Source organism: Pseudomonas paraversuta, from assembly GCF_904063065.1.
Classification (GTDB): domain Bacteria; phylum Pseudomonadota; class Gammaproteobacteria; order Pseudomonadales; family Pseudomonadaceae; genus Aquipseudomonas; species Aquipseudomonas paraversuta.
The window spans coordinates 628,909-684,824 of sequence record NZ_CAJFCL010000001.1 but is presented as its reverse complement, the minus strand read 5'-3'; the positions used below and the strand labels follow the sequence as shown (position 1 = coordinate 684,824).

Below are 55,916 nucleotides of genomic sequence, written 5' to 3'. Positions count from 1 at the left end.
TTTCAACCTTGTCGGCGAAGCCCTGAATTCGTCGCAACTGGTAGAGCAGCTGGTAGTGCATCAACCTGCCTTGTTGATTACCGACTTCAACATGCCCGGTGATGAGACCTTTGGTGATGGACTGCAGCTGATCGAGTACCTGATTGAACATTTTCCGGGGGTGAAAATCCTGGTGCTGACCATGGAGAGTAATCCGCTGATTATTTCTCGCTTGCTGGAAATGGGCGTGGCGGGAGTGATTGCAAAAAATCATATCTATCAAGAAATAGGTAAAGCGCTGAATGCTCTGGCCAAGGGTCGGCCCTATGCCGGGGCGGCGGCTCCGGCCACGTCGGTAATCACCAACCTCAAGGTCATTGATGAGCGTTTCTCCACACTGTCACCCCGCGAAGTTGAAGTGTTGCAGCTGTTTGTGGCCGGCAACAGCGTGGGGGACATCGCCCGTCAGTTAAATCGAAGTGTCAAAACAGTCAGCACACATAAAGTGTCTGCGATGCATAAGCTGGAAGTGCTGAATGACCATGCTTTACTCACTTACTGCATAAAGGCTGACCCGTGGAACCTGTAGTTGTTGCCCGGGCACGGGGCTGCGAATGGCACGAAAGAACCCGACAGATCACAGTCCCATAGGGGCATGCGACTACACAGAAAGTTGGAGTTAGGTAAGCCATGGCGCAAATGAAAGTCTTGTTGGCCGATGATCACCCGATTGTGTTGATGGGGGTGCGTGAAATCATCGAGCGCGACCCGCGTTTCAAAGTGGTGGGCGAGGCGCTGAGTCCGTCCGGATTAATCGAAAAGATTTCGCTACTGCGTCCTGACGTGATTATCACGGACTACAACATGCCGGGTGATGAACATTACGGCGATGGCTCGCGTCTGGTGGAATACCTGCGCCGGCACTTTCCCGAGCCGCGGATCATAGTGCTGACAGTGATTTCCAATCCGCAGGTTTTGACCTGGTTGTATGACTTGGGCATCAGCGGGGTCATATCCAAGAGCTCGGGGCTGGAGCAGATTCTGGTCGCACTGGATGCGTTCTATCGGGAGGGGCATTACCAGCAAGACATGCCTGAGGGTACGTCGAGTGAGGAGCTGGATGATGTTGCGCAAAGGCTCAGTCAATTAACCGTCAAGGAGTTCGAGGTCCTGCGACTGTTTGCTTCTGGCATGGCGGTCGGGGAAGTTGCGCAGAGCCTGAACCGCAGTATTAAAACGATCAGCACCCTGAAGATTTCGGCAATGCGCAAGCTTGATGTCGACAATGATCAGGCGTTGCTGATCCTGTGCCTCAAAGCCAATCTGTTCACCTGACCGAGCGGGTTTACTGGTAGATCATTTCCATCAACAGCGTTGAACTGTAGCTGCCGACTGCGGGCATTTGATTGCCGATCCTGACTGGCCGCACCGAGAGCTTGAGCTTTAACAGTGTGTCTTCAACTGCGAAGGCATGCTGTTCACCCAGGGTCAAATCCACCGTGTTGACGCTGCTGCTGACATCACTCAGGCGGGTTTTCAACCCCACTCGGTCAAGGGTGGTGCGCAGCGTGTTGCTGTCAAACGAACCATTGCCCGCGCTAAAGCGCAGCAGCACCTGGCTGCCTTTGAGGCATTGAAAGTTCAAGTCCACATCAGTCCATTCAGAACTGTCTGCGCTCAGCACGCTCAGGCTCGCCTTGGGGATATCGACACTCTGCGACGTCGGGAAACTGGCCGTGCAGGGCGGTTTTATCAGGGTGCCGGTAATATCGAGCCGGCTGGCCTCCTCATCGCCATACGCTGTGCCGCAGCACAGCGTTACGCTCGCCAGCAGTGCTGCAATCAGGCTGCCTCTGGCCTGTATGAACATCTCACAGGTACTCGAGGGTAATGACCGACGAACCGGTGAAACTACCCTCGGTCTGTGCGGCGATCGCAATCAGCTTGGCGGTCAAACCAAGGTTTACGGTGCCGCTTTGATTGGTCAGGTTGCGTTTGGTGCCGGTGACATTGGCCACGGAGTTGTCACTTTTCCACGACAACATATACACAAGGTTGGTCTTGCTGGTAGTCGCATAAGTGGTGGAGCCTGAATAGACGCCCGAAGCCTTGATGCTGACGTTCAGTGCCGAGTTGGCCGGGCAGTTCAGAGTGACCGGAATATCCACGCTGCTGGCGCTGCTTATCTGGTCGGTGCGAATGCTGCCAAAGTTGGCAGTCAAGGTTTTGCTGCTGGTCAGGGAGCAGGGCGCTTTGGTCAGGGTGCCACTGACGTTGATGGTGACGGTGTCGTCTGCATACGAAGAGGTGCACGCCAGACCAGTGAGAAGGGCTGCAGCCATTGATAAGCGCAAGTTCATGATCGGTTCCTGTGGTCATTCAGAGATAGTTGATGTTGAGGGTGTATTGGCTGGTGAAACTTCCAGTGGGTGAAACACTGGTATTCAGGCGCGGCCGGAAACCCAGGCGAATGGTATTGGCGCCTGTAGTCAGGTTGAGCGTACGCGGACTGTTGAAGGTCACGGCAGAGTTGTTATCGGCCCAGGTGGCGGCCATCGACAGGCCGGCCAGGGTGGTCGCCGAAACCCCGGGGCTGCCACTCACAGCGCTTTGCGTGGGCACCAGCGTGGCGGTTGCCTGGGTGCCGCGGGTGCAGTTCAGCGTGACATTTGCCAGTTGCTGCGAAGTCGCGAAGTCATTTGAATTCAAAGTACCAAACGGCAAGTTCAGCGCACTGTTTGAACTCATGGTGCAGGCTGGATTGATAATCCTGAATTTAAGGGTCAGGGTTTGAATCTTGTCGACATAACCTTCATAGCCTTTGATTGAGGTACTCGTCAGGTTAAAGGTAATCGAGTAGTTACCAGGGTTCTTTACACCGTAGGGCATGTAATACAGCACGCTATAGGGAACGATGGTGCCGACGGGCAACCTCTGGCAGACATTGCCGTTGGGGGACATGCAAGTGGTTGATGCGACGCCCCAAGGCTGTTCGGGTACTACTCCTCCAGCATCCGACCACGCATAGATGGGCCAACCGGTGTCTATTGTGCCGGTCCAGACCTGGGTGTGTTGCAACGATGAGCCATAAGGGAAATTGCGCGTCACTCGGCAACTGCCGGTCATTCTTGTTTCGAAATACTGCCCCGGGGCCAGGTCGCCCAGATTCACCACACCTGTGGTGCCTGTCGGGGTACAGGCCAGGTTGTTTTCAATCAGTGCAAAGGCCTGTTGGCAACCAAGGCCCAACAGCAAGCCAAGCAGCAGCAAGCAGCGTTTAATCCGGCGCGAGCCGGGCAGCAGGTTTGTTGAGTTATGCATCGGGAGTACCTTGAGTGTCTGCATGGGCGGCCGACGGGGTATCGCAACTGATCTGCAGTTGGCCGATGCCCGTGTCTGACAGCGTGTAATTGTTCAGGTCCAGATCTGTGGCGCACCACTGCCGGCCGCTGACATTGATCACCAGTCGCGACTTTTCGGGTACGCCGGTCAGAAATACCCGACCCTTGTCTGCCACCATGGCGTTGCTCAATAAGGTGCCGTCCAGTCCATAAACCTGAGCCTCGGCAGCAAAGGGTGCCGGCTTGCCATCTTTGGCGCTGAGGCTGATCAACAGGCGGCGACCGTTGCGGGTCTCGAAGTTGGCCAGTACAAAAGCGCCACGATTGGGGGTCACTTCCTGCACCAGTTGCTCGACGTCGGTGTTGTCCGATAACGAGTCGGTATCGAGCGCTACCTTGTTTTTGCGGTAGGGCTGGGCAGAAGAAATAATCGTGTAACCGCTGCTGTTGGTTTTGACCCCGCTTTTGGTCAGCACACCGACGTCCCCGGCACCGGGCGTGGCCACGATGATGTTGGTCTCGCCCAAAGGCTGGGTGAACATCAGGGTGTCACCGGTGGCGACGATCGCACCCTCCACGCCATAGTCCGTCTGGCGGGTGTTCTGGTCCTTGTTGTAAGACCCGTGCCAGATGGCATTGGCCGCGTTGTAACGGGCGGCAACCGAACCGCCGAGCAAGCGCTCGTCGTCACTGACTTGCTGATTGATGCCCAGGTTGTAAGACAGGGTGTCGTTGGGGAAATACGAGCCGCTGAAGGTGGCGTTGCGGCTGGCATTGCCGCCCGAATCCTGACTGTTGCTCAGGCCCAGACGGCTGCTGCTGCCCGGATCGCCCAAGGGAATGCTCACGCTCAACGATACGCTGCGAATGTCATCACCGACGCCGCTGTTCTGCGCCAGGCCCAGGTTGTAGGACGCGCGCCCGACACTGAAGCTGTAGCCCAGTTGCACCGAGGTATTGCTCTTGGCCAGGTTCCAGTAATCGGTTTTGGTCAGGTTGGCGTACATGCCGCCATAGGAGCCGAATTGCTGCGATACGTTGGCGGTAAAGCTGCTTTTCATATGGCCGCTCAAGTACGGGGTATACATCGCACTTTCGGTCAGCGTCTCGTCCACATAGGGTTCGAGGGAGTTGTTGGCGCGCGCATTGATCGCCTCGTTAAAGCTGTAATAACCGCTGGTGGAGTAGCGGTAGCCAATCAGGCTGAAGCTGGTGTCGGTCAGATCGATGGACTTGGAATAACGAAAACGAAAAGACTGCCCCGACAGGGTCTTGGAGTCCGGGCCCATGTCGTCGCTGATGGCATGGGTCACGTCCAGCGAAATGGCGCCGAAACCCGAAAAGTCGTGGGCAAAGCCTGCCAGCACGGAGTGGTACTGTTCACTGACGATGGTGCCACCGAACAGGGTGGTACCGTCAGTCAGCCCCCGGCGGTAGGTGCCTTGTACAAAGCCCGGCTTTTGTGGGTTCAATGCACCGTCTGCAGGGCGATACTGGCCGGCGGTCACGGCGTAGCTTTGTTGACCTTCGCGCAACATGTAGGGCACGGACGAGAACGACTGGACATACACCTGTCGCTCGCCATTGGGGCCTTCAACCGTGACTTCGATATCACCGTTGCCCGAGGTCGAGTACAGATCCTTGAGCGCAAACGGGCCGGACGGCACCCACTGTTCGCTGATCACATAGCCGCGCTGGCGCAACGTCACCAGCGAGCGGCCATTGGCCACGCCACGAACTACAGGCGCGAAGTTGCGCGAGTCATCCGGCAGCATGTCCAGGTCAGAAGCAATGCCCACACCGCGGTAGGAAATCGTGTCAAACAGATCGCTGTCGGTTGAGCTTTCACCGACAGTGGCAATCGCCATCAGGTTGCCCAGGTCCCGCTGCACATAGGTGTCCACGGACTTCCAGTTGCCATCGACATTGGTACTCTTCTGCCAGGTCGAGAAGTTGCGAAAGCGCCAGGCCCCGCTATTGAAACCGCTGTGCACACTGCCGAACTGGGACTGACGATTGCCGTACTGGCTCTCGTAGTGGCTGCCCGAAAAGTTATAGTTGGCAAAAGCGACTTGCTCGCCATCGCTCCAGCTTTTACGGCGGGTAGCGAATGGAATGCTGCCGATATAAGCCTGGGGCACTTGCAGGTCAAGCTGCTGTTTATTGAAGTCGTAGTCATAGGTGATACCGGTCAGGTCGCCCTGGAAGTACACACAGTTGTCAGCACTGATCTCAGTGTTTTTCAGGCGCTCGGGGTCAACGCCAAAATCAGTCAGGGCCTGAAGGCTGAAGCAGGGAAACAAGCCTGAAGGGGTCGATGTCTGGCTCGGCGTTTCGCGGACAAACTGCAAGTCGCGCTGTTCGAGATAACGATTGCTCAGTGACAGGTCGACACGATAAATACCCGGAAGTTGGCTTTGGCTCATGGCTTTTACTTGCTCGGCTACTTCGGCCGAACTGTTGCCGCCACCAATTTCCAGAAAGGAAGAATCGAAGCTGTAGTCTGCGCGAACGGCAGTCGTTGTGAGACTGATCGCACTGATTGACAGAAGGCCCCAGTAGTTTATTCGGCGCGCGAAGGCGCACATGCGCAATCGCAGCATGAGAGAGTTCTTCCAGTCGGCGTGTAGTTCAGTATTCAGCGAGCAATAACAGGCGTTGTCTTGACCGTGCTGCCGTATTCGTTGATGTAGCTGAATTCGAGGGTGTCGCTGTTTTTAAACGGTATTTTTGTAGTAATGGAACTACCGGGTTTTATGACTTCGGGCAGGCCTGTGCTGGCGTTGTTGTTAATCAGCAGTTCACTGACTACCACGTTATAGCCCGACGGGTTATGCACACTTAAGTGGCCGCCATCCGCTCGCCATTGAAGCCCTTCAACGGCTTGTACCAACGTGCCTTTCAAGTCGGCAGGGCGGTAGAACAGTTTGATTGTGGTCTTGAGTGCAATTTGCAGCACGTTTTGATTGCGTTGTTCTTCACTCAGGGCCGGGATGGCTTTTACGTTGAGAAAAAACAGGCTTTCTTTATCGGTGGGCAAGTTTTGCGCGTTGGTCGCAATCACCCGCAAAATATTCTGGCTATTGGCATCCAGGCGAAACAATGGCGGGGTGATGATGAATTCATCTGCGCTCTCATCCGGTTTGTCGAATGTGCTGACCCAGGATTGCACCAGATACGGTACGCCGTCGTCACCGGAGTTTGAGAGTGAAAGATTGGCTTCCTTGTCTTTGCTTTGATAAATAACCCGCGTAGAGCCGACATTGACGCCTGCTTGAATCTGGGGCAGCCAAAAGACCGCTGCCAGTGTCAACAAGGCTGCAATTTTTAAACGCATGAAGGGTGTCCTCTGTTTAACCTAACGACCGAGCTCGCGATTGAACGCGAGCTCTTTCGTTTAAAAACATGAATTACTTGTAAGTAACGTCGAAGCTGGCCAGGGCGTTAACTTTACCGGTACCGATACCGCTCACTTCTTCAGTGTCTGCCGCCAGACGTACATAGGAAGCGGTGAAATCGAAGGTGTTGCCTTGAGGGCGCAGTACGTAATCAGAGCTGGCGGTGTTCAGTGCCAGTTTGGAGCCGGTGCGTGCATCGTTGATCTGAATGCCGACGCCAGTGATCTGGTTCTCACCGGTCATGCCCAGTACGGTTGCATCAGTAACGGCTTGTTGGCCGCTGAACTTGATGGAGGCGTTTTTCAGGGTTGGGCCGCTGCAGTTCTCCAGAGAGATGGAGAACGGAGTGGCGCCGGCTGTAGAGCCAACAGTGCTGGCGAAGTCAGCGATACGAACCTGGCCCATATCAACGGATTTCTTCACGCTTTCGCTGTTGATGGTGCATGGGTTGTCGTTGATGACGCCGGTGAATTCAACCTGGCCGTCAGCCGCTTGAGCAGTCGCCGCTGCCATGACGATCAGCATCGAAGAACCACAAAGTGCCGTGTATTTGCCTATTTTTTGAAACATGGGAGACGTCCTTTACAAACAGATGAAGTGTGATATTCATTTTAAGTGTCAGCCTGACAGCGGCGTGCCGCAGCAGGTGTTGCACAGGATGCAGCTGAACGTGGAATAGCCCCATCAGACGATTCCTGTTCGTCGTTTCAAGCGTGGTCCAGGGCGGGCAAAGTGCTGTTTTTTGTAGCTCTAAAAGTGCGTAGATACCTTGGCAGCTAGTGGGCTTGCCAGGCTCCATCCAGATGAATGACGGCGCTGAATAATGAAGCAAGCAAAGGTACGTCTCGGTGCACTGGCATTGAGTTCATTGCGACTGAACAAGCTGTTGCTCCTGCTGACCGGACTTGCCCTGTTGCTGGTGGGCATGAGTTATTGGGCCGTTAACCGTTTGTTGATGGAGGAACGCGAAAAGACCGAATTCCACTTCGCACGGTTGATTGAAAGTATTCATGAACACGAAGACTTTTTACGCATTGGCGCTGAAAGTTATGACCACGCCAGTGGCAACTTTTCGATGGACAACAAGCCGCGCTCGCACATTGAACTGATGCGTCAGGACAACGAAGTTTTATTTCAAAACCGGGACACGGCCAAGTCCCTGCCATTTACCGTCAGTCAGCGCGACACGTTCAGCCTGGATGAAATGCAGGGGGTTTATTCGTTTGGCGTACAGTTGACCGATCTGTTCACGGCTTACTGGTCCGATTCTTATTATTCGGCACCGCAAGTGTTTGTCTTTTCACCCACCGCCCAGTTTTCCATTGCCGTCCCCGGTATTGATGGCACCCGCCAGTACCCGCTGTTGTTCAAGGATAATTTCTTTGCAGTGACCAAGCGTTTGTACGACGCGTTTTTGCCCCGGCGTCAGGCGCTCAACAGTGATCAAGTGTTGTGGATGAAAGCTCCGCTCGAGCTCATTCAGAAGCGCAAATACATAGTGGGCGCTATCAAGGTCAATCTTCCCCAGCGCTTTATGCAGGCGGCTAACGAGGGGAGTTCGGTGATTCTCAGCGCCTTGCTTGATGTCAGCGATGTGAGTGACCTTGAACGCTTGTTGATGCGCCCCACCAACAGTCGCCTGACCCTGATCTCCCCTGCTGGCGACGTGTTGTTGGGTGATGCTCGGAATGTCGAAGAGCTGGCGCCCGGGCTGAGTTTTACCCGTGACGGTCTGCGTTTCAAATTGACCTCAGGCGGGGCCGACCCCTGGATCGGCCTGTACGCCATCACGTATCAGAACTTCTTTGGCTATGCGAAATGGCCCTTGATGGGCGCGGCGGGCCTGTTTGGGTTGTTCGTCCTGATTGGCTGGCGCGTCAACCGCTGGTATCGGGTGCGGATCATCGAGCCTGCTCAGCGCTCCAGCCAGTCCCTGGCTGAAAGTGAAGAGTTCAATCGGGTCATGCTCGATAACGCGCCCGTTGGCCTGTGCGTGGTAGAGCGTGCAACCGGCGTCATATTGCTGGAGAACCAGCGCGCGCAGCAGTGGCAGGGCACACCTGAACTGATTGCCTTGTTGAAGCGTGATTATGCCGAACGCGAGCCGGGTGAGGTCCAGCTTGAAGTGGCCGGGCGTTATCTGCAGGCCTGTTTCGCATTCGCCCGCTACAAGGGCAGGGATGTGGTGCTGTGCGGTTTCAATGACATCACCCGGCATGTGGATGACGCCAATCTGATGGAGCAGGCAAGGCTCGCGGCCGATGAAGCCAGCAAGGCCAAGACCCTGTTTCTGGCCACCATGAGCCATGAAATCCGCACCCCTCTGTACGGGGTGCTGGGCAATCTGGAGCTACTGGAGCTCACGCCTCTTAATGAGCGCCAGCACGAGTACCTGAAAACCATTCAACGTTCATCCGCCGTTCTGTTTCAGTTGATCAGCGATGTACTGGATGTATCCAAGATCGAGTCGGGGCAAATGGCGGTACAAGCCCAAGCCTTTTGCCCACTGGATTTACTTGAAGATTGCGTGCGCAGTTACTCGGCGGCAGCGAGCAATAAAGGCTTGAAGCTGTTCGCCTGTGCGGACGCAAACTTGCCGCCACTGGTATGCGGGGATGCAGTGCGTATCCGGCAAATCATTAATAACTTGCTGAGTAACGCGATCAAGTTCACCGATTCAGGCCGGGTTGTTCTCAGGCTCAAAGTGACCGGCATTGAACCGGACCATGTGTCGCTGCAGTGGCAGGTTTCTGATACCGGTATCGGTATCAGCGAGCAGCAACTGACCCGCCTGTTCAAGCCTTTTTCCCAGGTCGGTGGCAGCGAGCGGGCAGGCGGGGCAGGGCTGGGTTTGTCCATCTGCTCGCGGTTGAGTGAAATGATGGGCGCCAACTTGCAGGTGGTCAGTGAGCCGGGGCTTGGCAGCAGTTTTTCATTACAGATGTCCTTGCCCGTCATTGCCGGCGCGCTGGTCAACAGTGCAGACATTGATCTGCGCAATGTGAATATCCATGTCCGTGCGCCGCTCAAGGATATCGGCCAGAGCCTGGTTGACTGGTTGTGTGCATGGGGCGCGCGGGCGCAGTTATTGCCGGTCTCGGAAGCTGAAGACCGGGATGCCATCCTGCTGGATATCGTCACGGGTTCCACGCAATCGCAACAAGCTGCGGGTGAGCGCGTCATTGCGACTGCGTCGGGCCGCAGCCAGGCGCAAAGGACGGCTCGGGGGTGGGAGGTCAATGCGTATGACATCCGGGCGATTGCCAGAACCTTGATGCAGGTGGCGCAGGGAACTGCACCGCAACTGAGTGCCAATGTGGCGCAGCCGCAGGCAAGTCTGGAGTTGAATGTGTTGGTGGCCGAGGACAATCCGGTCAACCGCGAAATCCTCAAGGAGCAGCTTGAAGCCCTGGGCGTTCGAGTGACATTGGCAGAGGATGGCGAGCAAGCCTTGGTGCGCTGGAGCGAAGGCTCGTTCGATCTGGTGATCACCGATGTGAACATGCCCAGGCTCGACGGTTATCAGTTGACCCGGCGCTTGCGTGAGCTTGATCCGGCTGTACCGATTATCGGTGTGACCGCCAATGCCATGCGTGAGGAGGGTGAACACTGTCTGGAAGTCGGGATGAATGCATGGCTGGTCAAACCCTTGAGCCTGAGCACCTTGCGCCAGACCCTGTGCGCTTATTGCCCGCAGACAACGCAGGCCCCTGCGCCCGTGCTGGAGTCCGCCACCAGGGCTGAACCCGCAGACGACCTTGAAGGCTGGATTACGCTCTCGCCGGCCATGCATCGCCTGTTTATCAGCACCCTGCAGGAGGACCTGACCCAGGCCGGGCTGGCGCTGCAGCAAGGCGATAGCGCGACACTGGTCAGTTATGTGCATCGAATCAATGGTTCATTTGCCACGGTCTGCGCGGTCAATCTGGCGGCAGCATGCAATGAGTGTGAAATCGCCTTGCTGCGTGAGTCCTTGAACCCTGAGTCAGCAGTGGCGATCAAGGCATTGCTTAATCGCCTGCACGGCGTGGTGGCGAGGATGGTTGAAGGGGAGCTGTACCCTGAAGGTTAGCGATGCAGGCTGAGAGCGGGTTCGGCCCGCTCGCTACAAACGCAGCTTGCGACGGATTCTTTCCACCCGGTCACTGTTAGGGCCCGCCAGCTCCTGGCGCTCGCGCAGGGTTGCAATGTAACTCTCGCGGGTTCGCAGGATATGGCGGCTGAGCAGGGTCGCCAGCGCGCCATGCTTGCCCGCCTCGGCGAGCTCGATCATCTGCCGGTGATCGTTGAACGAACGGTCCGGCTCATGCCGGGCGCGCCGGGCCAGATGCGTGCGCAAGGCCGCGACACGGCCCAGGTTGCGTTCGTAGGCGTCCACCAGATAACGGTTGGCGCTGAACTTGAAAAAACTCAAGTGGAACTCGGTGTCGGCAGCGCCGTAGGCCAGCCTGTCATCCTGCTCCAGCGCCATGATCATCTGCGCCAGGGCATCGCGCAGTGCCTGCAGGGTGGCCTCGGGGTTACGCTCAAGCGCACGACGCGAGGCTTCGACCTCCAGGGTCACACGGTGCTCGCAGAGCTCGACTATGTCGTCTTCGGTCGGGCTGAACACGTAGCTGCCGGATTTGGCCACCACGTTCACCAGGCCCTCGGTCTGCAACAGCGCCAGGGCTTCGCGAACCGGCGTGCGGCTGACCTCGAAGGCGGCGGCCAGACTTTCTTCGGACAGCGCCTCTCCCAGGTCGAAACGCGCCGAGACAATGGCTTCACGGATCTCATTGGCCAGACGCATGGCGAGGGACTTTTCTACGGATTTGCTCATCGGATCTACGCAGGTTTTGTTCGCCGAGCCATGGCTCAAGGCTGTGTGGGGCATCATGATAACGGAACATCAGCTTTAAACTTGTATACTAGTTGTTGTACCTTAGATTCGTCCCCCAACAATAATATGGACGTTTCAATGGCCACTTCCCAAGCGCTTCAGTCATCTTCTTTGCCCATCTTGCTCGATGCCTTGCGCGAGCTGCTCGGTGAGCGTTTAAGCACCAGCCGTGCCGAGTGCGAGCAGCACGGCCGTGGTGAGTCTTACCACCCGACCTTGCCGCCGGACGCGGTGTGCTATGCCGAGTCCACAGCCGAGGTTGCAGCCATCGTCAAGCTTTGTGCCGCGCAGCGGGTGCCGATCATCGCCTTTGGTGGCGGTACTTCACTGGAAGGGCATGTGGGCGCCACCCGGGGCGGGGTTTGCATAGACCTGAGCCGCATGCAGCGGATCATTACCGTGCGTCCTGATGATCTGGATGTGACCGTCGAAGCGGGCGTCACGCGCATGCAGCTCAATGCCGAACTGCGCACCACCGGGCTGTTCTTTCCGGTCGACCCCGGAGGCGAAAGCACCCTGGGCGGCATGGCGGCAACCCGCGCATCAGGGACCAATGCCGTGCGCTACGGCACCATGCGCGAGAACGTATTGAACCTCACCGTAGTACTCGCCGATGGCCAGGTGATAAAGACCGGTGGCCGCGCGCGCAAGTCGGCAGCAGGCTACGACCTCACCCGCTTGTTTGTCGGTTCGGAAGGCACGCTGGGGATCATCACCGAAGTCACTCTGCGGCTTTACGGCATTCCGGAAACGACGTCAGCGGCCGTCTGTACCTTCCCCACGATCGCGGCGGCGGTGAGTTCGGTGGTCTCCATCATTCAGTACGGCATCCCGGTGTCGCGCGTTGAGCTGCTGGATGCGCGCACGGTGCAGGCGGTCAATCGCTTTTCGAAGATGGCGCTGGCCGAAACGCCGACCCTGTTTTTCGAGTTCGCCGGCACCCCGGCCAGTGTGGCGGAGCAGGTAGAGCTGACTCGCGAGATTGTCCAAAGCAATGGTGCGCTGGGGTTTGAGGCAGCAGCGGATGCCGATGCGCGCAATAGCCTGTGGCGTGCCCGGCACAATGTGCACTATGCGATGCAGTCCATGCGGCCAAATGCCCGGATCTGGAGCACTGACGTGTGTGTACCGATTTCGGCGCTGACCCGATGCATTACCGAAACCGCCGAAGATGTCGCCAGGGTCTCTTTTTTCGTCGGGGTGGTGGGGCATGTGGGGGATGGCAACTTCCACCTGGGGCTGGTGGTCGATCCGGATAACGAGGCAGAAATGGCCGAGGCCGAAGCGCTCAATGAGCGTGTGGTGGAGCGCGCCATTGCATTGGAGGGTACGTGCACCGGTGAACACGGCATTGGTTCGGGGAAGATCAAGTACATGGACCTGGAGCACGGAGCGGCAGTCGGTGTCATGCGCCTGATCAAACAGGCACTGGACCCGCTCGGCCTGATGAACCCGGGCAAAGTCTTGCCTGAGGCTTGATGCTGGAATTTCAGGCCAGCCACTTCAGTGCTGTGGATGATGGTGCCGAAAGGGCAGCAGGCGTGGCGTTTTCCGGTTTGCAAGAGCGAGGGCAAAACCAATACCCCAGACACAAGAAAGCCCGCACTAGGCGGGCTTCTTGTTGGTTCGATTTCATCTTGCGATGAGCCTGAACCGGTGTTTGGTGGCTACACAGGGACTTGAACCCCGGACCCCAGCATTATGAATGCTATGCTCTAACCAACTGAGCTATGTAGCCAATGGCGCGCATTATTCCCTCGTACTGGACATGTGTCAAGCAAATATCTGAAATTTTTCTCTGTGCTATCAATTGCTTAAGGATTTCATGCCTGGAATGGAAATCTTCTGTAAAAAAATGGCACATTGACGCACCTGCAAGTGCACATTCACCTGTTGTCCGGAAACTAAAATGTCCCTTAGCAACGCTCAAACAAAAACAACCGAGTCCCCCTCTGTCCCGCAATCCAGCCCCTTAGTCATGCGCATCATCGGTGCCGTGGCGCTGGCGCATCTGATCAATGACCTGATCCAGGCGGTACTGCCGTCGATCTACCCGATGCTCAAGGCCAAATATGACCTGACATTTACCCAGATCGGTCTGATTACCCTGACGTTCCAGCTCACCGCTTCGCTGTTGCAGCCCTGGGTCGGTTATTACACCGACCGTCATCCCAATCCGCTGCTGTTACCCGCGGGCATGGTGTGCACCCTGATCGGGATTTTGATGCTGTCCCAGGTTGGCAGTTTTCCGCTGATCCTGGTCGCAGCGGCTTTGGTGGGTGTCGGTTCGTCAACCTTCCACCCCGAAGCTTCCCGGGTAGCGCGACTGGCATCAGGTGGGCGTTATGGTCTGGCGCAATCGACTTTTCAGGTCGGCGGTAATGCCGGCTCTGCCTTCGGTCCGCTGCTGGCGGCGGCGATCATCATTCCTTTTGGCCAGGGCAATGTGGCCTGGTTCGGCCTGTTTGCGCTGTTCGCCGTAGGGCTGCTGTACGTTATCAGTCGCTGGTACCGCAATCACTTGAACCTGTTCAAGCTCAAAGCCGGTCAGAAGGCCACCCACGGCCTGTCAAAGCAGCGTGTCATCGGTGCGCTGGTGGTATTGGGGCTGCTGGTGTTCTCCAAGTACTTCTACATGGCGAGCCTGACCAGCTATTACACCTTCTTCCTGATTGAAAAGTTCGGCGTATCGATTGCCAACTCGCAGATGTATTTGTTCCTGTTTCTCGGAGCGGTTGCGGCGGGTACGTTCTTTGGCGGCCCCATTGGTGACAAGATCGGCCGCAAGGCGGTGATCTGGTTCTCGATTCTGGGTGTGGCGCCGTTCACCTTGCTGCTGCCCTATGCCGACCTGTTCTGGACCAGCGTCCTGAGCGTCATTATCGGCTTTATTCTGGCTTCGGCCTTTTCAGCCATTGTGGTGTACGCGCAGGAACTGGTGCCGGGCAACGTGGGGATGATCGCCGGCATCTTCTTCGGCCTGATGTTCGGCTTTGGCGGCATTGGTGCGGCATTGCTCGGCCATCTGGCTGACATTCACGGCATCGAATACGTTTACACGCTGTGTTCATACCTGCCGCTGTTCGGAGTGCTGGCGATCCTGCTGCCGCGAACCAAAAAAGTTTGATCAGCGGCAGCCAGGGGTCATCGAGTATTTTCGATGACCCTTTTTTCGTCTGTTTGCGTGGTAAAGCCAAACGTCAGCAGGGCACTTTCAACGGTGCTCATGTGCTGTAAGCACAGTTGCCACGGTGCGGAAACCGCATCGGCCAGCTGATCTTTGGACACCGCCACCAACTCTGGCCGCTCATCATCCCTGGCGATGGATGCACATCCTGCGGCGACGTTGCTCAGCCGTTCATGCAGTGAGGCCGGTGGTGGCCCTTGCTCCTTGCGCAAGGCATCGGCAAAGGCTTCGGCGAACAGCAGGGAGCTGGCGTACAGGCGCACGGCGTGACGTTCGTAACGCCCGGCAATGTCCTTTACCTCACGGGATACAAAGCGCCCGCGCAGCGTCCAGCGCGCGGTGTTGCGAGCCATGCTGATACCGTTTTCCAGGGCAATCAGGCTGTCGTGAGCGCGAGAGAAGATCTGCACCGCACTTTGAGCCTTGGCCGCGTCCTTTGCTTCGAGGGCCTGAAGACTTTTGCTGAAGCCCGAGGCGAGTTTTTCCAGCAGGTCTTTTGCCGAGCTATCAATGATTCCGATGGGGTTGGGCGTAAGCAATATCTGGCTGAAGATCAAGCCCACGGACGCCCCGACCACCACATCCAGCATGCGCACAAAGCCTGCGCTTTCAGGGCCGACGGCCAGCATCAATACTGCAGAGACCCCGGCTTGAATCGGCACCACGGGGCCCTGGCCGTAAAGGGCTGCAATGGCGATAGCAAAGAACGTGGCAAAGCCGATTCGCAGCAAGGGGTAGGAGTCCGGCAGCCACAAGGCGGCCTCGCCCACGATAATCCCTGTGGCTACCCCCAGCATCAAACCCAAGGCTTGCTTGCCATGGCTGGGCAGGCCGGGGGCCAGGCAGACGACGGCGCTGATGGCGGCAAACACCGGGTGCACATGGCCAAAGAAATATTTGGCGAGAATCCAGGCCAGTGCAGCCGCGATGGCCGATGCCAGAGCGTCGCGCCAACCTGAGGCCCAACGTGTTTTGACTTTGTCTGCAATGGAGTCTGCATAGTTACTGAGGGATTTGGCACTGGGGATCATCGATGCTCCCGATCTTGGTGAAGGATGGCATTAACCATAGACCCTTACTGCCCGGCAGAGTGCGGGAGGGCGCCTGAACAAACCCGGGACCAAAAAAAACCGCGCCTGGGCGCGGTTTTTTTATACGTGTGGTGTTTTACACGTTGAAGCGGAAGTGCAATACGTCGCCGTCTTTAACGATGTATTCCTTGCCTTCCAGACGCCATTTACCGGCTTCTTTCGCACCGGCTTCACCGTTGAACTTGATGAAGTCGTCGTAGGCGATGACTTCGGCACGGATGAAGCCTTTTTCGAAGTCGGTATGGATCACGCCGGCAGCCTGCGGAGCGGTAGCGCCCACTTTCACGGTCCAGGCGCGTACTTCCTGTACACCGGCAGTGAAGTAGGTTTGCAGGTTAAGCATTTCGTAACCGGCACGGATCACGCGGTTCAGGCCCGGCTCTTCAAGACCCAGGGCTTCAAGGAACATGTCCTTTTCTTCGCCGTCATCGAGCTCGGCAATCTCGGCTTCGATCTTGTTGCAGACCGGAACCACGATCGCGCCTTCTTCTTCGGCAATGGCCAGCACTACGTCGAGCAACGGGTTGTTTTCGAAGCCGTCTTCAGCCACGTTGGCGATGTACATCACCGGCTTGGTGGTCAGAAGGTGGAAGCCTTTGATGATTTGTTTCTCATCGGCGTCCATGTTCTTGATCAGGCTGCGTGCCGGCTTGCCCAGGGTGAAGTGGGCAATCAGCTGCTCCAGCAGGGCTTTTTGAGCGACTGCGTCCTTGTCACCGCCTTTGGCGTTGCGCGCGACTTTCTGCAGTTGCTTTTCGCAGCTGTCGAGGTCGGCGAAGATCAGCTCAAGGTCGATGATTTCGATGTCGCGCTTGGGGTCAACGCTGTTGGAAACGTGGATCACGTTTTCGTCTTCAAAACAGCGGACTACGTGAGCGATGGCATCGGTTTCACGGATGTTGGCCAAAAACTTGTTGCCCAGGCCTTCGCCTTTCGACGCGCCGGCCACCAGGCCTGCGATATCGACGAACTCCATGGTGGTGGGCAGTACGCGCTGGGGTTTGACGATGGCAGCCAGTGCCTCCAGGCGTGGGTCGGGCATCGGCACGATACCGGTGTTCGGTTCGATCGTGCAGAAGGGGAAGTTCTCGGCCGCAATACCAGACTTGGTCAGGGCGTTGAACAGGGTGGACTTGCCGACGTTAGGCAAGCCGACGATGCCGCAGTTAAATCCCATGGTGTTTCCCCTCGGATAAAGAGTCAGGCCTTCTGGCTGTGCAGGTTTTTCATCGCACGGTTCCATTCCCCGGCGAGGATATCCGGCAGCACGCCGAGGGCAAAATCGATGCTGGCGTCCAGTTTTTCCTGTTCGGCGCGAGGCGCTCGACCCAGAACAAAATTGGACACCATGCTGGCGACGCCTGGGTGGCCAATGCCGAGCCGCAGACGGTAGAAATTATTGTTGTTTCCCAGTTGCGCAATGATGTCGCGCAGTCCGTTATGACCTCCATGGCCGCCGCCCAGTTTGAGCTTGGCAACGCCGGGTGGGAGATCGAGTTCGTCGTGGGCCACCAATATGGATTCAGGCGCAATGCGGTAGAAACCGGCAAGCGCCGCAACGGCCTGGCCGCTTCGGTTCATATAGGTGGTGGGAATCAACAGACGAACATCCTGACCCTGGTGGCTGAAACGCCCGGTCAGGCCAAAATACTTGCGGTCCGCAACGAGGTTGACCCCGTTTGCCGACGCGAGACGCTCAACAAAAAGGGCCCCTGCGTTATGCCGGGTCTGTTCGTATTCGGTGCCTGGATTTCCCAGGCCAACGATCAGTTTTATGGCGGTCACGACAAGGGCCCTTCTATGGAGTTGTGGATAACATCGCCACTGACAGTTAGCGGCGAAAGCGGACAAAAAAGCGGGTTTACATGAGTAAACTTCGCGATCTTGTCCGCTTTACTCGCTGCGTGTTAGCTCGCGATGTTTCTCATAACTCCAACGACAGAGTAATGAATTACTCTGCGTCTGCTTCTGGTGCAACGCGTGGCGCGTGAACGTTGGCTACTGCCAGGTCGTTACCGTGAGCCAGAGCTACGAACTCAACGCCTTTAGGGGCGGTGATGTCAGACAGGTGAATGATCGAGCCGACTTCGGCGTTAGCCAGGTCAACTTCGATGAATTCAGGCAGGTCTTTTGGCAGGCAGCTAACTTCGATTTCAGCAACAACGTGCGAGATCTCGCCGCCTTTCTTGATCGGAGCAGCTTCACCGATGAAGTGAACCGGTACGATTGCAGTCAGCTTCTGACCAGCAATAACGCGTACGAAGTCAGCGTGCATCACGTGGCCTTTAGCCGGGTGACGCTGCAGAGCTTTGATGATTACGTTTTGCTTGACGCCGCCAACGGTCAGTTCGATAACGTGGCTGTAAGCAGCTTCGTTTTCGAGCAGTTTGGCAACTTCTTTAGCCAGCATGCTGATGGATTCAGGGGCTTTTTCACCACCGTAAACTACAGCTGGAACCAGGCTTGCGAGACGACGCAGGCGGCGGCTCGCACCTTTCCCCAGGTCGGAACGCACTTCAGCATTCAGAGTAAAATCGTTCATGTTGTATCTCCAAAATAACCACATCCGGCCTAGCGTTTGCGACCAGCGCTATGGACGGTATGGGCAAAAAAGCCCCGCCCCAACAGGCTGCTGGGGCGGGGCGCTTTTCGTCAGCGGGACGTCAGAGAAGGGCAGGGACCTTATCGGAACATCGCACTGATCGATTCTTCGTTGCTGATGCGGCGAACCGCTTCAGCCACAACCGGTGCGATATCCAGTTGACGGATACGCGTACAGGCTTGTGCGGCAGCGGACAGCGGAATGGTGTTAGTCACCACCAGCTCATCCAGCATGGAATTTTCGATATTCTCAATTGCCCGACCCGACAGCACAGGGTGTGTGCAGTAGGCGAACACTTTGGAAGCGCCATGCTCTTTCAAGGCTTTAGCCGCATGGCACAGAGTGCCGGCGGTATCGACCATGTCATCAACCAAAATACAGGTACGCCCTTCGACATCACCAATGATATGCATCACTTCCGAGTGATTGGCTTTCTCACGGCGTTTGTCGATGATACCCAGATCGACGCCCAGGGATTTGGCAACAGCACGTGCACGCACGACGCCGCCGATATCCGGGGACACAATCATAAGGTTTTCAAAGCGCTGATCTTCGATGTCATCCACCAGAACTGGGGAGCCATAGATGTTATCTACAGGAATATCGAAGAAACCCTGAATCTGGTCAGCATGCAAATCAACCGTGAGAACACGATCGATGCCGACTACGGTAAGCATGTCAGCGACAACTTTTGCGCTGATAGCCACACGTGCGGAACGCGGACGGCGATCCTGACGGGCATAACCAAAGTAAGGAATAACAGCAGTAATACGAGTAGCTGAGGAGCGGCGGAAGGCATCAGCCATCACGACGAGTTCCATCAGGTTATCGTTGGTCGGAGCACAAGTCGGCTGAATGATGAAAACGTCTTTACCGCGGACATTTTCATTAATCTCAGCGGTAATTTCGCCGTCAGAAAATTTTCCGACAGAGATGTCACCGAGTGGGATATGCAGCTGACGTACGACACGCCGAGCCAGATCGGGGTTAGCGTTCCCCGTAAAGACCATCATCTTGGACACGCGCAGTACCTGAAGGCTGAGGGTAACCTGGATGAGTATAAGAAATGGCAGGGGCGGCTGGATTCGAACCAACGCATGGCAGGATCAAAACCTGCTGCCTTACCGCTTGGCGACGCCCCTGTATCTGTTGCTACGAGTACCGTGTACCCGTTTCCTTTGCCAGATCTTGTAGCTTGCGATGCAACATCGAAACGTTGCTTCCTTTTGCTACAAACCCTGTAAGGGTGTCTGTCAGAAGGTGCAGCACTTTATCAGCATCTGCTTCGTTTGGGAAGGCCCCAAATATACAACTTCCAGTTCCAGTTAATTTTGCTTCGGTATATTTACCTAACAAATTCAAAGCGTTACGTACTTCTGGATAACGCTCCTTAACTACTGCTTCGCAGTCGTTTCGGCTGTTTCCCTTGGGAACGGGGCGCACTTTAATGGGCAAAGAGTCACGTGTCAACAAAGGATCTGAAAATATTTCTGCAGTACTTACAGATACTTGCGGGACAAGTACTAAATACCAGGGTTCTTCCGGATCAACTGGTGTAAGAATTTCGCCAACACCTTCAGCGAAAGCGGCGTGGCCGCGTACGAAAACCGGGACGTCAGCCCCCAGGCTCAGGCCCAGTGCTGCAAGTCGATCGAGGCTCCAGTCCAGTTGCCAAAGATGATTGAGTCCCAGCAACGTGGTTGCCGCATTCGAACTGCCGCCTCCGATGCCGCCGCCCATGGGCAAGACTTTTTTGATCCGGATGTCTATTCCCAGGGAGCAGCCGGATTGTTCCTGAAGTTTTTTTGCCGCCTTCACGATCAGGTTTGCATCGTGCGGGACTCCGGGAAAATCGGTGTGCAGGCAGATAACGCCATCATCACGTACTGAAAACGTCATTTCATCGCCGTAGTCGAGGAATTGAAACAGCGTTTGCAGTTCGTGATAGCCATCTTCGCGACGGCCGAGAATGTGCAGCATCAAATTCAGTTTCGCCGGGGAGGGCAAAACCAGAGCATCTTTTTGCATGTCATTGACCTAACTGACGGGGTTGCCAATCTTTAACCACTAGGGTGACGTCCAGATCCGGGCCATGCAGCTTGACCCGCTCGGGCAGCCAGAAGCCGTTCTGTTCGACGTAGCTTAAATATTCGATTTTCCAGCCATCCTGCTCCAGATTCGCCAGGCGGCTATCGGCATTCAGGGTCACGCGACTTTTGCTGTCGGGTGCTGGCAAGCCGCGCACCCACCACACCAGATGTGATACCGGCAGGCTCCAGCCCAACTGTTCGCCCAGCAATTCTTCGGGCGAAGTCGCTTCATAGCGGCCCTGATTGGCGACTTCCAGACTGACCTTTCCGGGACGACCGGTCAGGCGGGCAGCGCCCCGGCCCAGCGGGCCCGACAGGCGAATATCGTAATAGTCCTGACGTTGCAGCCAGAACAGCGTGGCGCTGCCTGAATCCTTTGGTGCGCGAATTCCGACCTTGCCGTTGATTTGCCAGCCGTCGAGTTGGGTCAGTTGCTGTTTATGTTCTGACCACAGGGCCGGGCTGCCGTGGCCCTCAACCGATTCACGGGCGCCAAAACCCGCACAGCCGGCGAGGAGGGCAATCAGGCCAAAGACAATCAGGTGACGCAGATGACGAAATAACATGGTTTAAAGACTCTCCGATCCGGTCAGGCGCAACACGGTCTTGCGCAGGATTGGGCTTTCAGGATTTTCTTTAAGGAACTTGCTCCAGATCTGCTTGGCCTCGCGCTGTTTGCCATTGGCCCACAGAACTTCGCCCAGATGCGCAGCCACTTCCTGGTCCGGGAAGCGTTCGAGGGCCTGGCGCAGCAAACGTTCCGCCTCATCCAGATTACCCAGGCGGAAATTGACCCAGCCCAGGCTATCGAGCACGGCCGGGTCGTCCGGGTTCAAGTCGTAAGCTTGCTGGATCAGCACTTTGGCTTCGGCATAGCGGGTGGTTCGATCTGAAAGGGTATAACCCAGCGCGTTCAATGCCATGGCATTGTCGGGTTCGCGCTGGATGATTGCGCGCAGATCGCGCTCCATCTGTTGCAGATCGTTGCGCTTCTCGGCCAGCATGGCGCGTGAATACAGCAGGTTCAGATCATCGGGATACTGTTTGAGTGCCTGCTGCAGGACATTCCAGGCCCGATCGGTCTGATTGTTCGCGGCCAGGGTCTCTGCTTCTATCAAGTACAGCTGGATGGCGTAGTCCGGCTGCGCATCGCGGGCGGCGGCCAGTTTTTTCGAGGCTTCATCTGCGCGGCCGTGGCTGACAAGAATATCGGCCTGACGCAGTTGCGCGGGCAAATAGTCATTGCCGGCACCTACCAGGGCATATTCGGCGAGAGCGCCCTGTGGGTCATTGCGCTCTTCGGCAATGCGACCCAGGTTCAAGTGCGCAGAGTCGACATGACTGTCGCGCTCGATCAACTCTTCCAGATAGCCCTGGGCTTCATCCCAGTTTTTACCTTCGAGGGAAATCAGCGCCAGCGAGAAGCGCAGCTCATCGTCTTCAGGGTACTGCTCTGCGAGGCTGGCGAACTGCGTTTTGGCCTCGGCCATGCGGTTCTGTTCAATCAGGGTGCGCGCGTATGTAAGCCCCAAACGTTTGTCATCGGGGTACTGGCGAATGCTTTTTTTCAGCAGCGGCAGGGCTTCATCACCGCGATTGAGGCTTTGCAGCAAACGAGCCCGCAGCAACACCGGGGCGACTTCGCCATCCTGGGGCGGATTCTTTTCCAGCAACTTGAGGGCGCCTTCAGTGTCACCGTCCTGTTGCATCAGCAAGGCCTTGCCGAAAATCAGCTGGCCGTTGTCCGGGTGCTTGACCAGCAGGCGATCAAAGCTTTTCTGCAGGCCGGCACGGGTATCGGCATCTGTTTCTGAAGCCGACAGGGCCAAAAAGTCGAAGTGAGTATCGCCTTTGGCCTGCAGGACTTTCTCCATGTACACCATGGCGTCGTCATAACGACCATTGCGCGCCAGCTGAATGGCAGCCGCACGTTGTGCCTCAAGATCGTCCGGCGCGTTTTTAGCCCAGATCAGCGATGTATCGAGAGCGGCCTGATCGGCGCCCAGGTACTCGGCAATTCGCAAGGCGCGCTCGGCAATGCCGGGATCTTGCGTATTGATCGCCTGGGTGACGTAGTTGTCGAGAGCGATATCCAGACGATTACGTTGGCCGGCCAGCTCCGCGCTCAGCAGGCTGTACAGCGTTTCTTCGCTGAACGAGCCATAAACCGTGGGTTTTTCCGGAGTGGAAGTAGCCTCTTCAGCCGGCGATGAATCATCCGGTGACGTGGGGGCCAAAGCCTGGCAGCCACTAAGAAGGACGAGAGAGAGGAGCAACGCGGAGGATCTATTCATATAGGAGAAGGGCGACTTACCTGCGGTCCGGGCATCATGACACATGCGACAGGGCAAACCCTAACAGGTGCGACTATCGAATATCTGGGTCAATGGATGTTTGATAATTGGGCTTCAAGAGAACTTAACTATAGAGACAATAGTCAGCAATGGTTGTTCTGAATCTGGCGAAGTAGGACAATTGTCGGCTTCTCGTCATCATCAGCGATCTTGAATGGCCTTCCTCGCACTCGGTATTAACCACAAGACTGCTTCAGTAGACGTCCGCGAGCGCGTGGCTTTTACTCCAGAGCAGTTGGTTGAGGCCTTGCAGCAACTCTGCCGACACACCGACAGCCGCGAAGCTGCGATCCTCTCCACCTGCAATCGCAGCGAGCTATATATAGAACAGGACCACCTTTCGGCAGACTCGGTGCTGAAGTGGCTGGCCGACTATCACCATCTGAGCCTCGAAGAATTACGTGCCTGTGCCTATGTCCATGAAGACGATGCTGCCGTTCGTCACATGATGCGTGTGGCTTCAGGCCTGGACTCGCTGGTGTTGGGCGAACCACAAATTCTCGGCCAGATGAAATCGGCCTATGCCGTGGCGCGTGAGGCGGGCACGGTCGGGCCTTTGTTGGGGCGGCTGTTTCAAGCGACCTTCAACTCGGCCAAGCAAGTGCGCACCGACACCGCCATCGGTGAAAACCCGGTTTCGGTGGCGTTTGCCGCCGTGAGCCTGGCCAAGCAGATTTTCAGCGACCTGCAGCGCAGTCAGGCCCTGCTGATCGGCGCCGGCGAGACCATTACCCTGGTCGCCCGTCACCTGCATGAGCTGGGGGTAAAACGCATAGTCGTGGCCAACCGTACACTGGAGCGTGCCAGTACTCTGGCCGAACAGTTCGGGGCGCACGCGGTGTTGCTGTCGGACATTCCCCAGGAGCTGGTGCACAGCGATATCGTGATCAGCTCCACCGCCAGCCAATTGCCGATTCTGGGCAAAGGCGCGGTGGAAAGCGCTTTGAAACTGCGCAAGCACAAACCCATTTTCATGGTGGATATCGCCGTCCCCCGGGATATCGAGCCAGAAGTCGGCGAGTTGGACGACGTTTACCTCTACACCGTCGATGACTTGCACGAAGTGGTCGCGGAAAACCTCAAGAGTCGCCAGGGCGCAGCCCAGGCAGCGGAAGCGCTGGTCAGCATTGGTGCTGAAGACTTCATGGTGCGTTTGCGTGAGCTGGCGGCAGTGGATGTGCTCAAAGCCTATCGCCAGCAAAGCGAGCGCCTGCGTGACGAAGAACTGCAAAAGGCCCAGCGGATGCTCGCCAACGGCAGCAATCCCGAAGACGTGCTGGTACAACTGGCACGCGGCCTGACCAATAAATTGCTGCACGCACCCAGCGTGCAGCTGAAAAAGCTTTCCGCCGAAGGCCGCCTCGATGCGCTGGCCATGGCCCAAGAACTTTTTGCCCTCGGTGAGGGCTCATCGGATAGCTCTGCGGATAAAAAATAGTAATGAAAGCGTCACTGCTGAATAAGCTGGACATCCTCCAGGACCGTTTTGAAGAACTGACCGCGTTGCTTGGCGATGGCGAAGTCATCTCTGATCAGACCAAATTCCGTGCCTATTCCAAGGAATACGCGGAAGTAGAGCCCATTGTTGCAACCTACGGGCAGTGGCTGAAGGTACAGGCCGACCTTGAGGGCGCCCAGGCGTTGCTCAAGGATAACGACCCGGACATGCGCGAAATGGCGGTTGAAGAAGTCCGCGAAGCCAAAGAACGGCTGCTCGAGCTGGAACAAGACCTGCAACGCATGCTGTTGCCAAAAGACCCGAACGACGGGCGCAACGTATTCCTTGAGATTCGCGCCGGAACCGGCGGCGATGAAGCGGCCATTTTTGCCGGTGACCTGTTCCGCATGTACTCGCGTTACGCTGAGCGTCGTGGCTGGAAGCTGGAAATTCTGTCGGAAAACAGCGGCGAGCATGGCGGCTACAAAGAAGTCATTGCCCGGGTTGAAGGCGAGAATGTTTACGGCAAGCTGAAGTTCGAGTCGGGGGTACACCGCGTACAGCGGGTACCGGCGACCGAATCCCAGGGGCGGATTCATACTTCTGCGTGCACCGTGGCGGTACTGCCGGAGCCGGACGAGCAAGAAGCGATCGAGATCAACCCGTCCGACTTGCGCGTCGATACCTATCGCTCTTCGGGCGCGGGTGGTCAGCACGTTAACAAGACCGACTCGGCCATTCGCATCACGCACTTGCCATCGGGCATCGTGGTGGAGTGTCAGGAAGAGCGTTCCCAGCATAAAAACCGGGCGCGGGCGATGTCCTGGCTTTCGGCTAAATTGAATGACCAGCAAACCAGCGCCGCTGCCAATGCGATTGCCAGCGAACGAAAATCCCTGGTGGGCTCGGGGGATCGCTCCGAGCGCATCCGGACTTACAATTTTGCACAAGGGCGGGTCACCGACCACCGTGTCAATCTGACCCTGTATTCCCTGGATGATGTACTGGCTGGCGGTGTTGATGCCGTTATTGAGCCGTTATTAGCGGAATTTCAGGCTGACCAACTGACGGCCCTGGGTGAGTAAATGACCATTATTGCCAGCTTGTTGCGTGCCGCAGAACTGCCAGACTCGCCAACGGCGCGCCTGGATGCGGAGCTGTTACTGGCCGCAGCCCTGGGCAAGTCGCGCAGTTACCTGCACACATGGCCCGAAAAAATTGTCAGCAGCGAATCGGCTTTGACCTTTTCCGGCTACCTGCTGCGTCGTCGTGCCGGTGAGCCTGTTGCCTACATTCTGGGTCAGCAGGGCTTCTGGAAGCTGGACCTTGAAGTTGCGCCCCACACGCTTATTCCCCGTCCTGATACCGAACTGCTGGTCGAAACTGCGCTGGATCTGCTACCCGCCAGCCCCGCCAGGGTTCTGGATTTAGGTACCGGCAGCGGTGCAATTGCCCTGGCCCTGGCCAGTGAACGCCCTGCGTGGCACGTCACTGCGGTCGATCGGGTACTTGAAGCCGTAGCCCTGGCCGAGCGTAACCGTCAGCGCCTACAGCTTGAAAACGTCCATGTACTGACCAGTCACTGGTTCAGTGCGTTGGCTGATCAGCGCTTCGACCTGATTATCAGCAACCCGCCTTATATTGCCGCGGGCGACGTGCACCTGGCCCAGGGCGATGTGCGTTTCGAGCCTGAAAGCGCATTGGTCGCCGGTGTCGATGGTCTGGACGACATTCGCGAAATTATCCAGGCCGCGCCACAACACCTGAATCCAGGGGGCTGGTTGATGCTCGAGCACGGGTACGATCAGGCCGACGCTGTTCGCCAGCTGTTATCGGGTGCAGGTTTTGCACAGGTCGAAAGCCGCAAGGACCTGGGCACCCACGAACGCATCACCCTGGGTCGCCTGCCGTGCTGAGCGATGAGGAACTGTTGCGCTACAGCCGACAGATCCTGCTGCAACAGGTCGATATCGAAGGTCAGCTCAAGCTGAAAAACAGCCGTGTACTGATCGTCGGTGTGGGCGGGCTGGGTTCGCCAGTGGCGCTCTATCTGGCGGCTGCCGGGGTTGGCGAGCTGCACCTGGCCGATTTTGACAGCGTCGACCTGACCAACCTGCAACGCCAGATCATTCATGACAGCGCCAGCATCGGCCAGAGCAAAGTCGATTCGGCCATGCAGCGTCTGGCCGCGATAAACCCGCAAATCAAGCTTGTTGCCCACCGTTCGGCACTGGATGCCGACACGTTGGCAGATGCCGTGTCGCAGGTTGATCTGGTACTCGATTGCTGCGACAACTTCGGCACCCGCGAAGCCGTGAACGCGGCCTGCTTCGTGGCGCGCAAACCACTGGTCAGTGGTGCGGCAATTCGCCTTGAGGGGCAGTTGTCGGTGTTTGACTCCCGCCAGCCGGCGAGCCCTTGCTACCACTGTTTGTATGGTCATGGCAGCGAAGACGAACTGACCTGCAGTGAAGCCGGAGTCATAGGCCCGCTGGTAGGCTTGGTCGGCAGTCTGCAGGCCCTCGAAGCCCTGAAACTGCTGGCCGGCTTTGGTGAGCCGCTGGTGGGGCGTCTGTTGTTGATCGATGCCCTGGGCACGCGGTTTCGCGAACTGCGAGTCAAGCGCGATCCCGGGTGCAGCGTATGCGGTACGGGCCATGAATGAAGCACCGGTAGGTGTTTTCGACTCCGGTGTCGGCGGTCTGTCGGTGCTGCGGGAGATTCATGGTCTGTTGCCCAATGAGTCACTGCTATATGTGGCGGACTGCGGACACATTCCCTACGGCGAAAAAAGTCCTGAATTTATTCGCCAGCGCTGCGCCGTGATGGCGGATTTTTTTCAGCGCCAGGGGGCTAAAGCTCTGGTGCTGGCATGCAACACTGCCACCGTAGCCGGCGTTGCGCAGTTGCGTCAGTCTTACCCCGACTGGCCCATCGTCGGTATGGAACCTGCGGTCAAACCGGCTGCTGCGGCCACACGCAGCGGGGTGGTGGGGGTACTTGCAACCACCGGTACTTTGCAAAGTGCCAAATTTGCCGCCTTGCTTGACCGCTTTGCCAGCGATGTACGGGTGATCACCCAGCCGTGTCCGGGGCTGGTGGAGCTGATTGAAACCGGTGACTTGCTCAGCGACGAGCTGCGAACCCTGTTGCGCGGCTATGTCGAACCGCTGGTGGCGGCGGGTTGCGACACCATTATTCTCGGCTGCACCCATTACCCCTTCCTCAAGCCCTTGCTGAGCCAGATGCTGCCGTCTTCGATCATCCTGATCGACACCGGCGCCGCAGTGGCCCGCCAGCTCAAGCGGTTGTTGAGTGAAAGAAGCCTGCTGGCAGCGGGCCCCGCCCGGCAAACACAGTTCTGGACCAGCGCCTCGCCGGAGCACATGCAAAATATCCTGCCGCTGTTGTGGAATAAATCAGGGAGTGTGCAAAGCTTCGGTTTGTGAAAAAAGTGTGAAAAGGTTCAAGACGGTTGAACTTTCGGGCGGTGACTGGATTCTTAGCGCTTGTCTGATGAGGCACACAACAATGATCTTTGCATACGGAAGCGGGATTTTCTTATGAAGCGATTTTTTTGCCTGGCTGCGCTGGCAGCCACTGTTCTGGGGCATAGCTACACAGCACAAGCGGCCGGTATCGAGTTTGGGGTAGGGCACACCAGTGAATCGACCATGACTTATCGGCTGGGCTTGAAGTCCGATTGGGACAAGAGCTGGCTGCAGAGTGATGTTGGTCGTCTTACAGGTTATTGGGATGGGGCTTACACCTACTGGGAAGGTGACAAGTCATCTGCGAACCACAGCTTGTCGTTCTCGCCTGTATTTGTGTACGAGTTTGCCGGTGAAACGGTCAAACCTTATGTAGAGGCCGGCATCGGGGTCGCAGCGTTTTCCCACACTGAAGTTGAGGGCAACAAGCTGGGGACGGCTTTCCAGTTTGAAGATCGCCTGGGTTTTGGCCTGCGCTTTACCGGTGGGCATGAAGTGGGTATTCGAGCGACTCATTACTCCAATGCCGGGCTATCGAGCACCAACGACGGTATAGAGAGCTACGCCCTGCATTACACAATGCCGCTGTAACGTACGTCTTCCCCGTAGGAGCGAGCTTGTCAGCGCGATATGCCATACCGCAAAAGCTCGCGAGACAAGCTCGCTCCTACAAGGGATCAAACCGCTACCGATAGGCGGTTGTGATGCCTTGACGTTCGTTCAGGCATTCAACATCACCCATCTCGAACTCGCGGCAAATCAGCGGACGCTTTTCGTAGATGGTGCACATCATGGTGTTGCGATCCAGCGCTGCACACCAGCCATCATCGAGGCGCAGCATGACCTCGCCGCCCCAGTCATCGGTGTCGATAAAGCGCTCGGGCACACCGGTGTCGGTGATCAACATCACTTCCAGTTGGCAGCAGCATGCCGCGCACGTCGAACAGGTGACGGCGGGTTCGGTAATTTCGGTCAGGGGGATGTTGGTCATAGGCGCGCAGTGTAAGGCAGAGCAGCTGTCAGGTGTAAAACCGCTGACAAACCGCCATTCATCCCTGTAGGAGCAAGCTCATTCTCGCAGCGGAAGTTGGGCTGTCTGCTTGCCCGCCAGCCATTGCAGCGCCGGGAACAACCCCGCCCATAACACCGCGAGCAAGACCAGGGTCGGCCACAGTCCGAACCCGAATTGCACTGCCCCCAGCCGTTGCCCTGCGTAATACGACAATGGCCCGCCAACCGCGCCCAGCAGCACCGCCCGCCATGCCGGTCGTGCCGTCCATGCCAGGCAATGGTTCAGGGTGGTCGCCAGTAATGCCCAGAGCAGCATCAACCAGAACGGGATCAAAATCCCCTCCTGCCGGAACTCAAAAACCCCGGCATTGAGCAGCAGGCTGTCCACCAGGGTGCCGAGCAAGCAGACGCATATGATCAAGCGCACTTCTGTCCACCGGGCACTTATCCACAGTCCGTTCACCAGTAGTACGCCCGCCGGCAGTAGTAACCACAGGCTATTGCCACCCAGCACACAGGCAAACCAGCCAAGCTGGAACATTCCGGCATTGGCCAGCAGCTTCAGATCAAGCATCAAAGCGCCCGAGCAAGGGTTGCGGCATGGCCCCGGGTTTGGCCAGCAACAATTGCGCGGTGCCGATACTGCGTTCGAGGAAGCCACCTTCGCAGTAGCACAGGTAAAATTCCCACAGACGCAGGAAGTATTCGTCATAGCCCAGCTCGGTCAGACGGCCGTGGGCGCGGCGAAAGTTCTCATGCCACAGGCGCAAGGTTCTGGCGTAGTGCAGGCCAAAGTCCTCCATATGCATCAGGTTCATGTCGGTATCGCGGGTGACGATCTCGAGCATTTTCTGCACGCTGGGCAGTGCGCCGCCGGGGAAGATGTAGCGCTGGATAAAGTCCACGCCGGTTTTGGCTTGCTCGTAACGCTGGTCTCGAATGGTGATGGCTTGCAGCAACATCAACCCCTGGCTCTTGAGCAGGTGCGAACACTGTTTGAAGTAGTTGGGTAAAAAATGATGGCCGACCGCTTCGATCATCTCGATGGACACCAGTTTGTCGTACTGCCCGGTCAGATCGCGGTAATCCTCCAGCAACAAGGTCACCTGATTCTGTAGTCCCAGTGCCTCGATACGCTTATGGGTGTAATCGAATTGTTCCTTCGAGAGTGTGGTGGTGGTCACTTTGCAGTGGTAATGCTGCGCGGCAAAAATTGCCATGCTGCCCCAGCCGGTGCCGATTTCCAGCAAGTGGTCTTCGGGCTTGAGGTCGAGCTTCTGGCAAATGCGTTGCAGCTTATTCAGTTGGGCCTGCTCCAGGCTGTCGTCAGGGCTGAGGAACTGCGCCGCTGAATACATCATGGTGGGGTCGAGAAACTGCTCGAACATCTCATTGCCAAGGTCGTAATGAGCCGCAATGTTTTTTTGCGAGCCTTTGCGGGTATTGCGATTGATCCAGTGCAAGCCCCGTATCAACGGGCGTCCCAGGCTGGCAAGCCCACCCTCCATGGCGTCCAGAACCTTCAGGTTGCTGACCAGTACCCGGACCACTCTGGTCAGGTCGGGCGAGCTCCAGTAGCCGTGGATAAATGCTTCGCCGGCGCCTATGGAACCGTTGCTGGCGATCATCCCCCAGACACCGGGGTCGCTGATGTGCACTTCGCCGATCAGTGTCGCGTTGCTGTCACCGAACAGATGGCGCTCGCCATTTTCAGTCAGCACCAATTGGCCGTGCTGCAGCTGGCTGAGTTGACGCATGACTCCGCGCCGCAGCAGTACGCTGGTCAGATTGTAGGTACTCAATCGTGAGGTTTTGCTCACCAGGCTAGGGCTTTTCATGACGTTTATCCTTGGGTTGCAGGGCGGCAATACGAAAGGCGCCGTCGGCGGCCTGATGGGAAAAGATCGGCGTACGTTTGAGAAACAGGCGCAAGGCTTGCCAGTAAATGGCCAGGCAAGTCTTTGCCGTCATCCATGGAAATTGCCGCAAGTAGCGATGCAAACCTGGACGGTCGAGCGCGCTGCGTTGCAGATTGAGGGTGGCATCGAACATTTTCAGCTCACCTTGCCAATCCGCCATATGCACACCGAGTCGGGCAGCGGGCGGGCTGAAACTCATGCGGTATTCCAGATCGCGGGGCAGAAAAGGCGAGACATGAAATGCCTTGGCCACGGCAAAATGCTGATGGCTGTCACCCAGGGCCGGGAGCACGTAGTGATAGTGCTCGCGCCACGGGGTATTGCTCACTTCGCACAGGATGGCAGCCAGTTGCCCGTCAGCCTCGTAGCAATAAAAGAAACTCACCGGGTTGAAACTCAAGCCCCAGCTGCGGGCCTGAGTCAGTAAGCAGATGGCACCTTGGGGCGTATGCCCGAGGGCCCGGGCGACTTGTTGGCGAACGGCATCCATCAGGCGCATGCCGGTCCTGGTGTAATCCTTCAGGTAATCGGTTTCGCGAAACGAGAAGGGTGCAAAGCGGCTTTTTCCAGCCAGTGGTGACAGCCCCAATACAGCATCCTGCTCGTCCAGGTCGAGATACAACAAGCCGATGCGGTAGCGGAATGCATGGCTGGTCGGCGCAAAACGCCGGTGGGCGATCCAGCCGCTGTACAGGGCGCTGTTCATAGCTGTTGGCCGAATGCTGAGGCGACACGCAAAGCGCTGACCACCCCGTCTTCGTGAAAGCCGTTAGCCCAGTAAGCACCGCAAAAATAGCTGTGCTGCGGCCCCAGCAATTCTTGCCAGCGCCCTTGGGCGGCTACGGCATCGAGGCTGTATTGCGGGTGGGCGTAGGTGTATCGGGCCAACACTTGCAGCGGGTCGATGGCCTCGGTCTGGTTAAGGCTGACGCAGAATGTGGTCTCGCTCTCGATCCCCTGCAGGATGTTCATGGCGTAAGTCACGCTGGCGCGGCGTTGTCCGACATCGCCCAGTCGATAGTTCCAACTGGCCCAGGCCTGTTTTCGCTCAGGTAGCAGTCGGGTATCGGTATGCAGGACCACGTCGTTATCGGCGTAGGGCAGGGCGCCGAGGATTTGCTGTTCGGCGACTGTCGGCCGGGCCAACAGCTTTAAGGCCTGATCGCTATGGCAGGCAAAAATCACTTTGTCGAAGCGCTCGCTGCCTGCCGGGCTGTGGATGAGTACACCCAGGTCGTCGCGTTCAACCGCCGTAACCGGGCAGTTGAGGCGAATGTGTTCGGCAAAACCTGCGCTCAGCGGTTGTACATAGGCGCTCGAGCCACCTTCGATCACTCGCCACTGCGGGCGATTGGTGATGCTCAGTAAGCCGTGGTTCTTGAAGAAGCGGATAAACGCCTGCAGCGGAAATGCCTGCATCTCGGCCAGTGGCATGGACCAGATCGCCGCGCCCATCGGCACAATGTAGTGCTCGATAAACCGGGGGCCATAGCAACGCTGCTGCAGGTAGTCGCCCAGTCGGGTGTCGCTGGCAATGCGCTGTTGTTGCAGGTCGCGTACGGCCTGGCGATTGAAACGCAGGATATCGCGCAACATGCCCCAGAACCCGGGGGACAACAGGTTGCTGCGTTGGGCGAACAAACTGTTGAGGCTGTTGCCGTTGTATTCGAAATTGCGTCGGGGGTCGTGCACCGAGAAGCTCATCTCAGTGGCTTTGGAGCGCACCCCCAGTCGATCGATCAGCTTGATGAAGTTGGGATAGGTCCAGTCGTTGAACACGATGAAGCCGGTATCAATTTTATAGTGACGCCCGCCGATGCCGACATCCACCGTATGGGTATGCCCCCCCACCCAGTCACTGGCCTCGAACACGCGGATATCGTGTTCTTTATGCAGTAAATAGCCACAGGTCAGGCCTGAGATGCCGCTGCCAATGATCGCGATTTTCATGATGGTGTCTCGTCAGAAGTCCGTGCCAGGCGTTTTCCAATCGCCAGTTGCAGGCGTTTTGGCAGGCTCGCCATCAGTTTGAGAGTGGCGATAAATGACCAGGGAAAAGCGATTTCCAGCGGGCGGTTTTCCAGACGCTGGCAAATATGCTGTGCGGCTTTGAGTGCAGGCCAGCGCATGGGCATGGGGAAATCGTTTTTTGCCGTCAGCGGGGTGTCAACGAAGCCGGGGCTGACCAGGGTGACATCCATTCCCTCGTGGGCGAGATCGATGCGCAGTGACTCCAGCAAGTAGCGCAGGCCGGCTTTTGACGCGCCATACGCTTCGGCCCGGGGCAGGGGCCAGAAGGTCACGGAACTGACCACGCCCACCAGGTGCGGGCGGGTGCCTGCACGCAGTAAAGGCAGCGCACTTTCAAGGCAGTAAGCGCTGGCCAGTAAATTGGTGCGCACCACGCGCTCGATCAGGGCTGCGTCGAAGTGCCGGACGTCGACATATTCACAGGAGCCGGCATTCAGAATCACGCAGTCCAGCGCGCCCCAGGTGTGGGCGATACGCTTGCCGATTTCCCGCACTTGCAGGCTGTCGGTCAGGTCGCCGGGCACCAGCAGCACCTGCCCCGGGTAGCGTTCGGATAACGCTTGCAGGGGGGGCAGGGTACGGGCACTCAATGCCAGGCGGGCACCGCTGTTGAGCAGTTGTTCCGCCAGGTGAGCACCAATCCCGCTGCTGGCCCCGGTAAGCCAGATACGCCGTGTCTCAGCCATCGCACACCTCGTAAAGCTGGCGCGACGGCAGATTCTTGAACGCGCTGAGGGCCCGTTCGCGACTGTGTTTCAAGTCGACAATTGGCCGCGGATAATCTGCAACCCCAAACAGGCCGCCGGCAATGGCCGGGTTATGAATCTCTTTTTTATTCAGCGTCGCAAGTTCTGGCAGCCAGTGCTTGATGAAGCGACCTTCGGGGTCGAAGCGCTCGGACTGACTCAAGGGGTTGAAAATTCTGAAGTAGGGCACCGAATCGGTCCCGGTGGATGAGCTCCACTGCCAGCCGCCGTTGTTGGCTGCCAGATCGCCATCAATCAAGTGCTGCATAAAGAAGCGCTCACCCTCGCGCCAGTCGATCAACAGGTTCTTGGTCAGGAACATTGCCACCACCATCCGCAGGCGGTTGTGCATCCAGCCGGTTGCCAGCAGTTGGCGAATGGCCGCGTCGATGATCGGGATACCGGTGCGCCCCTCTTTCCATGCCGCCAGTTCTTGTGGGGCATCACGCCAGGGCAAGAACTCGGTGTCGGCTCTGAATGCGCGATGCCGGGAAACCCGTGGGTAACCCACCAGAATATGTTTATAGAACTCGCGCCAGATCAGTTCGCTGATCCAGGTCGCGCAGCCGACACTGCCGCTTTCAAATTCGCCGTTGTTGCTGAGCAGTGCTGCATGCAGGCATTGGCGGGGTGAGATAACGCCTGCTGCCAGGTAGGGCGAAAGCTGGCTGGTGCCAGGTTTGGCGGGCAAGTCGCGCTCTTCTTTGTAGTAGTGGATTTGCTCGTCGGCGAAGCGTGCCAGGCGCTGCCGGGCTTCGTCTTCCCCGGCCGGCCAGAGTGCGCGCAGGGTTTCGTCGGGCGGCGCAAAGCCGCTAACAGATTGAGCAATCGCATCCCGGGCAATGGTCAGCTGCGCCTGGGGCCGGGGTGTGGCCACTATGGGCGGCAGTCCCGTGTGCAGGCGCTCATAGCAAACCTTGCGGAACTGGCTGAACACCTGAAAGTAGGTCCCGGTTTTGGTCAGCACACTGCCGGGTTGAAACAGCAGTTGGTCGAGGTGACGATGAAAGCCGATGCCCTTGGCGTCGAGGGCACGGGCGACGGCTTGATCGCGCCGGGTTTCATGGATGCCGTATTCATCATTTACATGCACGTCCTCAATGCCCAACTGTTGGCACAGTTCAACCAGCACCGCGGGGGCCTGGTCCCAGGCGGGCGCGCTGCGAATCAGTAACGGGATATTCAGTTGCTCGAGGCTGTCGCTCAGGACGCTCAGATTACGCAGCCAAAAATCGACTTTGCACGGCGCGTCGTCATGGGCCAGCCATTGCTCGGGGCTGATGAGATACACGGCCACAGTGGGGCCGCGTTCAGCTGCGGCGCTCAGGGCGGTGTTGTCGTTTTGGCGCAAGTCGCTGCGCAGCCAGATCAGTTGCATGTTTATTCCTCTAGAACAGTCCGAGCTGGCTGAGCCGTTGATGGGCTTCAAGGGGATCGCGAGCAAGAGACAATCCTGCGATTTCAGTAGTACTTACGGCCAGCTCGGCGCTATGGATGCATACCGTCGGTCCGGCAATCAGGATCGGGCAGTCAATGCCCTTCAGTAGCTTTGGCAGTTGCTGGGGGTTCAGGGTCTGGCTCGAATAGAGAACCACGGCGGGTGATTTGAGGCGTTCCACCGCCAATGCCAGTTCACCGCCGGGCAGGGGCGCGTCGAAGACTTCAACCGGGCAGTGGCTGCTGCTGACCAGCCAGGCGGTGAGCCACAGCTGGGCTTCGAAAGGCTGGGGTGAATGGTTGATCAGCAGGATGGGCTTGCCTTTGAGTGAGCGATTGTTGTGGTAGATACGGGCGCCCAGCTTGCTGCGTAGCCAGGAGCTGAAAAACACTCGCTCCAGTTGTGCCCCGAACTGGCCCTGCCAGCGTTGTTCCAGCTCGCTCAACAGCGGGATCAGCAGCTGTTCGCAAAGGGTGTGGGCCGGATACAGCGACATGACCTGATTGAAGTTGTCGTCCAGTCTGCGCCCGGCCAGCTCAGTGATCGCCAGCGTCAGGGCCTGGCTCCATGCCAGCCAGTCGTTGTCGACGGGTTCGCGGTGGCTCGGGGCCAGGTCGAGCAGTGGCTTGACCTGGCTGACCGACACCCCGCGATTGAGCCAGGTCAGAATGTGCTGGATTCTCTGGATATGGGCGGCTGAGAACAGGCGATGACCTTTGGCGGTGCGGTGCGGGACGATCAGGCCATAACGCCGCTCCCAGGCGCGCAGGGTCACGGCATTGACCCCCGTGATGCGCGCCACTTCGCGTATCGGTAGCCAGCCTTCGGCCAGGGCCTGGTTGTAGTCGGGTGCGGCAGAGCTGGTCTGCGAAAGGTCCTGATTCATGGTCAGATCGCATTGCGCAGGCTGAGGTTTTCCGGGTGCGGTTGCAGGTACACCTGCCGCGAGATATAGGGATCCGGATGCTGGCGAAAATGATGCTTGAGCAGTGTCAGCGGCACCACCAACGGCACAATGCCGTGCAGGTACTGGCCAATCAGGTACTGCATTTCTTGCTTGTCTTCGCGGCTGAGGGACTGTTTGAGATAGCCGCTGATGTGTTGCAGCACATTGGTGTGAGTGCGGCGCGTGGCGCATTTTTTCAGGGCTTTCATCAACTCGCTGAAATACTGCGGGGCAATTTCGCGAGGGTCGCCCTTGCCCAGGCTCCCGAGCATGTTGCCCAGGGTTTTGTACTGTTCGGGGTGGTGGGCCATAAGCTGGTATTTATAGCGGGCATGAAACTCGGTCAGGGAGCGGCGGGTGATGCCGTCTTCGAGCAACTGTTGCCAGGCGCTATAGGCGTAAACCCGGGTCAGAAAGTTTTCACGCAATACCGGGTCGTTGAGGCGGCCTTCTTCTTCAACCGGCAAGTCCGGGTGCGCGGCGCAAAACGCTTGTGCGTAAATCCCCCGTCCTCTCAACTCTGCGGGGCGTCCACCGTCCTGATAGACCTTGACTCGCTCGAGTCCGCAAGACGGCGACTTTTGCATAAAGATGTAGCCGCAAATGTCTGTGTGCGTTGCGGCCATGGCCACAGCGTAATCGTGCAGTGGCCGGGTTACGTCCATAGCGCTGTCGACACTGCCTACGGCTTGGGGTTGGGCAGGGTCGCCGATCAGGCGAATGGGCTGGCGCGGAATGCCCAGCCCGATGGCGACTTCGGGGCACAGCGGGACGAACTCGAAATACTCACTCAGGGCCTGGCTGCACAGTTGCGAAGCCTTATGCCCGCCGTTGAAGCGAACTTCGGCGCCCAGCAGGCAGGCACTGATGGCGATTTTCGGTTTGTCGCGGGCTGAGACGGCGCTGACCATGGGATGAACCTCCAGGAATTACTTGTACATCTTTGTAGCGATGTACAACCTGGTTTCATCTTAGGCTTTGCCTTGTACAAGTCAATTATCTTGTACAAGTATTTGGGGCTTCTACAGGAGCGAGCCGTTTTTAAAAGATCGCCAGCAAGCTCGCTCTTACAGAGGCTATACGCCTGCCCTGGGCTTTATTCGAGGTGCTCGATCAAGCGCCGGGCTGCCTCCTGGCCACTGAGCCACGCGCCTTCGACCCGGCCTGACAGGCACCAGTCGCCACAGGCATAAAGCCCCAGATCGGCATCGGTCAGTGCTCCCCATTCATGGGCGGTGGAAGGCCGGGCATAGAGCCAGCGGTGGGCCAGACTGAAGATCGGCGCAGGCATGGGGAAGTGCATCAGTTCAGCAAAGGCACCGTGCAAGTGCTCGATGACTGCTTCTTTGGACAGATCCAGGTTTTGCCTGCTCCAGGCGCTGGTGGCATGCAGCACCCAGGTGTCGGGCTTGTGCTCACGCCCCGGTTTACTGCTGTTGCGGGCTAGCCAGTCCAGCGGGCTGTCTTGCACGAAGCAGCCATCCATTTTGGTTTCCAGGGGCGTATCGAAAGCCAGGGCGACGGCCCAGGTCGGGTCCATTTTCACTCCGGCCGCGGTGCTTGCCAGTTTGGGCGCACAAGCAAGCAGGGCGGTTGCCTGAGGTGCCGGCGTTGCCACTATCACATGGCTGTAGGGGCCGTGACTGACCTCGTCGGCATCCAGCAGGTGCCAGTGTTTTTCACCGCGTATCAAGTCAGTAATACGGCATGCAAACTCAACCTTGAAATGGCCGAGCATGCCGCGGGTAATCGCGCTCATGCGCGGGCTGCCTACCCAGCGGGTCTGTTCGTCCGGTGACGGTGTGAGCTGGCCGTTCTTGTGGTTGTACAGATGAGGTTCCCATTCAGCAGCCCAGCCCAGGGCTTGCCACTGCTGGACCTCATCGACAAAGCGGCGATCGCGGGCAGTGAAATACTGGGCTCCAAGATCCAGTGATCCCGCATCACTGCGCTTGCTCGACATGCGTCCGCCGCTGCCGCGGCTTTTATCGAACAGATGCACAGTGTGCCCGGCCTTGTGCAGTGCCCTTGCGGCAGACAATCCGGCGATGCCGGCCCCGATAATTGCGATAGGTACAGTCATATTGGCCTCAATCCCTATTTGCCCAGTCAGCTGCACAAACTACGATGCCGCCAATATCTGTACAAATTAATTTATTAGTATAAGTTTTAGTGCGCTTGCCGGGCCAGCCTAGCCTATTCTTTATGAAGCATGCGGCCCGAAGAAATGGGAATTTCTTTAAAAATAGACCAGTGCACCCGATAAAACTCCCAGCGAGGATCAACTCATGCACATTTTGCTGACCGGCGGTACAGGCTTGATCGGGCGCCAGCTTTGCCGTCACTGGCTGGCGCAAGGTCATCGCCTGAGCGTGTGGAGTCGTCGCCCTGATCGCGTGAGCGAATTGTGCGGTGCCGGCGTAAGAGGCGTCGCCACACTTGAAGAACTTGGCCAGGAGCCGATTGATGCGCTGATCAACCTTGCCGGCGCGCCGATTGCCGATCGGCCATGGACACGCAAGCGCAAGGCGTTGTTGTGGGGCAGCCGGATTACGCTGACGGAAACCCTGGTGACCTGGCTGGCCAGCCGCGAACAAAAACCGTCGGTGCTGGTGTCCGGTTCGGCAGTGGGCTGGTATGGCGATGGGGGTGAGCGCGAGTTGACCGAAGAGTCGCCTCCGGTGAGCGAAGACTTCGCCAGCCATTTGTGTATTGCCTGGGAGGAAACCGCGCAACGCGCACAGGCCTTGGGCATTCGTGTGGTGCTGGTGCGTACCGGCCTGGTGCTGGCGGCCGAGGGCGGCTTTTTGTCGCGCCTGTTATTGCCTTTCAAACTGGCGTTGGGCGGGCCGATAGGTAATGGTCGGCAATGGATGCCATGGATTCATATCAATGACCAAATTGCCCTGATTGATTTTCTTGTGCATGAGAATGCCGCGTCGGGTCCTTATAATGCCTGCGCGCCGCATCCGGTACGCAACCTTGAGTTCGCCAAAACCCTGGGCAGCGTGTTGCACCGTCCGGCGTTCATTCCCGTTCCCGCCTTTGCCTTGCGCGTTGGTCTGGGCGAATTGTCACAGTTATTGCTGGGCGGCCAACGGGCCACGCCGGCCAAATTGCTGGCAGCCGGTTTCACTTTTCAGTTCACCGATTTGCGTGCGGCCCTGGATGATCTGTCCGCCCGCCTCTGAAATAGGATGTTGCATGACCGAGCACGCACTATTACTGGTTAACCTGGGTTCGCCCGCGTCTACTTCGGTAGCCGATGTACGCAGCTACCTGAACCAGTTTCTGATGGACCCGTATGTGATCGACATGCCGTGGCCATTGCGCCGCCTGATCGTGTCACTGATTCTGGTCAAGCGCCCCGAACAATCGGCCCATGCCTATGCCTCCATCTGGTGGGATGAAGGCTCGCCGCTGGTGGTGCTCAGCCGTCGCCTGCAGCAGGCGATGAGCAAGGAGTGGACCAAGGGGCCGGTAGAACTGGCAATGCGCTATGGCGAACCGTCCATTGAAACCGTGCTCACACGTCTGGCGGCCAAGGGCATTCACAAGGTCACCCTGGCACCGTTGTATCCACAGTTTGCCGACAGTACGGTCACCACCGTGATTGCAGAAGCCAAGCGGGTGATCAAAGCCGCAAAGCTGGGCATTCAACTCTCCATCGTGCAGCCGTTTTACGATCAGCCCGAATACCTAGACGCATTGGTGGCGAGTACCCGGCCGCATCTGGAGCAGGATTACGATCATTTACTGCTCAGTTTTCACGGTTTGCCCGAGCGCCATCTGCATAAACTCGATCCGACCGGTAATCACTGCTTCAAAAATGCTGACTGCTGCCAGAATGCTTCGCCGGCAGTATTGGCAACCTGCTACCGGGCGCAGTGCTTGCGTACGGCCCAGGAGTTTGCCGATCGCGCGGGGTTGCCGGCGGGCAAATGGTCGGTGGCGTTCCAGTCCCGACTGGGCCGGGCCAAGTGGATCGAACCCTATACCGAGGCACGGCTGGACGCTCTGGCCAAAGACGGAGTGAAGAAGATTCTGGTCATGTGCCCGGCGTTTGTGGCGGATTGCATTGAAACGCTGGAAGAAATCGGCGATCGCGGTCGCGAGCAGTTTATTGCGGCGGGGGGCGAGGAGCTGGTGCTGGTACCGTGCCTGAATGACAACCCTGAGTGGGCGGCAGCGTTGAATACCTTGTGTGAGCGGGCGCCGCTGGCGCTGTAAAACTCCGCTTGCAGATACCTTGTGGAAGCCTGGCAGGCCAGGCTTCCACAGGATCCTGGGGGACTTGCCGATTTAGATAACCGGCCCGTCACCTTTCTTGTGTTTCCAGCTGTCATTGCCCGGCAACAACAGATTCAGCGCAATGGCGACGATGGCACACAGGGCGATGCCCTTGAGGCCGAAGTCTTCCGGGCCCATGCCGGTGCCAATCAGCACTCCGCCGATACCGAACACCAGGGTCACCGAAACAATCACCAGGTTGCGGGCTTCGCTCAGATCGACCTGATGGCGAATCAGGGTGTTCATCCCGACCGCAGCAATTGAACCGAACAACAGGCATAGAATCCCGCCCATCACCGGCACTGGAATGCTTTGCAGCAGTGCGCCGAACTTGCCGACAAATGCCAGGCTAATGGCGAAAATCGCCGCCCAGGTCATTATTTTCGGGTTGTAGTTCTTGGTCAGCATCACTGCGCCGGTCACTTCGGCGTAGGTGGTGTTGGGCGGACCGCCAAGCAGGCCGGCAGCGGTGGTGGCGATGCCGTCACCGAACAGGGTGCGATGCAGGCCGGGCTTTTTCAGATAGTCGCGGCCGGTCACGCTGCCCACGGCAATCACTCCGCCGATGTGTTCAATGGCCGGGGCCAGGGCCACGGGGACGATAAACAGAATCGCCTGCCAGTTGAACTCGGGAGCAGTGAAGTGCGGCAGGGCAAACCATGGGGCGGCGGCAATCTTGGCCGTGTCCACTACGCCAAAGTAAAACGCCATCGAGAATCCCACCAGCACGCCGGCAATGATCGGCACCAGGCGGAAAATGCCTTTACCGAACACGGCTACGATCAGGGTGGTCAGCAGGGCTGGCATCGAGATCAGCATGGCGGTCTGGTAGTGGATCAGCTCGGTGCCATCTTCAGCGCGGCCCATGGCCATGTGCGCTGCAATCGGGGCCATTGCCAGACCAATCGAGATGATCACCGGACCAATCACTACGGGAGGCAGCAGGCGGTCAATAAAACCGGTGCCTTTGAGCTTTACCGCGAAACCGAGGAAGGTGTACACGAAGCCTGCTGCCATCACGCCGCCCATGGTCGCGGCAAGGCCGAACTGGCCTTTGGCGAGAATGATCGGGGTAATGAACGCAAAGCTTGAAGCCAGAAAAACCGGCACCTGGCGCCGGGTCACGATCTGGAACAACAGAGTCCCGAGACCCGCGGTGAACAGCGCGACGTTAGGGTCGAGGCCGGTAATCAAAGGCATCAGGACCAACGCGCCAAAGGCCACGAAGAGCATCTGCGCGCCAGATATGATCTGGCGCCAGAGCGGGTCGTTGAACTCGTCCTGCATGTTATGCGTCCTTTTGCTTGGTGCCGAAGATCTTGTCGCCAGCATCGCCCAGGCCAGGAATGATGTAACCGTGTTCGTTCAGACGCTCATCGATGGAGGCGGTGTAGATGACGACGTCCGGGTGAGCGGCTTCTACAGTGGCAATGCCTTCTGGCGCGGCAACCAGCACCATGGCGCGGATTTCTTTGCAGCCGGCTTTCTTCAGCAGATCAATGGTGGCAACCATGGATGCACCGGTGGCCAGCATCGGGTCGATGATCATCGCCAGACGTTCGTTGATTTCCGGTACCAGTTTTTCCAGGTAGGTGTGGGCCTGAAGGGTTTCTTCGTTACGGGCTACACCGACTGCGCTGACTTTGGCGCCCGGAATCAGGCTCAGTACACCTTCGAGCATGCCAATGCCGGCACGCAGGATCGGGACGACGGTAATTTTCTTGCCGGCGATTTTTTCAACTTTAACAGTGCCGCACCAGCCTTCAATCTCGTAGGTTTCGAGGGTCAGGTCTTTGGTGGCTTCATAGGTCAGCAACGCGCCTACTTCCTGAGCAAGCTCGCGGAAGTTCTTCGTGCTAATGTCTGCGCGGCGCATAAGGCCGAGCTTGTGACGAATCAGCGGGTGGCGTATCTCGCGAATGGGCATGGGGGAAAGGCTCCGTGGGCAGGCAAAAAAAGCGGCCTAGATTAATCTAATACGGGGTGATGTCCTACTAAACATTACTGCACGTTAGTCCATAAATACTTGATCTGAGCCATGCGGGTGCGTACCTTTGCCCGCTTTTCTTGCACAACCCCCCTGGAGAGCGTCATGTCTGCTGATCTCGAGCATATCCGTCAAATCATGCGAGAGGCTGACTGCCTGTACACCGAAGCTGAAGTCGAGGCAGCCATTGCCCGCGTTGGCGCGCAAATCACGGCCGAAATGGCCGAGACCAATCCAGTAGTATTTTGTGTGATGAATGGCGGCCTGATTTTTGCGGGCAAGTTGCTCACCCACCTGAAGTTCCCGCTTGAAGCGTCTTACCTGCACGCGACGCGCTATCGCAATGAGACCACTGGCGGCGATCTGTTCTGGAAGGCCAAGCCAGAAGTGTCGTTCATTGACCGTCATGTTCTGATCATTGATGACATCCTCGATGAAGGTCACACCCTGAGTGCCATCGTCGAGTTCTGCAAACACGCAGGTGCCCGTCAGGTGCATACGGCGGTGCTGATCGACAAGGACCATCAGCGCAAGGCGCGCCCGGACCTGAAAGCCAATTACGCGGGTCTGCCATGCATTGACCGCTACCTCTTCGGTTATGGCATGGACTACAAGGGATACTGGCGCAATGCCGCCGGGATTTATGCCGTCAAAGACATGTAATAAAGGACGTTGAAACCATGACCCGCCCCAGCTTTCTCGATCAATCGCTCTTCAACGACCTGGCAGAGAAAGCTGCCGGCAACCCCCGTGGTCGCCAGCATCACAACTTGCATCAGATGGAAGAGGCCTGCCATCGCATGGTGGTGGGGCTGCAACCCTCCACCTATGTTCCGCCGCACCGGCACCTGGGCAGCGACAAGGCTGAGACCCTGCTGGTACTAAAGGGCACGCTTGGCGTCCTGATTTTCGATGAAGAAGGTCGGGTGCTCGACAAGCGCGTATTGCAAGCCGGAGGCGGGAGTCTGGGGGTCGATCTGCCAGCAGGTATTTTTCATGGGCTGGTGGTGCTTGAGGACGACAGCCTGATGTTCGAGTGCAAAGCCGGGCCTTATCGGCCGGTTGGAGACGGCGAGCTGGCACCCTGGGCTCCTCGCGAGGGTGAGCCTGCAGTGGCCGAGTATCATTGCTGGATGCGTGCGCAATTTGATTAAACTGCGGGTTGACGCTGGCTAACTAAACGTCTGATTCCGCATACGATCTTCCTCCCGATCGCCACCAGGCTGACTCGATATGCTGGCTATTTTCCTTCAGACACTCTCTATCACGGCTCCCGTGTTTGCCATGCTGTTTCTGGGCGTTGTGCTCAAGCGCGTGGGCTGGATCAATGACAACTTTATCCACACTGCGTCGGCACTGGTGTTCAACGTCACCATGCCGGCGTTGTTGTTTCTGGGTATTTTGCATGCCGATCTCAGGGCCGCCTTGCAGCCCAAGGTACTCGGCTATTTCACCGTAGCGACGCTGGCCAGTTTTGCCCTGGCCTGGGGCTGGTCGATCTGGCGTTGCCCTCGTGCTGAGCGGGGTATCTACACTCAGGGCGCGTTTCGCGGCAACAACGCGGTCATCGGCCTGGCCCTGGCGGCCAGCATGTATGGCGATTACGGTATCTCCCTGGGGGCAGTGCTCGCGGCCCTGGTGATTCTGCTCTACAACACCTTGTCGACCATCGTGCTGGCGGTGTACAGACCGGTGATCAAGTCCGATCCCTGGAGCATCTGTAAAAGCGTGTTCAAGAACCCGCTGATCATCAGCGTGCTGGTGGCAGCCCCTTTTGCCGCGTTCAAGATCGGCCTGCCCCATTGGCTGCTGACCTCGGGTGAGTATCTGGCGTCGATGACCTTGCCGCTGGCGCTTATATGTATCGGCGGCACGCTGTCGTTGGCGAGTTTGCGTAAAAGTGGTGACCTGGCGCTGAGTGCAAGCCTGGTGAAAATGGTCAGCCTGCCATTACTGACCACGCTGGGCGCCTGGCTTTGTGGTTTCCGGGGGGCCGAGCTGGGGACTTTGTTTCTGTACTTTGCCAGCCCCACAGCTGCCGCCAGCTATGTCATGGCCCGGGCGGCCAACGGCAATCATGAACTGGCAGCCGCGATTATCGTGATCACCACCCTGATGGCTGCGATCACCACCAATATCGGGATCTTTGTGTTGCAGTGGGGCGGCTGGATCTAGCCACCCCCGGGTGGTCACAGCGTGGCTCAGTGTTGTCGACGCCAGGCGCGCAAGGTGCTGAGCAGCAGAAACACCAGCAGCGCCGGCAAGACATAAAACAGCATCAGGTGCTCGAGCCTGCCGGCCAGGGGCATGCCGGTAGTAAAGGACACCACGTGCAGTCCGTAAGCCAGGTACAGCGCCAGAAGCAATATGCCTTCGCCGCGGGTGACGCGGTATCCGGTATAGAACACGGGCAGGCACAGCGCCGCGACGCCCAGCATGACCGGCAGGTCGAACGTCAGGGCATTGGGCGAGACCGACAGGGGCTCCGGTGCCACAAGCGCCGTGAGGCCGAGCACACCCAGCAGGTTGAAGACGTTACTGCCGATCACGTTGCCGACGGCAATCTCGCGCTGGCCGCGCAGGGCTGCGATCAGCGAGGTGGCCAGTTGTGGCAGCGAGGTGCTGACAGCAATGATGGTCAGGCCGATGATGCGTTCGGACAGTCCCCACTCGGTGGCAATATCGACCGCTGCGCCCAGCAGCAGGTGCCCGGCCAGACCCAGCAAGACCAGGGCGGCAAGCATTTGCAGGCCGTTGCGCAGGCTTGAAGTGCGGGGCAGGTCGTGGCTGGCGTGATGATGGCCGCTGTGGCGTGACTGGCGCAGCAGCAGACCGAAATAGACCAGCAGGCCGCAGAGCAATATGACGCCATCCAGGCGGTCGAGTTGCCTGTTCAGGGCCAGGGCGAACACCAGACCGCTGGCCAGGATCATCAGTGGAATGTCCAGGCGCACCAGCTGGCGTGACACGCGCAGTGGAATAATCAGTGCCGAGAGGCCGAGAGTGACCAGAATATTGAAGATATTGCTGCCGATGACGCTGCCGACGGCAATGTCCGGGGTGTCATTGAGCGCGGCTTGCAGGCTGACGGTCATTTGCGGCGCGCTGCTGCCCAGGGCGACCACCGTCAAGCCGATCAGCAATGGGCGCACTTTCAGATTGGCGGCTATACGCATGGCGCAGCGCACCAGCAGTTCGGCGCCAGCAATCAGTAAAACAAGGCCGCAGAGCAGTTGCAGCAAGCTCCACGGTGATAATGCGTTCAACCCTAAAATGTCCGGCACTCCTCAATTAATCGCTCAAGCCTTGAACCCTGACTTTGGCTGTACCGCTGCTCAGCATACCCAACTGTTTTGCCGCCTGGCGTGAAAGATCGATCAGCCGGCCCCGGGTATGGGGTCCGCGATCATTGATGCGCACGATGACAGACTTGTTGTTGCCAAGGTTGGTGACCAGTACCCGGGTGCCGAATCGCAGGCCGGGGTGGGCGGCGGTGAGACCATGCTGGTTGAAGGGCTCGCCGCTGGCGGTCAGTTTGCCGTGATGGCGGGCGCCGTAATAGGAGGCAATGCCGGTTTTGTCATAGCCGCGGGGGTCTATGTCATGGCTGGCACAGCCGGCGAGCAAGCTGAGCAGGGCGCAGGCGCCGAGTAGCCGCTTCATGGGGGAATCCTTTTATTGCGGGGTGTGTGGGGTTACCCAAATCCTGTGGGGGGCTGGCTTGCCAGCAATGACATCGTCTCCGTTCAATGGACCAGTCGCTTTGTCTGAATCGCTGGCAAGCCAGCTCCCGCGGGAGATCCGGGGTCAACAGATCTCCCGCGGGATTGTTGCTTAGCCTTCGAGCTTGCTTTTGAGCAGTTCGTTGACCTGTTGCGGGTTGGCTTTGCCTTTGGAAGCTTTCATCGCCTGGCCCACGAAAAAGCCGAACATCTTGCCGCGTTTGGCTTCATCGGCCGCGCGGTATTGTTCGACCTGTTCTGCGTTGGCCGCCAGCACGTCGTCCAGCACCTTCTCGATCGCGCCGCTGTCGGTCACTTGCTTGAGACCGCGCTTGTCGATCACTTCGTCGGCGCTGCCTTCACCATTGGCCATGGCTTCGAACACCACCTTGGCGATTTTTCCGGAGATGGTGTTGTCGGTGATGCGCAGCAACATGCCACCCAGTTGCTCGGCGCTGACCGGCGACTGGTCGATATCCAGGCTTTGCTTGTTGAGCAGGCTGCCCAGTTCAACCATGACCCAGTTGGCCGCCAGTTTGGCGTCGCCGGCGATGTTTACCACTTTCTCGAAGTAGTCGGCCTGTTCACGGCTCGAAGCCAGTACGCTGGCGTCATAAGCGGAAAGGCCGAACTGCGACTGGAAGCGCTCGCGCTTTTGCGGTGGCAGTTCCGGCAGGGTGGCGCGCACGTCTTCGATGAACGAATCTTCGATGACCACCGGCAGCAGGTCCGGATCGGGGAAGTAACGGTAGTCGTTGGCTTCCTCCTTGCTGCGCATGGCGCGGGTTTCGTCCTTGTTCGGGTCATACAGGCGCGTTTGCTGAATCACCTTGCCGCCGTCTTCGATCAGCTCGATCTGACGTCGTACTTCGCTGTTGATGGCTTTTTCGATAAAGCGGAACGAGTTGACGTTTTTGATCTCGCAGCGGGTACCGAACTCAGCCTGGCCAACCGGGCGAATCGACACGTTGCAGTCGCAACGCAGCGAACCTTCGGCCATGTTGCCGTCGCAGATGCCCAGGTAGCGCACCAGGGCGTGCATCGCCTTGACGTAGGCTACGGCTTCCTTGGCGCTACGCATGTCCGGCTCGGAAACGATTTCGAGCAGGGGCGTACCGGCACGGTTCAGGTCGATGCCGGTGGAGCCGCTGAAGTCTTCGTGCAGGCTTTTGCCCGCGTCTTCTTCCAGGTGCGCGCGGGTGATGCCGACACGTTTGACGGTGCCGTCTTCCAGAGTGATGTCCAGATGGCCCATGCCGACGATCGGCAACTCCATCTGGCTGATCTGGTAGCCCTTGGGCAGGTCGGGGTAGAAGTAGTTTTTGCGGGCAAACACGTTGTGCTGAACGATTTCGGCATCAACCGCCAGGCCAAACATGACGGCCATGCGCACGGCTTCCTGGTTCAGCACCGGCAATACGCCAGGCATGCCCAGATCAACCAGGCTGGCCTGGGTGTTCGGTTCGGCACCAAAGGTGGTGGCGCTACCGGAGAAAATCTTCGATTGGGTGGCGAGCTGAGAATGAATTTCCAGCCCGATCACAACTTCCCATTGCATGTGTTTCTCCTCAGAAGCCGGCAGGTGAGCGCAGATGCCAGTCGGTATTCAACTGGTACTGGTGCGCGACGTTGAGCAAGCGACCTTCCTGGAAGTAGGGCGCAAGCAACTGCACGCCGACTGGCAGGCCATCGACAAAACCGGCCGGCATCGACAGGCCCGGCAGGCCCGCGAGGTTGGCGGTGATGGTGTACACGTCTTCCAGGTAGGCAGAAACCGGGTCGCTGTTTTTAGCGCCGATTTTCCAGGCCGGGTTAGGTGTGGTCGGGCCGAGGATGATGTCGACTTCATTGAACGCAGTCATGAAGTCGTTTTTGATCAGACGACGGATTTTCTGCGCTTGCAGGTAGTAAGCGTCGTAGTAGCCAGCCGACAGGGCGTAGGCACCTACCAGGATCCGGCGCTGTACTTCCGGGCCAAAGCCTTCGGCGCGTGAACGCTTGTACAGGTCGGTGAGGTCTTTCGGGTCTTCGCAGCGGTGGCCGAAGCGCACGCCGTCAAAACGCGACAGGTTGGAAGAGGCCTCGGCAGGGGCGATCACGTAGTACGCAGGAATGGCGTGCTGCATGTTGGGCAGGCTGATGTGCTTGATCACGGCACCCAGCTTTTCGAGCTCTTTGATGCTGGTGTGGATCAGCTGCGCGATACGCGGGTCCAGGCCTTCGCTGAAATACTCTTTCGGCACGCCGATGCGCAGGCCCTGCAGCGAACCGTTGAGGCTGGCGCTGTAGTCCGGCACGGGTTCGTCGATGCTGGTGGAGTCCTGCGGATCAAAACCGGCCATGCCCTGCAACAGGATGGCGCAGTCTTCTGCAGTGCGGGCCAGCGGGCCGCCCTGGTCGAGACTGGAGGCGTAGGCGATCATGCCCCAGCGCGAAACCCGTCCGTAGGTAGGTTTCAGGCCGGTGAGGTTGGTCAGGGCGGCCGGCTGGCGGATCGAACCGCCGGTATCTGTGCCCGTTGCAGCAGGCAGCAGCCGAGCGGCAACGGCCGCAGCCGAACCTCCCGACGAACCCCCTGGCACGTGCTCCAGATTCCACGGGTTTTTCACCGCGCCGTAGTAGCTCGACTCGTTGGCCGACCCCATGGCGAATTCGTCCATGTTGGTCTTGCCCAGGCTCACCGCGCCTGCAGCGGCCAGTTTGGCGACCACGGTGGCGTCATACGGGGCCTTGAAGTTGTCGAGCATCTTCGAGCCGCAGCTGGTGCGTACGCCCAGGGTGCAGAACAGGTCCTTGTGACCGATCGGTGCGCCCAGCAGTGCGCCGGTTTCACCGTTGGCGCGACGTGCGTCAGCGGCCTTGGCCTGCTCGAGGGCGAGGTCTTCGGTGAGGGTGATGAAGCTGTTGAGCTGAGGATCGAGCTGGGCGATACGCGCCAGCAAGGTCTTGGTCAGCTCTTCGGAAGAAAACTTTTTATCGGCGAGTCCGCGGGCGATCTCGGCCAGAGTCAATTGATGCATGCAGGCTCTTTCCCTTTACTCGATGACTTTCGGAACCAGATAAAGGCCATTTTCGACCGCTGGTGCGATGGACTGGTAAGCCTCGCGATGATTGCTTTCAGTCACGACGTCTGCGCGCAGGCGCTGGCTGGCTTCCAGGGGGTGGGCCAGAGGCTCGATACCGGTGGTGTCGACAGCCTGCATCTGATCAATCAGCCCCAGAATGCTATTCAGGGCTTCGGTGGTGCGTGGGATATCAGCATCATTGAGACCCAGACGGGCCAAATGAGCGATTTTTTCCACGTCGGAGCGTTCAAGCGCCATGGGATTCTCCAGTGGAAAACAGGACGGATGCTATCCGTGTGTTAGATTGTCGGAACACTACCGCATTTCTACGGTCATATGGCCGCGATTGTGGGGGTTGGTGCTCTGAAAAGCTGCCAATTTAACATATTGGCGCCTTGCCCAAAATCCCTGTCGTTGTTAGAGTTTGCCGCACTTTTTTACCCACGCGTTGCCTAGGGTCCCTTTCCCATGTTCAAGAAACTGCGTGGCATGTTTTCCAGCGATCTTTCCATCGACCTGGGCACTGCCAACACCCTGATTTACGTGCGTGAGCGCGGTATTGTCCTGAATGAGCCATCGGTTGTGGCTATTCGGACGCACGGTAACCAGAAAAGTGTCGTTGCTGTCGGCACCGAGGCCAAGCGCATGCTGGGCCGTACACCGGGTAATATTGCAGCCATTCGTCCGATGAAAGATGGCGTTATTGCCGACTTCAGCGTTTGCGAAAAAATGCTGCAGTACTTTATCAACAAGGTGCACGAAAACAGCTTTCTGCAGCCAAGCCCCCGGGTTCTGATTTGCGTACCTTGCAAATCGACTCAGGTAGAGCGTCGCGCCATCCGCGAATCGGCACTCGGTGCCGGTGCCCGTGAAGTGTTCCTGATCGAAGAGCCGATGGCAGCTGCTATCGGTGCCGGCTTGCCGGTTGAGGAAGCACGCGGCTCGATGGTTGTCGATATCGGTGGTGGTACCACTGAAATCGCGCTGATCTCCCTGAACGGTGTGGTTTACGCCGAATCCGTACGGGTTGGCGGCGACCGCTTCGACGAAGCGATCATCACTTATGTGCGCCGTAACTACGGCAGCCTGATCGGTGAATCAACGGCCGAGCGCATCAAGACCGAAATCGGTACGGCTTTCCCGGGCGGTGAAGTGCGTGAAGTCGACGTGCGTGGCCGTAACCTGGCGGAAGGTGTACCGCGTGCCTTCACCCTGAACTCCAACGAAGTGCTCGAGGCTCTGCAAGAGTCGCTGGCAACCATCGTTCAGGCCGTGAAAAGTGCACTGGAACAGTCCCCGCCAGAGCTGGCTTCGGACATCGCCGAGCGCGGTCTGGTACTGACCGGTGGTGGCGCCTTGCTGCGTGACCTCGACAAGTTGCTGGCCCAGGAAACCGGTCTGCCGGTAATCGTTGCCGAAGACCCGCTGACCTGCGTAGCACGTGGTGGTGGCCGTGCGTTGGAAATGATGGATAAACACACGATGGACTTGCTTTCCAGCGAATAAGATCGCGTGGTGCAGTCCCATGGTTATCACCAGAAGGTAGCACTTTGCAGTGCTGCCTTTTGGCGTTTATCTTCTGTCAATCTTCATCCAGGCCGTTTTGAAGCCGTATGAATAAATTGAACACTTGCCTGGGAGGAGCGGCTTATTAAACCGCTCTTCGCCAAAGGCCCCTCATTGGGCGTGCGCTTGTTGGTGCTGGTCGTGCTATCGGTCGCGCTAATGGTAGTGGATGCCCGCTTCACATTGCTCAAACCCGTGCGCAGTCAGATGTCGCTGGTGCTGATGCAGTCCTACTGGATCACCGATTTGCCGCAACGCTTGTGGCAGGGTGTGGCCAGTCAGTTCGGCAGTCGTACCGAACTGGTCGCGGATAACGAGAAACTCAAGACCGAAAACCTTCTGCTTCAGGGGCGCATGCAAAAGCTGGCCGCCCTGACCGAGCAGAACGTCCGCCTGCGCGAGTTGTTGAACTCTTCTGCGCTGGTTAACGAGAAGGTTGAGGTGGCCGAGTTGATCGGCATGGACCCGAACCCCTTTACCCACCGCATCATCATCAACAAGGGTGAGCGCGACGGCGTCGTGCTGGGCCAGCCGGTACTCGATGCTCGCGGCCTGATGGGGCAAGTGGTCGAGTTGATGCCCTACACCTCGCGGGTTTTGCTGCTGACCGATACCACCCACAGTATTCCGGTGCAGGTGAACCGTAACGGTTTGCGTGCCATCGCCAGCGGTACGGGCAATCCCGAGCGTCTGGAATTGCGCCATGTGGCCGATACAGCGGATATCAAAGTGGGCGATTTGCTGGTCAGCTCGGGCCTGGGGCAGCGTTTCCCGGCCGGCTATCCCGTGGCAACCGTCAAAGAAGTGATTCACGACTCGGGTCAGCCGTTCGCCATTGTGCGTGCCGTTCCGACCGCCGCCCTGAACCGCAGCCGCTATTTGCTGCTGGTATTCAGCGACAGTCGCACCCCCGAAGAGCGGGCCAACGATGCCGCCAAGGCCCAGGAGGCCGAGCAAAACGGTGAGGCGCCGCCGATCATTCCGGCAACCGTGCCCAAACCGGCAGCGCCTGTGGTTGTACCTGCGCCAGCGCCTGCTCCGGTTGCTACCCCGGTTGCGCCTGCGGTCAACGCCGTGAAAAAACCTGTTCCAGCGCCAACCCCCGCCGCGGCCACCCCGCCAGCAGCTGCGCCGGCCACGACTCGGGAGAGGCAATAATGGCGAGTACTCGTTCGAATAATGGCTGGATCATCTGGCTAACGTTCGCCATCGGCCTGTTACTCAGCATTTCACCGATGCCGCAGTTCATGGAAATCCTGCGCCCGCTCTGGCTGGCGTTGCTGCTGGCTTTCTGGACCCTCTACATGCCGCATAAAGTGGGCATGGTCACGGCCTGGTGCCTGGGGTTGGCCGAAGATGTGCTGTACGGCACGTTGCTGGGGCAGAACGCGCTGATTTTGACCCTCATCACCTTCCTCGTACTGTCGCTGCAGCAGCGTCTGCGGATGTTCCCCATGTGGCAGCAGAGTCTGGTGATCCTGGTTATTTTCGGTCTGGCCCAACTGGCCCAGTTATGGCTAAGTGCTTTGACCGGCAACCGTCAGCCGACCCTGGCCCTGATTCTGCCTGCGCTGGTCAGCGCACTGCTCTGGCCATGGGTCAGTTACGGGCTTCGCGGGTTGCGCCGACGCTTCAAAATCAATTAACAGGAGCGCGAGCCATTTCCTGGTTTGTGCACTTTGACAGGGAGATGTCACGATGCTTTCGCTTTATCTGGCTTCCGGTTCGCCACGTCGACGTGAGTTACTGACTCAAATCGGCGTGCCGTTCAACACCATCAGTGCTGCCATTGATGAAACCCCTCTTGCGAATGAGTCCCCTGCGGCCTATGTCGAGCGCCTGGCGCACGAAAAGGCCAGGGCGGGATGCGATCGGCTGCTCAAATCCATACTCAGTAGCACTTTTTGTGTGTTGGGCGCCGACACTGCTGTGGTACTTGATGGCCAGATACTCGGCAAGCCGGTCGATGAGGTCGATGCCATGGCTATGCTCATGGCGCTATCCGGCCGCGAGCATGAAGTGCTGACGGCCATTGCGATTATGGATGCCGAGCGCTGCGAAACCCGCGTGATACGCAGCCGGGTCAGCTTTCGAAACATCAGCAAACAAGAAGCCAGACTGTATTGGGCCAGCGGTGAACCTCAGGATAAAGCAGGCGGTTACGCCATCCAGGGGTTGGCCGCAGTCTTTGTTTCAGGCCTCAATGGCAGTTATTCGGGCGTAGTGGGGTTGCCTGTGTGCGAAACCGCAGAACTGCTGGGGCATTTCGGCATACCCTGTTGGCAAAACCTTAACGTGCACTGAATTGTGCACCTACGAGACGTGGCACTAATGTGATGACGCCTGAACGAGACCCAGCCATGAGTGAAGAGATCCTGATCAACATCACGCCGATGGAATCGCGCGTGGCGGTGGTAGAGAACGGTGTTCTGCAAGAGGTGCATGTCGAGCGTACCCAGCGCCGGGGCATTGTTGGCAATATTTATAAAGGCAAGGTGGTCAGGGTTTTGCCCGGCATGCAGGCTGCCTTTGTCGATATCGGTCTGGATCGTGCTGCTTTTATTCACGCTTCTGAAATTTCCCTGCGCGAAGGCCAGGCCGTTGAAAGCATCAGCGCCCTGGTGCATGAAGGCCAGAGCCTGGTGGTGCAAGTCACCAAAGACCCGATTGCCTCCAAGGGCGCGCGTCTGACCACCCAGTTATCCATCCCTTCACGCTATCTGGTGTACATGCCGCGCACGGCCCATGTCGGTATTTCGTTGAAAATCGAAGACGAAGCCGAGCGTGAGCGCCTTAAACAGGTGGTCAGCGATTGCGTGGCCAAAGAGGGGATCAAGGAAGCCGGTGGTTTTATCCTGCGCACGGCGGCCGAGGGTGCCGGGGCAGATGAAATTCTGATGGATATTCGTTATTTGCGGCGGCTGTGGGACCAGATCGGAGCACAGATCAAAACCGTCGGTGCCCCGACCGTGATCTATGAAGACCTGGGCCTGGCGTTGCGCACACTGCGTGACCTGGTCAGCCCCAAGATTGAAAAAATCCGCATTGATTCCCGCGAGACCTTTCAACGGACCACGCAGTTTGTTGCTGAACTGATGCCGGAAATTGCCGATCGCCTCGAGCACTACCCGGGCGAGCGTCCGATTTTTGATTTGTATGGCGTCGAAGACGAGATCCAGAAAGCACTGGATCGCAAGGTACCGCTCAAGTCCGGCGGTTATCTGGTGGTTGACCCGGCAGAAGCGATGACCACCATCGACGTCAACACGGGTGCGTTTGTGGGGCACCGCAATCTCGAAGAAACCATCTTCAAGACCAATCTGGAAGCTGCCACCGCCATTGCCCGGCAACTGCGCCTGCGCAACCTGGGCGGCATCATCATTATCGACTTCATCGACATGGAAGATGAAGAGCACCAGCGTCAGGTATTGCGCACCCTCGAAAAACAACTCGAGCGTGATCACGCCAAGACCAACATCATCGGCATTACCGAGCTGGGTCTGGTGCAGATGACCCGCAAGCGCACCCGCGAAAGCCTTGAGCAGGTACTGTGCGAGCCCTGCGTGTGCTGTCAGGGGCGCGGCAAGCTGAAAACCGCAGAAACTATCTGCTACGAAATTTTCCGTGAAATTCTGCGCGAAGCTCGTGCTTATCAGGCTGTTGGCTATCGTGTATTGGCTAACCAGAAAGTTGTCGACCGCTTGCTGGATGAAGAATCGGGCAACGTCGCGGAGCTGGAAGGATTTATCGGGCGTACGATCCGTTTTCAGGTCGAAACCATGTATTCCCAGGAACAATACGACGTGGTGCTGCTCTGAAGTATCCTGCATGCCGCATTAAAAAGGGGCTAACTCCTGCCCCTTTGATCATCATTGAAGGGGCCGCCTGACATGGAGCGTCTGACACGCTTTTTTGCCGCGTTGACCCGCTGGGGATTAGGGGCCTGTGCCCTGATTTTGGTACTCACGGCGTTGTACGTCAGCCTGGGCCGCGAGCTCACGCCGCTGATCGCCGAATATCGCCTGGAAGTCCAGAACAAAGCCCGTGAAGCCTTGGGCGTGCCCTTGACCATTGGCAGTCTTGAAGGGCGCTGGGATGGCATGGGGCCGGTGCTGCTGGCCCACGATGTCATGGTCGGCGAGGGTAACAGTGCCCTGCGTCTGGATCAGGTACAGGTGGTTCCCGATGTCTGGGCCAGCCTGCTGAACCGCGACATTCGCCTCGCCCATGTGCAACTCGATGGCCTGCAACTGAGCTTGCGTCAGGACCAGGCCGGTCATTGGGCGCTTGAAGGTTTTGCGCTTCAGGACGATCAGCCGCTGGACCCGGAGCAATTGCTCAATCAACTGCAGCAGGTTGCCCGGGTGTCCCTGCTCGACAGCCAGGTAACTCTGGAACCCTGGAAGCATGCCCCGCTGACCCTGACTTATGTGGGGCTTACCCTTGATGCGGGTGCCTCTGATCAGCGTCTCGATACCCGCTTCACCCTGCCTGACGGCCAGCCTGTGGCGATGAGTCTCAAAACTCAAATCCAGGCCGGTCACTGGCGTGACGGTGCAGCCCAGGCTTATCTGAGCCTGCCACAAAGTGATTGGGCCAAATGGCTGCCAGCCAGCCTGATCAATCCCTGGAAAGTGTCTGAGCTAAAAGCCGGTGGCGAATTCTGGTTTAACTGGAGCAAGGGCTCGGTGCAAAGTGCCGTTGCGCGCTTGAACGCGCCATCCATGCGCGGTGCTTATGCAGAGCGCAAGCCTGAGGCGATTGAGGACCTGGCAATGCGTGCCTGGATTCAGCGCGCAGATCAGGGCTACAAGGTAGTGCTGGACTCGCTGGCGATGAATGTGGGCAAGAGCCGCTGGGAAACCCGCATGCAACTGCAACAGTTCGCAGCCACTGATAAAGAACTGGAGCGCTGGCATCTACAGGCCGATCATCTGGACCTGACCCCGATCACCCCGTTGATGGATTCCCTCGCGCCGGTGCCAGAGGCCGCCGCTGAAGTCATCGACCAGCTGAAAGTGACGGGCATATTACGTAATGTGCTGGTCGACTACCGGCCCGCTGCGACCGATGAGCAAAAGCTCAGTTTCGCAGCCAACTTGCAGCAAGTGGGCTTCAACGCCACCCACGGTGCGCCGGCGGCACGTAATGTCAGCGGATTGATCAGCGGCGACCTGGGCAAGGGCGAGCTGCGACTGGACAGCAAAGACTTCTCGCTGCACCTGGAGCCGATTTTTGCCAGGCCCTGGCAATACCTGCAGGCCAACGCCTTGCTCACGTGGAAGCTGGATGAAAACAGCTTCACCCTGATAGCACCTGCCATCAAAGTGCTGGGGGAAGAA

The 55,916-nt window shown here is 57.9% G+C and carries 54 protein-coding genes and 2 tRNA genes (2 of these 56 only partly in view); 22 read left to right on the top strand and 34 right to left on the bottom strand.

Going from position 1 to position 55,916, the window contains the following annotated elements:
* Positions 1 to 568, top strand: the 3' portion of a protein-coding gene (locus JQ845_RS03210; RefSeq protein WP_010657330.1) for a response regulator. 83 nt of this gene lie to the left of the window's left edge; 568 of the gene's 651 nt are visible here — the last part of the coding sequence; the start codon falls outside the window, past its left edge; the stop codon is at positions 566 to 568.
* A gap of 101 nt (positions 569 to 669) precedes the next feature.
* Positions 670 to 1,314 (top strand): response regulator, encoded by a 645-nt coding sequence (locus tag JQ845_RS03205; RefSeq protein WP_003439756.1) that lies wholly within the window; start codon positions 670 to 672, stop codon positions 1,312 to 1,314.
* Between the two features lie 10 nt (positions 1,315 to 1,324).
* On the opposite strand, the gene JQ845_RS03200 is transcribed toward JQ845_RS03205, so the two are convergent.
* The 6 genes from JQ845_RS03200 to JQ845_RS03175 all read right to left on the bottom strand — a co-directional run bounded on the left by JQ845_RS03200 (position 1,325) and on the right by JQ845_RS03175 (position 7,288).
* Entirely contained in the window at positions 1,325 to 1,849 is a 525-nt protein-coding gene (locus tag JQ845_RS03200; protein ID WP_003439758.1) for a fimbrial protein, read from the bottom strand.
* A gap of 1 nt (position 1,850) precedes the next feature.
* A complete protein-coding gene (locus JQ845_RS03195; protein WP_003439760.1) occupies positions 1,851 to 2,339 on the bottom strand; it encodes a fimbrial protein in 489 nt (162 codons plus the stop codon).
* Positions 2,340 to 2,358: 19 nt separating this feature from the next.
* Positions 2,359 to 3,300 carry a fimbrial protein gene (locus JQ845_RS03190; protein ID WP_003439761.1) on the bottom strand — a complete coding sequence of 314 codons (942 nt, stop codon included), beginning with the start codon at positions 3,298 to 3,300 and terminating at the stop codon, positions 2,359 to 2,361.
* Positions 3,293 to 5,923, bottom strand: a complete 2,631-nt coding sequence (locus JQ845_RS03185; protein ID WP_161717908.1) for a fimbria/pilus outer membrane usher protein — start codon at positions 5,921 to 5,923, stop codon at positions 3,293 to 3,295. Before JQ845_RS03185 ends, JQ845_RS03190 begins: the two co-directional genes overlap by 8 nt.
* Before the next feature lie 35 nt (positions 5,924 to 5,958).
* Positions 5,959 to 6,657, bottom strand: a complete 699-nt coding sequence (locus JQ845_RS03180; protein WP_003439763.1) for a fimbrial biogenesis chaperone — start codon at positions 6,655 to 6,657, stop codon at positions 5,959 to 5,961.
* Positions 6,658 to 6,730: 73 nt separating this feature from the next.
* Positions 6,731 to 7,288 (bottom strand): fimbrial protein, encoded by a 558-nt coding sequence (locus JQ845_RS03175; RefSeq protein WP_010657328.1) that lies wholly within the window; start codon positions 7,286 to 7,288, stop codon positions 6,731 to 6,733.
* A 253-nt stretch (positions 7,289 to 7,541) separates the two neighbouring features.
* On the opposite strand from JQ845_RS03175, the gene JQ845_RS03170 reads away from it, so the two are divergent.
* The gene (locus JQ845_RS03170; RefSeq protein WP_203008227.1) at positions 7,542 to 10,790 is read left to right on the top strand and encodes a hybrid sensor histidine kinase/response regulator; all 3,249 of its coding nucleotides are present in this window, start codon (positions 7,542 to 7,544) and stop codon (positions 10,788 to 10,790) included.
* Between the two features lie 33 nt (positions 10,791 to 10,823).
* Here the strand turns inward: JQ845_RS03170 and JQ845_RS03165 are convergent, their stop codons facing one another.
* Positions 10,824 to 11,597, bottom strand: a complete 774-nt coding sequence (locus JQ845_RS03165) for a GntR family transcriptional regulator (protein ID WP_100917177.1) — start codon at positions 11,595 to 11,597, stop codon at positions 10,824 to 10,826.
* 81 nt (positions 11,598 to 11,678) lie between these two features.
* Between JQ845_RS03165 and JQ845_RS03160 the strand changes: the two genes are divergently transcribed.
* Positions 11,679 to 13,079, top strand: a complete 1,401-nt coding sequence (locus JQ845_RS03160) for an FAD-binding oxidoreductase (protein WP_203008224.1) — start codon at positions 11,679 to 11,681, stop codon at positions 13,077 to 13,079.
* Between the two features lie 182 nt (positions 13,080 to 13,261).
* On the opposite strand, the gene JQ845_RS03155 is transcribed toward JQ845_RS03160, so the two are convergent.
* Positions 13,262 to 13,338: transfer RNA gene (locus tag JQ845_RS03155), tRNA-Met, on the bottom strand.
* A gap of 171 nt (positions 13,339 to 13,509) precedes the next feature.
* Between JQ845_RS03155 and JQ845_RS03150 the strand changes: the two genes are divergently transcribed.
* Complete coding sequence (locus tag JQ845_RS03150) at positions 13,510 to 14,727, top strand: MFS transporter (RefSeq protein WP_029612974.1); 1,218 nt, start codon at positions 13,510 to 13,512, stop codon at positions 14,725 to 14,727.
* A 17-nt stretch (positions 14,728 to 14,744) separates the two neighbouring features.
* Here the strand turns inward: JQ845_RS03150 and JQ845_RS03145 are convergent, their stop codons facing one another.
* The 9 genes from JQ845_RS03145 to JQ845_RS03105 all read right to left on the bottom strand — a co-directional run bounded on the left by JQ845_RS03145 (position 14,745) and on the right by JQ845_RS03105 (position 22,864).
* Positions 14,745 to 15,818: an FUSC family protein gene (locus JQ845_RS03145; protein ID WP_003439782.1), complete on the bottom strand. Its 1,074-nt coding sequence runs from the start codon at positions 15,816 to 15,818 to the stop codon at positions 14,745 to 14,747.
* A gap of 136 nt (positions 15,819 to 15,954) precedes the next feature.
* Positions 15,955 to 17,055, bottom strand: coding sequence for a redox-regulated ATPase YchF (ychF, locus tag JQ845_RS03140; protein WP_003439789.1), 1,101 nt, complete (start codon positions 17,053 to 17,055; stop codon positions 15,955 to 15,957).
* Positions 17,056 to 17,078: 23 nt separating this feature from the next.
* Positions 17,079 to 17,663 carry an aminoacyl-tRNA hydrolase gene (pth, locus tag JQ845_RS03135; RefSeq protein ID WP_003439790.1) on the bottom strand — a complete coding sequence of 195 codons (585 nt, stop codon included), beginning with the start codon at positions 17,661 to 17,663 and terminating at the stop codon, positions 17,079 to 17,081.
* A 166-nt stretch (positions 17,664 to 17,829) separates the two neighbouring features.
* Complete coding sequence (locus JQ845_RS03130; protein ID WP_003439792.1) at positions 17,830 to 18,420, bottom strand: 50S ribosomal protein L25/general stress protein Ctc; 591 nt, start codon at positions 18,418 to 18,420, stop codon at positions 17,830 to 17,832.
* A 140-nt stretch (positions 18,421 to 18,560) separates the two neighbouring features.
* Positions 18,561 to 19,502 carry a ribose-phosphate pyrophosphokinase gene (locus JQ845_RS03125; protein WP_003439794.1) on the bottom strand — a complete coding sequence of 314 codons (942 nt, stop codon included), beginning with the start codon at positions 19,500 to 19,502 and terminating at the stop codon, positions 18,561 to 18,563.
* A gap of 45 nt (positions 19,503 to 19,547) precedes the next feature.
* A tRNA-Gln gene (locus tag JQ845_RS03120) sits at positions 19,548 to 19,622 on the bottom strand.
* A 10-nt stretch (positions 19,623 to 19,632) separates the two neighbouring features.
* The gene (gene ispE / locus JQ845_RS03115; RefSeq protein ID WP_160628413.1) at positions 19,633 to 20,508 is read right to left on the bottom strand and encodes a 4-(cytidine 5'-diphospho)-2-C-methyl-D-erythritol kinase; all 876 of its coding nucleotides are present in this window, start codon (positions 20,506 to 20,508) and stop codon (positions 19,633 to 19,635) included.
* 1 nt (position 20,509) lies between these two features.
* Positions 20,510 to 21,136 (bottom strand): lipoprotein insertase outer membrane protein LolB, encoded by a 627-nt coding sequence (lolB, locus tag JQ845_RS03110; protein WP_010657323.1) that lies wholly within the window; start codon positions 21,134 to 21,136, stop codon positions 20,510 to 20,512.
* Positions 21,137 to 21,139: 3 nt separating this feature from the next.
* Entirely contained in the window at positions 21,140 to 22,864 is a 1,725-nt protein-coding gene (locus JQ845_RS03105; protein ID WP_203008205.1) for a tetratricopeptide repeat protein, read from the bottom strand.
* A gap of 214 nt (positions 22,865 to 23,078) precedes the next feature.
* Between JQ845_RS03105 and hemA the strand changes: the two genes are divergently transcribed.
* The 6 genes from hemA to JQ845_RS03075 all read left to right on the top strand — a co-directional run bounded on the left by hemA (position 23,079) and on the right by JQ845_RS03075 (position 28,444).
* A complete protein-coding gene (gene hemA, locus JQ845_RS03100; protein ID WP_003439801.1) occupies positions 23,079 to 24,362 on the top strand; it encodes a glutamyl-tRNA reductase in 1,284 nt (427 codons plus the stop codon).
* Between the two features lie 2 nt (positions 24,363 to 24,364).
* Positions 24,365 to 25,447: a peptide chain release factor 1 gene (gene prfA, locus JQ845_RS03095; RefSeq protein WP_003439803.1), complete on the top strand. Its 1,083-nt coding sequence runs from the start codon at positions 24,365 to 24,367 to the stop codon at positions 25,445 to 25,447.
* Positions 25,448 to 26,278, top strand: a complete 831-nt coding sequence (gene prmC, locus JQ845_RS03090; RefSeq protein WP_003439804.1) for a peptide chain release factor N(5)-glutamine methyltransferase — start codon at positions 25,448 to 25,450, stop codon at positions 26,276 to 26,278.
* Positions 26,272 to 27,027 (top strand): molybdopterin-synthase adenylyltransferase MoeB, encoded by a 756-nt coding sequence (locus JQ845_RS03085; RefSeq protein WP_003439805.1) that lies wholly within the window; start codon positions 26,272 to 26,274, stop codon positions 27,025 to 27,027. The genes prmC and JQ845_RS03085 overlap by 7 nt, the downstream gene beginning before the upstream one ends.
* Positions 27,020 to 27,811: a glutamate racemase gene (murI, locus tag JQ845_RS03080; RefSeq protein ID WP_127196069.1), complete on the top strand. Its 792-nt coding sequence runs from the start codon at positions 27,020 to 27,022 to the stop codon at positions 27,809 to 27,811. Before JQ845_RS03085 ends, murI begins: the two co-directional genes overlap by 8 nt.
* Before the next feature lie 114 nt (positions 27,812 to 27,925).
* Complete coding sequence (locus tag JQ845_RS03075; protein WP_003439807.1) at positions 27,926 to 28,444, top strand: acyloxyacyl hydrolase; 519 nt, start codon at positions 27,926 to 27,928, stop codon at positions 28,442 to 28,444.
* A gap of 94 nt (positions 28,445 to 28,538) precedes the next feature.
* Here the strand turns inward: JQ845_RS03075 and JQ845_RS03070 are convergent, their stop codons facing one another.
* The 10 genes from JQ845_RS03070 to JQ845_RS03025 form a co-directional block, all read right to left on the bottom strand.
* Positions 28,539 to 28,844 carry a YkgJ family cysteine cluster protein gene (locus JQ845_RS03070; protein ID WP_003439808.1) on the bottom strand — a complete coding sequence of 102 codons (306 nt, stop codon included), beginning with the start codon at positions 28,842 to 28,844 and terminating at the stop codon, positions 28,539 to 28,541.
* A 78-nt stretch (positions 28,845 to 28,922) separates the two neighbouring features.
* The gene (locus JQ845_RS03065) at positions 28,923 to 29,438 is read right to left on the bottom strand and encodes a DUF2878 domain-containing protein (RefSeq protein ID WP_010656042.1); all 516 of its coding nucleotides are present in this window, start codon (positions 29,436 to 29,438) and stop codon (positions 28,923 to 28,925) included.
* Positions 29,431 to 30,702, bottom strand: a complete 1,272-nt coding sequence (locus tag JQ845_RS03060) for an SAM-dependent methyltransferase (RefSeq protein ID WP_203008202.1) — start codon at positions 30,700 to 30,702, stop codon at positions 29,431 to 29,433. The genes JQ845_RS03065 and JQ845_RS03060 overlap by 8 nt, the downstream gene beginning before the upstream one ends.
* Positions 30,689 to 31,489, bottom strand: a complete 801-nt coding sequence (locus tag JQ845_RS03055) for a DUF1365 domain-containing protein (protein ID WP_003439813.1) — start codon at positions 31,487 to 31,489, stop codon at positions 30,689 to 30,691. Before JQ845_RS03055 ends, JQ845_RS03060 begins: the two co-directional genes overlap by 14 nt.
* A complete protein-coding gene (locus tag JQ845_RS03050) occupies positions 31,486 to 32,733 on the bottom strand; it encodes an NAD(P)/FAD-dependent oxidoreductase (protein ID WP_203008199.1) in 1,248 nt (415 codons plus the stop codon). The genes JQ845_RS03055 and JQ845_RS03050 overlap by 4 nt, the downstream gene beginning before the upstream one ends.
* Positions 32,730 to 33,500, bottom strand: coding sequence for an SDR family NAD(P)-dependent oxidoreductase (locus JQ845_RS03045; protein WP_003439816.1), 771 nt, complete (start codon positions 33,498 to 33,500; stop codon positions 32,730 to 32,732). The genes JQ845_RS03050 and JQ845_RS03045 overlap by 4 nt, the downstream gene beginning before the upstream one ends.
* Positions 33,493 to 34,938, bottom strand: coding sequence for a deoxyribodipyrimidine photo-lyase (phrB, locus tag JQ845_RS03040; protein ID WP_003439818.1), 1,446 nt, complete (start codon positions 34,936 to 34,938; stop codon positions 33,493 to 33,495). The genes JQ845_RS03045 and phrB overlap by 8 nt, the downstream gene beginning before the upstream one ends.
* Positions 34,939 to 34,948: 10 nt before the next feature.
* Complete coding sequence (locus JQ845_RS03035) at positions 34,949 to 35,884, bottom strand: MerR family transcriptional regulator (RefSeq protein WP_203008183.1); 936 nt, start codon at positions 35,882 to 35,884, stop codon at positions 34,949 to 34,951.
* Positions 35,885 to 35,886: 2 nt separating this feature from the next.
* Entirely contained in the window at positions 35,887 to 36,855 is a 969-nt protein-coding gene (locus JQ845_RS03030; RefSeq protein ID WP_203008180.1) for a YbgA family protein, read from the bottom strand.
* A gap of 185 nt (positions 36,856 to 37,040) precedes the next feature.
* Positions 37,041 to 38,027 carry an NAD(P)/FAD-dependent oxidoreductase gene (locus tag JQ845_RS03025; RefSeq protein WP_003439824.1) on the bottom strand — a complete coding sequence of 329 codons (987 nt, stop codon included), beginning with the start codon at positions 38,025 to 38,027 and terminating at the stop codon, positions 37,041 to 37,043.
* A 205-nt stretch (positions 38,028 to 38,232) separates the two neighbouring features.
* Between JQ845_RS03025 and JQ845_RS03020 the strand changes: the two genes are divergently transcribed.
* Positions 38,233 to 39,135, top strand: a complete 903-nt coding sequence (locus tag JQ845_RS03020; protein ID WP_003439826.1) for a TIGR01777 family oxidoreductase — start codon at positions 38,233 to 38,235, stop codon at positions 39,133 to 39,135.
* A 13-nt stretch (positions 39,136 to 39,148) separates the two neighbouring features.
* Positions 39,149 to 40,174 (top strand): ferrochelatase, encoded by a 1,026-nt coding sequence (gene hemH / locus JQ845_RS03015; protein ID WP_003439827.1) that lies wholly within the window; start codon positions 39,149 to 39,151, stop codon positions 40,172 to 40,174.
* A 72-nt stretch (positions 40,175 to 40,246) separates the two neighbouring features.
* Here the strand turns inward: hemH and JQ845_RS03010 are convergent, their stop codons facing one another.
* Complete coding sequence (locus JQ845_RS03010) at positions 40,247 to 41,521, bottom strand: uracil-xanthine permease family protein (protein WP_003439829.1); 1,275 nt, start codon at positions 41,519 to 41,521, stop codon at positions 40,247 to 40,249.
* A 1-nt stretch (position 41,522) separates the two neighbouring features.
* Complete coding sequence (gene upp / locus JQ845_RS03005) at positions 41,523 to 42,161, bottom strand: uracil phosphoribosyltransferase (protein WP_003439846.1); 639 nt, start codon at positions 42,159 to 42,161, stop codon at positions 41,523 to 41,525.
* Between the two features lie 165 nt (positions 42,162 to 42,326).
* Here upp and JQ845_RS03000 point away from each other — a divergent pair, with 165 nt between their 5' ends.
* The 3 genes from JQ845_RS03000 to JQ845_RS02990 all read left to right on the top strand — a co-directional run bounded on the left by JQ845_RS03000 (position 42,327) and on the right by JQ845_RS02990 (position 44,396).
* Positions 42,327 to 42,884 (top strand): hypoxanthine-guanine phosphoribosyltransferase, encoded by a 558-nt coding sequence (locus JQ845_RS03000; RefSeq protein ID WP_003439847.1) that lies wholly within the window; start codon positions 42,327 to 42,329, stop codon positions 42,882 to 42,884.
* Positions 42,885 to 42,901: 17 nt separating this feature from the next.
* Positions 42,902 to 43,375, top strand: a complete 474-nt coding sequence (locus JQ845_RS02995) for a WbuC family cupin fold metalloprotein (protein ID WP_127196065.1) — start codon at positions 42,902 to 42,904, stop codon at positions 43,373 to 43,375.
* A 79-nt stretch (positions 43,376 to 43,454) separates the two neighbouring features.
* A complete protein-coding gene (locus JQ845_RS02990) occupies positions 43,455 to 44,396 on the top strand; it encodes an AEC family transporter (protein WP_203008176.1) in 942 nt (313 codons plus the stop codon).
* Positions 44,397 to 44,422: 26 nt separating this feature from the next.
* Here JQ845_RS02990 and JQ845_RS02985 read toward each other — a convergent pair whose 3' ends face one another.
* The 5 genes from JQ845_RS02985 to gatC form a co-directional block, all read right to left on the bottom strand.
* Complete coding sequence (locus JQ845_RS02985) at positions 44,423 to 45,463, bottom strand: calcium/sodium antiporter (RefSeq protein ID WP_003439850.1); 1,041 nt, start codon at positions 45,461 to 45,463, stop codon at positions 44,423 to 44,425.
* Between the two features lie 49 nt (positions 45,464 to 45,512).
* Positions 45,513 to 45,884: a septal ring lytic transglycosylase RlpA family protein gene (locus JQ845_RS02980; RefSeq protein WP_003439851.1), complete on the bottom strand. Its 372-nt coding sequence runs from the start codon at positions 45,882 to 45,884 to the stop codon at positions 45,513 to 45,515.
* A 171-nt stretch (positions 45,885 to 46,055) separates the two neighbouring features.
* Positions 46,056 to 47,501, bottom strand: coding sequence for an Asp-tRNA(Asn)/Glu-tRNA(Gln) amidotransferase subunit GatB (gene gatB, locus JQ845_RS02975; protein WP_003439852.1), 1,446 nt, complete (start codon positions 47,499 to 47,501; stop codon positions 46,056 to 46,058).
* 10 nt (positions 47,502 to 47,511) lie between these two features.
* Entirely contained in the window at positions 47,512 to 48,963 is a 1,452-nt protein-coding gene (gene gatA / locus JQ845_RS02970; RefSeq protein WP_003439853.1) for an Asp-tRNA(Asn)/Glu-tRNA(Gln) amidotransferase subunit GatA, read from the bottom strand.
* Between the two features lie 15 nt (positions 48,964 to 48,978).
* On the bottom strand, positions 48,979 to 49,266 hold the full coding sequence (gene gatC / locus JQ845_RS02965; protein WP_003439854.1) for an Asp-tRNA(Asn)/Glu-tRNA(Gln) amidotransferase subunit GatC: 288 nt from the start codon (positions 49,264 to 49,266) through the stop codon (positions 48,979 to 48,981).
* 210 nt (positions 49,267 to 49,476) lie between these two features.
* On the opposite strand from gatC, the gene mreB reads away from it, so the two are divergent.
* The 6 genes from mreB to JQ845_RS02935 all read left to right on the top strand — a co-directional run.
* Positions 49,477 to 50,514, top strand: a complete 1,038-nt coding sequence (gene mreB, locus JQ845_RS02960; RefSeq protein ID WP_003439856.1) for a rod shape-determining protein MreB — start codon at positions 49,477 to 49,479, stop codon at positions 50,512 to 50,514.
* Positions 50,515 to 50,658: 144 nt separating this feature from the next.
* The gene (gene mreC, locus JQ845_RS02955; protein ID WP_083912782.1) at positions 50,659 to 51,732 is read left to right on the top strand and encodes a rod shape-determining protein MreC; all 1,074 of its coding nucleotides are present in this window, start codon (positions 50,659 to 50,661) and stop codon (positions 51,730 to 51,732) included.
* Entirely contained in the window at positions 51,732 to 52,220 is a 489-nt protein-coding gene (gene mreD / locus JQ845_RS02950) for a rod shape-determining protein MreD (RefSeq protein WP_003439859.1), read from the top strand. The genes mreC and mreD overlap by 1 nt, the downstream gene beginning before the upstream one ends.
* A gap of 52 nt (positions 52,221 to 52,272) precedes the next feature.
* Complete coding sequence (locus tag JQ845_RS02945; RefSeq protein ID WP_003439861.1) at positions 52,273 to 52,878, top strand: Maf family protein; 606 nt, start codon at positions 52,273 to 52,275, stop codon at positions 52,876 to 52,878.
* 56 nt (positions 52,879 to 52,934) lie between these two features.
* Positions 52,935 to 54,392, top strand: a complete 1,458-nt coding sequence (gene rng / locus JQ845_RS02940) for a ribonuclease G (RefSeq protein ID WP_060781831.1) — start codon at positions 52,935 to 52,937, stop codon at positions 54,390 to 54,392.
* Between the two features lie 72 nt (positions 54,393 to 54,464).
* On the top strand, positions 54,465 to 55,916 hold the beginning of the coding sequence (locus tag JQ845_RS02935; protein WP_203008173.1) for a YhdP family protein. 2,361 nt of this gene lie beyond the right edge of the window; the window shows 1,452 of its 3,813 coding nt (coding positions 1–1,452); it begins with the start codon at positions 54,465 to 54,467; its stop codon lies off the right edge, out of view.

Excerpts from the sequence above, each read along its gene's own strand:
- JQ845_RS03205 (WP_003439756.1), top strand. The coding sequence starts at position 670 with ATGGCGCAAATGAAAGTCTTGTTGGCCGATGATCACCCGATTGTGTTG.
- JQ845_RS03200 (WP_003439758.1), bottom strand. The coding sequence starts at position 1,849 with ATGTTCATACAGGCCAGAGGCAGCCTGATTGCAGCACTGCTGGCGAGC.
- JQ845_RS03195 (WP_003439760.1), bottom strand. The coding sequence starts at position 2,339 with ATGAACTTGCGCTTATCAATGGCTGCAGCCCTTCTCACTGGTCTGGCG.
- JQ845_RS03190 (WP_003439761.1), bottom strand. The coding sequence starts at position 3,300 with ATGCATAACTCAACAAACCTGCTGCCCGGCTCGCGCCGGATTAAACGC.
- JQ845_RS03185 (WP_161717908.1), bottom strand. The coding sequence starts at position 5,923 with ATGCTGCGATTGCGCATGTGCGCCTTCGCGCGCCGAATAAACTACTGG.
- JQ845_RS03180 (WP_003439763.1), bottom strand. The coding sequence starts at position 6,657 with ATGCGTTTAAAAATTGCAGCCTTGTTGACACTGGCAGCGGTCTTTTGG.
- JQ845_RS03175 (WP_010657328.1), bottom strand. The coding sequence starts at position 7,288 with ATGTTTCAAAAAATAGGCAAATACACGGCACTTTGTGGTTCTTCGATG.
- JQ845_RS03170 (WP_203008227.1), top strand. The coding sequence starts at position 7,542 with ATGAAGCAAGCAAAGGTACGTCTCGGTGCACTGGCATTGAGTTCATTG.
- JQ845_RS03165 (WP_100917177.1), bottom strand. The coding sequence starts at position 11,597 with ATGATGCCCCACACAGCCTTGAGCCATGGCTCGGCGAACAAAACCTGC.
- JQ845_RS03160 (WP_203008224.1), top strand. The coding sequence starts at position 11,679 with ATGGCCACTTCCCAAGCGCTTCAGTCATCTTCTTTGCCCATCTTGCTC.
- JQ845_RS03150 (WP_029612974.1), top strand. The coding sequence starts at position 13,510 with ATGTCCCTTAGCAACGCTCAAACAAAAACAACCGAGTCCCCCTCTGTC.
- JQ845_RS03145 (WP_003439782.1), bottom strand. The coding sequence starts at position 15,818 with ATGATCCCCAGTGCCAAATCCCTCAGTAACTATGCAGACTCCATTGCA.
- ychF (WP_003439789.1), bottom strand. The coding sequence starts at position 17,055 with ATGGGATTTAACTGCGGCATCGTCGGCTTGCCTAACGTCGGCAAGTCC.
- JQ845_RS03130 (WP_003439792.1), bottom strand. The coding sequence starts at position 18,420 with ATGAACGATTTTACTCTGAATGCTGAAGTGCGTTCCGACCTGGGGAAA.
- ispE (WP_160628413.1), bottom strand. The coding sequence starts at position 20,508 with ATGCAAAAAGATGCTCTGGTTTTGCCCTCCCCGGCGAAACTGAATTTG.
- lolB (WP_010657323.1), bottom strand. The coding sequence starts at position 21,136 with ATGTTATTTCGTCATCTGCGTCACCTGATTGTCTTTGGCCTGATTGCC.
- JQ845_RS03105 (WP_203008205.1), bottom strand. The coding sequence starts at position 22,864 with ATGAATAGATCCTCCGCGTTGCTCCTCTCTCTCGTCCTTCTTAGTGGC.
- hemA (WP_003439801.1), top strand. The coding sequence starts at position 23,079 with ATGGCCTTCCTCGCACTCGGTATTAACCACAAGACTGCTTCAGTAGAC.
- prfA (WP_003439803.1), top strand. The coding sequence starts at position 24,365 with ATGAAAGCGTCACTGCTGAATAAGCTGGACATCCTCCAGGACCGTTTT.
- prmC (WP_003439804.1), top strand. The coding sequence starts at position 25,448 with ATGACCATTATTGCCAGCTTGTTGCGTGCCGCAGAACTGCCAGACTCG.
- murI (WP_127196069.1), top strand. The coding sequence starts at position 27,020 with ATGAATGAAGCACCGGTAGGTGTTTTCGACTCCGGTGTCGGCGGTCTG.
- JQ845_RS03075 (WP_003439807.1), top strand. The coding sequence starts at position 27,926 with ATGAAGCGATTTTTTTGCCTGGCTGCGCTGGCAGCCACTGTTCTGGGG.
- JQ845_RS03070 (WP_003439808.1), bottom strand. The coding sequence starts at position 28,844 with ATGACCAACATCCCCCTGACCGAAATTACCGAACCCGCCGTCACCTGT.
- JQ845_RS03065 (WP_010656042.1), bottom strand. The coding sequence starts at position 29,438 with ATGCTTGATCTGAAGCTGCTGGCCAATGCCGGAATGTTCCAGCTTGGC.
- JQ845_RS03060 (WP_203008202.1), bottom strand. The coding sequence starts at position 30,702 with ATGAAAAGCCCTAGCCTGGTGAGCAAAACCTCACGATTGAGTACCTAC.
- JQ845_RS03055 (WP_003439813.1), bottom strand. The coding sequence starts at position 31,489 with ATGAACAGCGCCCTGTACAGCGGCTGGATCGCCCACCGGCGTTTTGCG.
- JQ845_RS03050 (WP_203008199.1), bottom strand. The coding sequence starts at position 32,733 with ATGAAAATCGCGATCATTGGCAGCGGCATCTCAGGCCTGACCTGTGGC.
- JQ845_RS03045 (WP_003439816.1), bottom strand. The coding sequence starts at position 33,500 with ATGGCTGAGACACGGCGTATCTGGCTTACCGGGGCCAGCAGCGGGATT.
- phrB (WP_003439818.1), bottom strand. The coding sequence starts at position 34,938 with ATGCAACTGATCTGGCTGCGCAGCGACTTGCGCCAAAACGACAACACC.
- JQ845_RS03035 (WP_203008183.1), bottom strand. The coding sequence starts at position 35,884 with ATGAATCAGGACCTTTCGCAGACCAGCTCTGCCGCACCCGACTACAAC.
- JQ845_RS03030 (WP_203008180.1), bottom strand. The coding sequence starts at position 36,855 with ATGGTCAGCGCCGTCTCAGCCCGCGACAAACCGAAAATCGCCATCAGT.
- JQ845_RS03025 (WP_003439824.1), bottom strand. The coding sequence starts at position 38,027 with ATGACTGTACCTATCGCAATTATCGGGGCCGGCATCGCCGGATTGTCT.
- JQ845_RS03020 (WP_003439826.1), top strand. The coding sequence starts at position 38,233 with ATGCACATTTTGCTGACCGGCGGTACAGGCTTGATCGGGCGCCAGCTT.
- hemH (WP_003439827.1), top strand. The coding sequence starts at position 39,149 with ATGACCGAGCACGCACTATTACTGGTTAACCTGGGTTCGCCCGCGTCT.
- JQ845_RS03010 (WP_003439829.1), bottom strand. The coding sequence starts at position 41,521 with ATGCAGGACGAGTTCAACGACCCGCTCTGGCGCCAGATCATATCTGGC.
- upp (WP_003439846.1), bottom strand. The coding sequence starts at position 42,161 with ATGCCCATTCGCGAGATACGCCACCCGCTGATTCGTCACAAGCTCGGC.
- JQ845_RS03000 (WP_003439847.1), top strand. The coding sequence starts at position 42,327 with ATGTCTGCTGATCTCGAGCATATCCGTCAAATCATGCGAGAGGCTGAC.
- JQ845_RS02995 (WP_127196065.1), top strand. The coding sequence starts at position 42,902 with ATGACCCGCCCCAGCTTTCTCGATCAATCGCTCTTCAACGACCTGGCA.
- JQ845_RS02990 (WP_203008176.1), top strand. The coding sequence starts at position 43,455 with ATGCTGGCTATTTTCCTTCAGACACTCTCTATCACGGCTCCCGTGTTT.
- JQ845_RS02980 (WP_003439851.1), bottom strand. The coding sequence starts at position 45,884 with ATGAAGCGGCTACTCGGCGCCTGCGCCCTGCTCAGCTTGCTCGCCGGC.
- gatB (WP_003439852.1), bottom strand. The coding sequence starts at position 47,501 with ATGCAATGGGAAGTTGTGATCGGGCTGGAAATTCATTCTCAGCTCGCC.
- gatA (WP_003439853.1), bottom strand. The coding sequence starts at position 48,963 with ATGCATCAATTGACTCTGGCCGAGATCGCCCGCGGACTCGCCGATAAA.
- gatC (WP_003439854.1), bottom strand. The coding sequence starts at position 49,266 with ATGGCGCTTGAACGCTCCGACGTGGAAAAAATCGCTCATTTGGCCCGT.
- mreB (WP_003439856.1), top strand. The coding sequence starts at position 49,477 with ATGTTCAAGAAACTGCGTGGCATGTTTTCCAGCGATCTTTCCATCGAC.
- mreD (WP_003439859.1), top strand. The coding sequence starts at position 51,732 with ATGGCGAGTACTCGTTCGAATAATGGCTGGATCATCTGGCTAACGTTC.
- JQ845_RS02945 (WP_003439861.1), top strand. The coding sequence starts at position 52,273 with ATGCTTTCGCTTTATCTGGCTTCCGGTTCGCCACGTCGACGTGAGTTA.
- rng (WP_060781831.1), top strand. The coding sequence starts at position 52,935 with ATGAGTGAAGAGATCCTGATCAACATCACGCCGATGGAATCGCGCGTG.